We start from the raw sequence: 57671 nt of genomic DNA, 5'->3' as shown, positions 1-57671 counted from the left end.
CGATGCAATCGGTCTCGGCGCAGTAGCTGCAGGCTGCCGTTTTATGCCTGCTTATCCGATCACGCCTGCATCGGAAATTATGGAGTATTTGATCAAGACGCTGCCGAAATTCGGCGGTACGGTTATTCAGACCGAAGACGAGATCGCTGCTTGTACGATGGCGATCGGTGCCAACTATGGCGGCGTTCGCGCGTTGACTTCGTCCGCCGGCCCGGGTCTTTCCCTCATGATGGAGGCGATCGGACTTGCAGGCATGACGGAAACGCCGGTCGTTATTGTGGATACGCAGCGCGGCGGCCCAAGTACGGGTCTTCCGACGAAACAGGAGCAATCCGACGTACTGGCTATGATTCACGGTACGCACGGTGAAATTCCGAAAATCGTGCTCTCGCCTTCCACGATCGAAGAATGCTTCTACGACACGATCGAAGCGTTCAACTTGGCCGAAGAATACCAGGTGCCGGTTATTTTGCTCACGGACCTTCAGCTTTCCCTTGGTAAGCAATCGTCCGAGCTGCTTGATTACAAAAAAGTTCAGATCAAACGCGGCACGCTTCAAACCGGCGATCTGCCACAGCTTCCTGAAAATCAAATGTTCCAACGTTACCAGTTTACGGAGTCCGGCGTATCTCCTCGCGTCGTGCCTGGCCAAAAATATGGCATTCACCATGTTACCGGCGTAGAGCACGCACAAGATGGCCGTCCATCCGAAAGTCCGGAAAACCGTCAAAAAATGATGGATAAGCGTCTGGGCAAGTTGAAAAACCTCAAAGTGAACAACCCGATTCTCGTTGACGCACCGCACGAACAGCCGGATCTGCTGATCATCGGCATGGGTTCGACGGGCGGCACGATTGATGAAGCAAGACGTCGTCTGGCCGACAGCGGCATGAAAACGAACCATGTTACGGTTCGCCTGCTGCATCCGTTCCCGGCTAGCGAGCTGAAACCTTACATCGAGAAGGCAAAAACGGTTGTCGTCGTGGAAAACAATGCTACGGGCCAACTAGCGTCCTTAATCAAACTGAATGTAGGCTATGCCGAGAAAATCAAGAGCCTGCTGAAATATAACGGTAACCCGTTCTTGCCTGCCGAAATCACTAAATACTGTCAGGAGTTGAACCTTGTATGGCAACGTTAAAAGATTTCCGCAACAATATTAAACCCAACTGGTGCCCTGGCTGCGGTGACTTCTCCGTTCAAGCGGCGATTCAAAGAGCGGCAGCAAACGTAGGACTGGAGCCTGAGCAGCTGGCAGTTGTGTCCGGTATCGGCTGCTCCGGCCGGATCTCCGGTTACATCAACGCTTACGGTTTCCACGGCGTTCACGGAAGATCTTTGCCGATCGCGCAAGGCTTGAAAATGGCAAACCGCGAGTTGACCGTCGTTGCCGCAGGCGGTGACGGCGACGGTTTTGCGATCGGGATGGGCCATACGGTTCATGCGATCCGCCGTAACATCAACATTACGTACATCGTAATGGACAACCAGATCTACGGCTTGACCAAAGGTCAAACTTCGCCTCGAAGCGCTGAAGGCTTCAAGACGAAATCTACACCGTCCGGTTCGATCGAGTCGGCATTGTCTCCGCTTGAAGTTGCTTTGGCGGCCGGCGCAACGTTCATTGCCCAATCGTTCTCGAGCAACCTGAAGCAGCTGACATCGCTGATCGAAGAAGGCATGAAGCATGAAGGCTTCTCCTTTATCAACGTATTCAGCCCTTGCGTTACGTTCAACAAGGTGAATACGTACGAATGGTTCAAGGAGCACATTGTCGATTTGGAAGAAACGCCGGAGTATGACGCTTCCAATCGTGTAGCGGCAATGACCAAGATCATGGAAACCAACAGCCTTGTAACGGGTCTTATTTATCAAGATAAAAACAAGAAAAGCTACGAGAACATGGTATACGGCTTCAAGCCAGAAGGGCTTGCAAAGCAAAATATCAATCTCACAGAGCAAGAGTTTGATAAATTGGTGGCGGAATTTAAATAATTTTCCGAACTTTAGAAAAGCATACGGCCTCGGCTGTATGCTTTTTTTGCATGGGGTGGGTATAATGGGAATGGTAAGCAAGCTTTGAATGAGGAAGGTGGTTGTTATGTTTCAAGTGCCGGTCGGCGTATCCGCCAGACATATTCATTTATCGGAAGAACATATCGCGAAGTTATTCGGCAGCGGCTATGAACTGTCGGTGCTCAAAGATTTATCGCAGCCCGGGCAGTTTGCCGCGAAAGAAACGGTGGCTGTGATCGGCCCGAGAGGGCAATTTGATAAAGTAAGAATTTTGGGACCGGCTCGCGGGAAATCGCAGCTGGAAGTGTCCAGAACGGATGCGTTCACGCTTGGAATCACGCCTCCGGTTCGTGAGTCGGGTAATATTGCGGGCACGCCTGGAATCAAAGTCGTCGGACCTGCAGGAGAAATGGAGCTGGCCGAAGGCGTCATTGTCGCAGCGCGGCATATTCATTTCCACACGGACGATGCAGCCAAGTGGGGGATAGCGGACAAGCAGAGATTGTCGGTTCGCGTGGAAGGGGAGCGCGCGCTTGTTTTTGAGAACGTCGTTGCCCGCGTATCCGATCAATTTGCGCTCGATATGCATATTGATACGGACGAGGCTAATGCGGCCGGCGTGAAAACGGGTGATATCGCGGTCATATTATTGTAGAAGCACAGCCTTCCAACGTACCTATTCCAGCAGCGTGAAGGATAGGTACTCTTTTGTATACAACGTATGATCGTTATATGGTTTCTGTGATGGTTTAATGGTTCAAAACTAAACCGCACCTACGCAGTGCGAGAAGCGGGAGTACTTTACATACAGGCTTTGATGGATTAGTCAAGGGGTTTGTGGTATAATTTTTTATCGATGCAATGCGATATTTTATTAATATTTTATGTTTGAGGACATTTGAAATAAGGAAGTGAGACACATCATGAATAAGGAGACTCCAAACTCACCAGACTTAAAATCTGGCAAGGGTGAAAAAGACTACTCCAAATACTTCGACTTTACGGATGCAAAGGTCATAAGCGAAGAAGACGGAAAAACGACGTACCGCATTAAAGGGCGTAATATCCAAATCAATGCTGCTCCGAACTATAAAGAAGAGAAAAAGCGCGGCAAAGAAGAAATCAAAGTTCATTACGATTTTGAATTGCCGGAAGAGATGAAGCAATTCGGTGCAGGCAAATATGCATATATTATGACGTATGGCTGCCAAATGAACGAGCATGACTCCGAAACGATCAAAGGGCTGCTCGAGCAAATGGGGTACACGTCTACAGACGATCGCAATATGGCCGATATCATTTTGCTTAATACTTGTGCCGTTCGCGAGAATGCGGAAGATAAAGTGTTCGGCGAGCTGGGCCATTTAAGCCATCTGAAGAAAGAAAAGCCGTCGCTTATTCTCGGCGTATGCGGTTGCATGTCGCAAGAAGAGTCCGTCGTCCGCCGGATCATGAAGAAACACCCGTTTGTCGATATCATTTTCGGCACGCATAACATTCATCGGCTGCCTCACCTCGTGAAGGAAGCGATATTCAGCAAAGAAATGGTCATCGAGGTATGGTCCAAGGAAGGCGATATCATCGAGAATTTGCCGAAGAAACGCGAAGGCATCAAGGCGTGGGTGAACATTATGTATGGCTGTGACAAGTTTTGTACGTACTGTATCGTGCCATATACGCGAGGGAAAGAGCGCAGCCGTAGACCGGAGGACGTCATCGCCGAAGTGCGGGAGCTGGCCCGGCAGGGATTTAAGGAAATTATGCTGCTTGGTCAAAACGTCAATGCATACGGCAAGGATTTTGAAGATATCGAATACCGGTTCGGCGATTTGATGGATGATATCCGCAAGATCGATCTGCCGCGCGTACGCTTTACCACATCGCATCCGCGCGATTTTGACGATCATTTGATCGAAGTGCTTGCGAAAAAAGGCAATCTGATGGAGCATATTCATTTGCCGGTTCAATCCGGCAGCAATGAAATATTGAAACGGATGAGCCGGAAATATACGAGAGAGCATTATCTGGAGCTCGTGAAAAAAATAAAAACGGCGATGCCGGACGTCGTACTTACGACCGATATTATTGTCGGATTTCCGGGAGAAACGGACGAGCAGTTCGAAGATACGATTTCGCTCGTGAAGGAAGTCGGCTACGACAGCGCCTATACGTTCATCTATTCTCCGCGGGAAGGAACGCCTGCTGCCGACATGGAAGACAATGTGCCGGAAGATGTGAAGCGCAAACGGTTGTACCGCTTGAACGACGTCCTGAACGAATTCAGCAAGAAGAGCAATGAAAGCTTAAAGGGGCATACGCTTGAAGTGCTGGTAGAAGGCGAAAGCAAAAATAACGCCAACGTATTGGCGGGGCGGACCCGGACGAATAAGCTTGTGCATTTTGAAGGACCGAGAGAATTGATCGGACAGTTTGTGCACGTGCATATTACGGAAACACCGACGTTCTACATTAAAGGCGAATGGGTTCGGCAAGAAGAAGCTGCAGTATAATTACAATAGAGGCAGGGGTGCTTAAAACCGATGGCGGAACATCATAATCATAGTCATCCACATCCGCATACCAACCAATGCGGGATGGAGTGCTACACGAATACGGAAATGATCGTCAGGGAAGATATTTTGGCCAAAGCAAAAGAACTGGCGGATCTGATTTCCACCTCCAATGAAGTGCAGTTTTTTCAACGGGCGGAACGTCAGATCGCAAACAGCGATCACATTCAGACGTTGATCAGCAGCATCAAGAAAAAGCAGAAGGAAATCGTGGCGTTTCAATCTTTTGAAAATGTAAAGATGGTCGATAAGATCGAGAAGGAAGTCGACGAGCTGCAGGATCAGCTTGACTCCATTCCGGTCGTCAGCGAATTCAAGCAAACGCAGGAAGACATCAACTACTTGCTCCAGCTTGTAATGTCAGTTATTCGCGATACGATTTCGGAAAAAATCAACGTCGAAGAAGGAAAAGTCGCCGCAGGTTCAGGCTACGGCGAGTAAGCTCCGCGTTATTGACCGTTGTTAAAATAGGACCGATGTGCCGCCTTTTTGGGTGTGCAGGTCGGTTCTTTTCGTTGTTCCGCTTGGTATAATATGGAGATCCCTTCCGGATACTATCGATAATTGAAAAGGAGGCTTCACTTATGGCTGTATCTACGAACATCCCGGGACCGAAAGGGCTTCCGATTACCGGTAATTTGCTAGCCTTTCGCAAAGATCCGTTAGGTTTTCTTATGAAAGCATTTCAGGAACATGGCGATGTCGTACGTATTCGGTTCGGTCCTTCGCGATATGTTTATTTGATTAGCGATCCGGAACAAATCAAAGAGGTGCTGCTTACCAAGCAAAGCGCCTTTACGAAGGCGAAGGGGCTGCAGACAGCCAAAGCGGTCGTCGGTGAAGGAATATTGACAAGCGAAGGGGAGGCGCATATGCGTCAGCGTCGTTTGATGCAGCCGTCGTTCCGCAAAGATCGCATTGTCAAATATGCGTCGGCTATGGTCGATTTGACCGAAAACATGCTGCAAAGCTGGAAAGACGGAGAACAGCGCAGCTTGACGGACGACATGATGCGGTTGACGCTGCAAATCATTTCCCGGACCATGTTCGGGACAAGCATCTCGACCGGGGTAGAGGAGATCGGTCACGCCATTGATGTCGGGATGAAATATGTGAGCCATAAGGCGACATCCGTCATCGATATTCCGGACAATATTCCGACAAAGGCGAATGTTAAATTCAAACAAGCGGCTCATACGCTTGATGAGGTCATTTACCGAATTATTGAAGAGCGCCGCAAAGAACCGGATTCCGGTCACAGTGATTTATTGTCCATGCTGCTTACCGTCCGGGACGAAGAAACGGGCAGCGGCATGAGCGATAAGCAAGTGCGCGATGAAGTGATGACGATTTTTATTGCCGGTCATGAAACGACCGCGAACACATTGTCTTGGACGTGGTACTTGCTGTCCCAACATCCCGAAGTGGAGAACAAACTTTGGGAGGAGCTCGATCGCGTACTCAGCGGCCGCAAGCCGACGATCGAAGATATGGATCAGCTGCAATATACGCAGCAGGTCATTTGGGAATCCATGAGAATGTATCCGGCGGTATGGGCGGTAAATCGCTTGGTTCATGAGCAGGTGGATATCGGCGGCCGAATATTCGAACCGGGCGATACGTTAATGATGAGCCAGTTCGTCATGCACCGCAATCCGAAATATTACGATAACGCCGATCAATTTATTCCCGAACGGTTTGCCGGCGATTTGCTGAAACGAATCCCGCAGTTTGCTTATTTTCCGTTCGGCGGCGGCCCTCGGGTTTGTATCGGCAATAATTTTGCCCTGATGGAAGCGACGCTGCTCTTTGCCACGATCGCCAGCAAATTCAAGCTGCGACTCGCGCCGGGGCATCATGAAGTTGTGCCAGAGCCGCTTGTCACTCTGCGTCCGAAAAATGGGCTAAACATGGTAATCAGCGCAAGAAACCGGTCATGAACGAAGCGGGATACATCGAGCGGCGGATCGAAATCGTAGGCGTATTCGAAATACCGATATCCGTATCGCCTTCGGAATTCAGAGCGGAACTGCATGCCGTATTTCAACAAAAAGGATGGGATTTCAAAGGGTTTACCGCCGATATTACGGCCGGTAGGGAGCGCCAGGCATAAAATCCGCTTATACCGGGAATCCTTGTCAAGGAAATCGATTATTTCCATACAGGAGGATTTCCGTTGGATATAGTAAAGTTTACGCTCACTCCGCAAAGTGAAACGGAGCTAAAGGCTTTAATCGAAGAAATTAACAATCATGCTTCGTTGTCCGATGAAGAAATGCAGCAACTGCTGCAAGAGCTGAACGAATGGAACCGATCATCGTCTGAGCCGCTGCAGTAGCAGCAAGAAGGCCCTTGTCGTTTCAAGCAACGCGTGCTTGGAAGGCGAGGGTTTTATTTTTTTCGCTCGTTTGACGAATGGATTGCCAATTGATATGTTATTCATATCTGGAGTTGTCTGCATTTCATGGGTGAGAGGCGGAGATATCGAATGAGAACGATCGTATGCGAGGAACCGAACCGTCTGGTATGGAAAGAGACGGAAACACCTGTTAGGCAGCCGGGGGAAGCATTGGTACGCATTCGGCGTATCGGCATATGCGGGACGGATCTGCATGCTTACCGGGGGAACCAGCCGTACTTCGAATATCCGCGTATTCTGGGACATGAGCTTAGCGCTGAAATCGTCGAAACGCCGGATAACGCTGCGGAGTTAGAGCCGGGGGACATCGTAACGATCATGCCCTATATCGAATGCGGGATATGCGTCGCATGCCGCGCGGGCAAAACGAATTGCTGTACGAGCATGAGCGTTCTCGGCGTTCATCAAGACGGCGGGATGCGCGAATATATGTCTGTGCCTGCAGATCATTTGCTCAAGACGGAAGGTCTTTCGCTCGAGCAGACCGCCGTGATAGAGTGCTTCAGCATCGGGGCGCATGCGGTTCGCAGAGCGGCGCTGCAGCCGGAAGAGTTTGCGCTAGTGATCGGGGCCGGACCGATCGGACTTGGAGTCATGAAGTTCGCCAAGCTGGCGGGGGCGAGAGTCATCGCGATGGATATCAACCAAGAACGGCTTCAATACTGCCGGACTTGGGCGCCCGCGGACTTTACCGTCAATGCGAAAGACGATCCGCTCAAGGCGATCGAAGCGATTACCGGAGGAGACTTTCCGACTGCCGTCTTCGATGCGACGGGCAATGCCAAATCGATGGAGAATGCGCTGCAATATGTCGCGCATGGCGGCAGGCTTGTATACGTCGGTCTCGTGAAAGCAAATATTTCGTTCAGCGATCCGGAATTTCACAAACGGGAGATGTCCATCTTAAGCAGCCGCAACGCGAGCCGGGTCGATTTCGAGCATGTCATTAACAGCATTCGCGCTGGCAGCATCGATACGGATTCGTTTGTCACGCATCGGGTTCCGTTTGACGAAATGATCGGTGCATACGAGACATGGCTGAAGCCGGAAACCGGCGTTATCAAAGCGATGGTGGAATTATAATCGACATGCGCATCAGACCGTTCGAACCTGAACAAGGGATCGGCGGTCTGTTTTCAATAGTGTGGCTCCGGGTATGTTACAATAAGCGATAGCATTTATTTAAGACGAGGTGAATCCCGAGTGGAAAAAGACACATTGACCCGGTTCGGCGTGTCGATGCCGGAAGAACTGATCAAGCAGTTCGATCAATACATTAACGATCAAGGATATACGAATCGTTCCGAAGCCATTCGCGATCTGGTTCGAAAGGTGCTCCTCGAGCCGGGACGCCTGAACTCGGAGCAGTTGGTAGCCGGTACCATTGTAATGGTATACGATCATCATGTGACGGGCCTGCCGCTCGATCTGATGGAACTTCAGCACGAATATCACCATCATATCATCTCGAATATGCACATTCATTTGAACCACGACCAGTGCCTGGAAATTATCGCTGTACGTGGAATATTATCGGAGCTTCGGGATTTGAAGCACAAGATTCAAGTGCAAAAAGGCGTGCTTTATGCCGAACTGTCCGTTACCTTTGTGGATAACCGCAAAGAAGGCCATAGTTCCGCTGGCCATGCACATCAAGGACAAACGCACAGCCATTCTCATCATCATGAGTAGTAATCGGCAAAGCACAGGAAATGTGACATCAGGAAATGGAATAGTACTGCCGCTGTCAAAAGGAGGGAGTTTTCATGTCCAGCGAACATCTGACGCTGCACACGGATAAATATCAGATCAACATGATGTATGCGCACTGGTTTCATCAAACGTTAAACCAGCGCTCGGTGTTCGAGGCGTACTTTCGTAAGCTGCCGTTCGGCAACGGCTTTGCTGTGTTTTCGGGGCTGGAGCGAATTGCTTCCTATCTCCGCGATCTGCGGTTTAGCGAGGACGATCTGGCTTATCTCGCAACGCAGGAAGAAAATTACGATCCGGCATTCCTTGAGGAATTGCGAAAATTCCGCTTTACAGGAAGCTTGTGGTCGGCGCTGGAAGGGACGCTTGTGTTTGCGAACGAGCCGCTGATCCGGGTCGAGGGCCGCATATTCGAGACGCAATTGGTGGAAACGGCGCTGCTCAACTTCATGAATTATCAAACGCTGATTGCCACCAAAGCGTCCAGAATTCGCCAAGTCGCGCCGGACGACATACTGATGGAATTCGGCACGCGAAGGGCGCAGGAAGCGGATGCGGCCGTATGGGGGGCGAGAGCGAGCTATATCGCAGGTTTCGACGCTACGTCCAACATGCGGGCGGGAATGTTGTTCGGCATTCCGACGAAAGGAACGCACGCCCATGCATGGGTGCAGGACCATGAGACGGAGGAGGAAGCTTTTCATCGTTTTGCGGAGGCGCTACCGGACCATGTTACGCTGTTAGTTGATACGTATGATACGCTCAAGAGCGGAGTGCCTAACGCAATCCGTATCGCCAAACAGCTCGAAAGCAAAGGCAAGCGCATGAAAGCCATTCGGCTCGACAGCGGCGACTTGGCGTATTTGTCCAAAGCGGCTCGGGCCATGCTGGACGATGCGGGTCTGACCTATGTTCAGATTGTAGCATCGAACGATTTGGATGAAAGCATCATTTTGCATCTGAAGACGCAGGGAGCCCGGATCGATTCCTGGGGAATCGGAACGCAGCTCATTACTGCGGCCGACCAGCCTTCATTGGGGGGCGTGTATAAACTGGTGGCCAGAGAGCGGGACGGCGAACTTGAGCCCGTAATCAAAATTTCCGGCAACCCGGAAAAAGTGTCCATGCCGGGGCGCAAAGAAGTGTTTCGCATTATTAATAAGGAAACGGGGAAAGCGGAAGCGGATTATATCGCCCTTGCAGGAGAGCGGGATATTGAAGAACACCGTCCGTTAAAGCTGTTCGATCCGGTTCACCCTTATATCAGCAAAAACATTTCGAACTACGAAGCGATTCCGCTTCTGCATCCAATCTATGCGGCTGGGAAACTCGTTTATAATTTGCCTGCATTGTCGGAAATTCGGGATCATCACAAGCAGCAGCTGACGCTTTACTGGCCGGAGCATTTGCGTAAGCTCAATCCGGAAATATATCCGGTCGTTCTGAGCCCGGCCGCATGGCAGTTGAAGATGGATCTTATCGAAAAGTACAGAGAGTAGCATGATTTGTCGCATTGTTAACAGGATTGTTATTTTCCGGTACAAAATCAGGTATCCAGCCGTACGAAGGTGTGTTATCTTAAAAAAGATATTTCGCGGATTTACCGGAGAGGAGTCTGTTTGTTTATGCCAGCGACGATTGTGCTGCTGCTCTGTTTGATCGTTATGGGATCTTTTGTGAGCGCGGCGTTTGTTTTGTTTTTTCAGCGTAAAACGAGGAGCGCTTTTATATTCCTGGCGCTCGGATTGATCAGCATGTTCATTTTTTACTATGCGATATACAATGGTTGGCTCGCCCTTCCTAAAAAGTAAAGCGCAAGGAGACAACACGAATGAACGGACAATTGCGTAAAGACATAGCATCCGGCATGGAAGTACATATTGTGCTAAAGCAGGATCAGCTGACGGGGAAGCTTACGCGCGGAGTGGTAAAGGACATTTTGACCAATTCGCCTTCGCATCCGCATGGTATCAAAGTCCGGCTAACCGACGGTCAAGTCGGCCGAGTCAAGGAAATCATCAAGTGAAGTGATGAATCCCTTCGGAATCGGCATAAGCTGATGAAGGGGAGGGAGCAGCATGGACAAAGAATCGGTTGTACCGACACAGCCTGAGAGAGAAAAGCGGTCTCACGCGCATCTTTACCGCGCCGTTACCGGAAGCGAATCGGGGCATTCGCATATATTGGAGTTTTTCGTTTATCCGGTAAATGGGGATGCTTACGATGGACATCAACACAATTATCAGGGACATACAAGGATAAGCCAACGGCATTTTCACCGGGTAATCGGTACGACGGGTCCGGCGATTCCGCTTCCGGATGGATCCCATATTCACGAAGTGAACGATCGAGTGGACGATGAGCCGTTTTCCTTTCGAGGGGGGTATTACTCCACGGAGACCGGGATTCCCAGACACGAACATACTTTTGCAGGTCTCACCAGCCCTGGAATTGGCTACTGGCCCCCGGGGTGGTGACCGGAACAGCCGGACGTTTTGATGGAGAACAAATGATGAAACAATTACCGATCGATCCGGTGTTGCCGGATTTACAACGAATATTGCGAAGCGCTGCAAATGCAGTGCTTGTAGCGCCGCCCGGCGCGGGGAAGACAACCCGCGTCCCTTTGGCATTGTTGAACGAGCCGTGGCTAATGGACCAACGTATCATAATGCTGGAGCCGCGGCGGCTTGCCGCTCGTTCCGCTGCCAGGCACATGGCAGCCTCGCTTGGCGAGCGAGTCGGCGAAACGGTTGGCTACCGGGTTCGGCTGGATACGAAGGTAGGACCTCGAACGCGTATCGAGGTCATAACGGAGGGAGTACTGACTCGTCTGCTCCAGGAAGATCCGGCGCTTGAGGGCGTAGGGGTCATCATCTTTGACGAATTTCACGAACGAAGTTTGCATGCGGATCTGGGCTTGGCGCTTTGCCTTCAAACGCAGCAGGTGCTTCGCGAAGATTTGCGGATCGTAGTCATGTCGGCAACGATTGAAGCGGAGCCTGTAGCGAACCTTTTGGGTTCGGCGCCGATCGTGAGAAGCGAAGGACGCAGCTTTCCCGTACAGACACATTACTTGGATCGTCCGTCGGACGAACGACTGGAGCATTTGACCGTTCGCAGCGTTTTACACGCGTTGCAGCACGATCCGGGTGATATGCTGGTTTTTCTTCCGGGTGCGGCTGAAATTCGACGCGTTGAGGCTCGATTACACGAGCTGAGGTTAGGGAATCATGTGAGAATCGCACCGCTTTTTGGAGTATTGCCGCAAGGCGAGCAAGATGCGGCTCTAGCTCCCTGCGGCCCGGGAGAGCGAAAAATCGTCCTGGCCACATCAATAGCGGAGACGAGTTTAACGGTAGAAGGGGTACGCATCGTGATCGATAGCGGCCTTATGCGCGTTCCTCGTTTTTCGCCGCGAACCGGGATGTCTCGGCTGGAAACGATTCGCGTTTCCCGTGCTTCGGCGGATCAGCGGCGCGGACGGGCAGGGCGGCTCGATTCCGGCGTCTGCTACCGTCTATGGACGGTACAGGAGGACCGGAGCTTGAAAGAGCAGTCCACGCCGGAGATCCTGGAAGCGGATTTGACTGCGCTTGCGCTTGAACTGGCAGCCTGGGGCGTAACCGATCCGTCGGAGCTGCAGTGGCTCGACCCGCCTCCGACAGCGGCGATGACGCATGCAAGGGAACTATTGCGCCGGCTTGGAGCTATGGATGAGCGGGGCGTTATCACTTCGCACGGCCGTTCGCTGGCCGAATGGGGGCTGCATCCCCGTTTCGCCCATATGCTCGTAAATGCGGTTCCGCTAAAGCAAACGAAACTGGCTTGCATGATCGCTGCTGTACTAGGGGAGCGGGATTTTATGCGCAAAGATACGGGGACCGCGGACGCAGACCTGCGTGTTCGGGTCGAGGCTATACATAAGTTTGCTTTAGCGATTCCGTCCAAGCAGTCCGCTTCCGGGCGTCATTCTATCGAACACGAGGATTCGCCGACTGACGTTGGGCGCGATATGAACTATCTCGGGTGGACGATGCCCGGTTATTCGGTGGATGCAGCGTCATGCCGTCGGATCGCAGCGGAAGCGCGCCATATTCAGGAATCGGTTCCATTATCCGATCAAGAGCCGGAAATGGACATTCATTCCATCGGACTGCTGCTTGCATTTGCCTACCCGGACCGTATCGCTCAAAGAAGAACGGACGGACGCTATCTGCTTAGCAACGGTCGCGGGGCAATATTGCCCGATTCCGGCTCGCAGGCAATATCCGTCTCACCCTTTCTCGTTGCAGCCGACCTGGATGATCGTGGATCGGAAAGCCGCATTTATTTGGCAAGTCCCGTGGATCTGGGCCAATTGGAGGACCATTGTCAACAATTGATGAAGCAGGAGAAGTCGGTTGAGTGGGATCGTGAAGCCGGGCGAGTCCGGGCGGTAGCCCGGCTCAAGCTTGGTGCACTGGTGCTGAAGGAGCAACCGGTCGCTAGTCCTGCACCGGAGGAACTGCTAACTGCGCTGCTACAAGGAATCGCCGACGAAGGGCTAGAGATATTGCCATGGACCCGGGCAGCCCGCCAGGTTCAGCAGCGGGCCTACTTCATGCACTGTGCCGATTCTTCCTGGCCGGATTTATCCGATGAAGCGCTGCTTGATTCGTTGGAACAATGGCTTGGTCCGCATCTATATGGATTAAAAAGCCGAAACGATCTCGCTCGTCTCGGGCTTACCGACATATTAGAAGCTATGCTTACGTGGGAGCAGCGCAGAGAGCTTGATGCGTCCGTACCAACGCATATTACCGTTCCCAGCGGATCGCGCATCGCGGTGGATTATAGTGACCCGGCCTCACCGGTGTTGTCGGTGCGACTTCAGGAAATGTTCGGCCTACAGGATACGCCCCGAATCGCAAAGGGGACCATACCGATTACACTGCACCTGCTCTCGCCTGCGCAACGTCCCGTTCAGGTGACGAAGGACCTTGCAAGCTTTTGGCAGAACGCTTATTTCGAAGTGAAAAAAGATTTGAAGGGGCGATACCCAAAGCATTATTGGCCGGATGATCCGCTTGCCGCCATGCCGACCAATCGGGCGAAGCCAAGAAACTAACTCTAACAAACAAACAACCTAATGGTTTGACTTTTTTGCAAGGAAGACATATGATAGCTGTAATACGAGTAAGGGGATGTTTTGATGTCCAGGTTGGTTCTTAACTAATTAATTTCATACGATCGTTTCGTTTTTTGCTTGACACTACAGGTCTGTCCATTTGCGGTTGTAGGTGATCATGCAATGAACGTTGCGGTTTTGAAATATAGTTAAGAACATCGGGAACCTTACGCCGTTATACAGGTCTGTCCTTAGGCGAAATCCGTGCTCTTGCAGCACGTTTTTTTGTGCCCTTTTTTGGGTACTCCTTACCATACGCCAATAAAGGATAGGCCGGTTTTGCAGGCAGAAGATGAACGTTATGTTCATTTTCTGCCTTTTTGTTTTTTTATAAGCAGTCATTACAAGGAGGAACAAACCATGAATTTTGATGTAACGAATCGCTTGGAGTACGAAAAAGTGAAGGAGCGATTGGCCGATTTTGCCATGTCATATCTCGGCAAAAACCATATCGAACAGATGGCGCCGCTTACGGATAAGCGTGTCATTGAACAATGGTTGGAGGAAACCGAGGAGACCGTACAAATGATAAAGTTCGGAGCTAGTATCCCGATTCCCGCACTGGAAGGAATGGAGCAAATATTTTCAGGCTTCGGGAAAGGATTGCTGCTGTCGATCGAGGAGCTTCAATTGATCGGAAGGCTGCTCGAAACTACGGAGCAACTGAAGCGGTTTATGGCAAAAAAAGAAACGGTAGCGCCAAACGTAAGCGCCTATGCCAAATCCATGTATGAGCTGAAGGAGTTGAAGAGCGAGATCGAGCGATGCATCAGGCATGGGCAGTTGACGGACCAAGCCAGCCCGGAGCTCGGCAAAATCCGTAAGAAAATCGTTATTATCGAAGAACGGATCAAGAAAAAGCTCGACGGAACAATGCAAAGGTATCGTTCCTACTTGCAGGAATTCGTTGTCAGCATGCGTGGCGACCGTTATGTAGTGCCGGTGAAAAAAGAATACAGAAAATTAATACCCGGAGCTGTACTGGATGAGTCGGCGAGCGGTCAAACCGTTTTTATCGAGCCTGCCGATTTGGCCCAGTTGTCCTTCGAATTAAACGGTTGGCGCGCAGACGAGGCTAGGGAAGAAACGAAGGTTCTTGCGCATCTGACCGATATGGCGGAGGAGCATCGTCACGAGATTTCGATCAACCTGGAAACGATAGGTCACTATGATTTTTTAGCGGCCAAGGCCAAATACGCCCGATCTTTGGATGGACGATCTGTCCGGTTGAATACGGAAGGCAAAATACGAATTGTAGGCGGGAAACATCCGCTCCTGGGAAGTCAGTCCGTGCCTCTTCATTTTGAGATCGGCGAAGGCTACCGTTCTTTGATTATTACCGGTCCCAACACAGGCGGGAAAACGGTAGCGCTAAAAACAATAGGACTCCTGACCATGATGGTACAATCGGGGCTGCTCGTACCGGTGGAAGAGGAGAGCAGCTTTGCGATTTATTCCGAAGTATCGGCAGATATAGGTGACGGCCAAAGTTTGGAACATTCGCTAAGCACATTCTCTTCACACATCAAAAATGTAATTCGCATTCTTCGTTCTGCCGGCCCTTCATCCTTAATTCTGCTGGATGAACTTGCGACAGGAACAGATCCGGGAGAAGGGATCGGATTGTCTATCGCCGTGCTGGAAGAGCTATACAAACGCGGGGCGACCGTTGTTGCGACGACACATTTCAATGAAATCAAGCAGTTCGCCGAAGAAGCACCCGGGTTTCAAAATGCAAGCATGGCTTTCGACCTTGAAACGCTCCAGCCGCTGTATAGGCTTACGATCGGTTCTGCAGGCAGCAGCTATGCATTCCAGATCGCTTTAAAGCTTGGCATTCCGAAAGACATTATCGAACGATCCAAGGCCATCACGTACAACCGCGCTCAGAACGATCCATTGGTTTCGCTTGAAACAGCGCTTGCGGACCATCGAACATCGATAGGAGCCGCATTAGGAGTGCCTGAAGAGACAGGCGCGGCTAGAGCAAAATCAGCGTCAACCATAGGGGCAACTGCTTGGTCAACGACGAAGACAACAACAGAAGCAAGCGACACGAAAAATGAGAAGCAGCTTTCTTCGCTGCCGAGTTTTGATATCGGAGACAGCGTGTGGATACATTCATTGAGACGTACGGGAATTGTATGCAGTCAACCCGATGATAGGGGAAACATCGTTGTAATGATCCAAAAAGAAAAAGTAAAAATAAACCGCAAACGCCTCTCGCTTTACATTGAAAAGAAACAATTGTATCCTGATGAGAGCTACGACTTGGACATCGTGTTCGAATCGAAAGAAGTAAGGAAAAAGCGAAAGCAAATGAATAAAAGGCACGATCCCAGCAATATCATCGTTAAACCATCTGAGGAAATATAATCGGGACTTTTACACAAATTGCTGCAGAAGTATATTAGACCCGGTTAAAGAATGAAGGTAAGCAATCAACTTATACAAAAGGGTGAGAACATTGATTCAAGTTCTGGAAGCTTCGATGCAATACAACAAAGGTGACGGATACGTCGGCAAAGTGGGATTTCAAGTGGAAGGTCATAACCTTCCTTACGAGATCACCATATTCAGTAAAGACGGAAAAGATTGGGGCTATGGGCTGTTTTTCTTAAAGGAATCGGGTAACGAAGAACAGCTGGAAGCAGTGGAAGAGCTGTTGGAAGACAATGACGAAGTATTCGAGCTGCTTGTTAATGCGGCAAGAAGCTCGCTATAAAAGCGCGAATTGTTTATTTGAAGCCGTAGATTGTTCTGCGGCTTTTTTTGACAAATTTGAATGGGCTTATAATGCGTAATCTACTACCCTAATCCTTCATAATATCCTCGGAAATTCCTATTCAATCCTCGTCTCATGGCATGCACTAACCCGTTCTACGACTCTTATGGGCACTATCCCATCCGCTCAGTTGGCAGCAATTATTATTGTAGTTCATTTTAGCTAGTACAAAACTAAAGAAGTTTGAAATCCGTTTAACCCAGCAACATGAAAGCTAACGTTTGAAGAGATGAATGATGGAACCATGTTTGTGGGCGAACGATAATGTTGATTTTTATTCTACATGATTACCAATCACGTGCCGGTACGAATTCCTGCTAAATTCGCGTATTACAGAAGAGCTACTTATGCATTGACGCAGCAAATGGAACAATATTGGCTCTTCACGAATCGTTAGATTCCGACGATAGGTGAATTCATCTAAGTAGGCTTGCAAATGTTTACGGCCTAAACCGTGAAAAGTAGCATTGATCCATTTGCTCGCATCGTTCACAAACGCAAGAAGCGTTTTGAATCTTTTGGGAGAAAAACGGCCAGTAACAATCTCGACATTGCTAGTGCACGGCTCGATATATTGTTCCATAAACGCTTTGCTTCCCACGGCAGAGATCACACGTTGATACATATGAGAATGCGGCACAAGTTTTATTCTGAAGCATGCCGGTTGGCCATAGTCGTCCATTGCGGCACCAACCAAAAGGGGGCGTTCTTGTTTATGAAGTTGTATCGTAGGGTTGTGAGGTTTACCGTAAGCTGAGGCGTTAACCTGGACAATCCCGGAAAGAAGCGTTTGTTGATTCGCCAGTGTCATAGCATGACGGATTTTGTGCAAAATGAGCCATGCCGTTTTATAGGTTACGCGAATGGCCTGGCTTAGCACGGTTGCAGAAACACCGCTATCTACCCGTGAAATAAGGTAAAAGGCAGTAAACCACTTGTAAAGTTCCGTACGCTGCACCGCGGACAGGAGTAACCGTCAGGCCACTTGACTTGAAATAAATATTGAGCACATGCTTCTTCGGTCCCGAATTGTTCCTGAAAGGATGTATCTATTGCAGTAAGTTCGCCGTTCATATCAAGTTCCTCCTTTCCTCTTTTTTAAAAAAAGCGAACAAATGTTTCTATTAATAAGAATTATAACAAACATATGTTCTATTTTCAAGTATATAATTACATAATATTACATAAATGAGGTTTGTAAATAACATTTCGGAGGCAGTCATTGTTAGATCATGATAGGTCCACTAATTCCAAATCTTACTGAGTAGAAGGGATAGTGCCTAAAAATGCAAGAAGTACAAAGCAAGATTATGCAGCAAGAAGCACGTAAAGAGAAACCATAACCAGCACAAAGCTAGAAGTACATAGCAAGAAGCACAAAGCAAGAACCACATAGCAAGAACTCTCAATGCAAGAGCTCTCATAGCAAGAACCACATAGAAAGAAACACATAGAAGTAAGGCATGCCAGAAGATATCGCCCCAACATGGTTTTAAGTGACGGTGGACGAAGCGAGAGATACTCTTTAATAGACTGTGAGAGAGGAGCAAACAAGTGAAAGACAGGGCACCAATCAAAGGGAGAAGTTAAGCGCGAAAGGCGTATACAGGGACGCTGAAAATACATTTGGAAAGTAATATCAGCCAATAGCTGTTCAGGTGAGAGAGAGCAGGAATTAGTCTTTCACAATACGGAGGGTTGGATGGTTGCATGGGCGAAAGGACTTTTATGCATGAAGGGTAATGATACGGCGAAGGAAGATGATAAAAAATATATTGCAAGCGCTTACCCAATAATTTAATATATAGTTACAACTATTCCATCGGGTCAGGTGAGAGAACATGAGAGTGCATGAGATTACGATCTCCACGGAAATGCAGCCGCAGTACTTGCAATTGATTGCACAAAGAGCAAGCCAGTTCCGCTCCGATATAAAGATCAAGTTTGAGAAAGAAAATATACAACTCGACGCCAAGAGCATTTTAGGGATGATGATGCTCCCTATGCATCCGGGTACTAAGGTAACTATTCAAACGAAAGGCGGAGACGAGGAAGAAGCGATCGAAGCCATGAGCAGCATGCTCGAGGTAAAGGCTTGAGCTTGGATCCAAAGCTCGAATCACAAACTTGACTCAAGTCTGAACTCAAAAGCTGAATTGCATAGACCGGCGTACAAATCAAAGTATAAAACAACTATATCAATGCAATTCAAAAACAAAGCTCTGCGCATAGCTGCTGGCTTTGTTTTTTTTGTGTTCAAGTAAAGGTGTCTGTTACAATAAGCTAGGCCGCATTATTCGTAGAAAATGATAGGATACTGAGTAGAAGAGGGGAAGGGGATTCATGCGATCTCGCTTGCGGTTGACAGTCATACTGACTGGCATTTTTGTCGTTTTGACGGCGATACAATATTATATCGGTTGGCACATATGGGTCTTTTTATCTACGGTCTTTCATTTGGAATCGAGCGTGTTATACTGGGCTATGTACTGGATCGTCGCATATTCCTATCTCCTGGCACGCTTGTTGTCGCGTGTATTGCCAAGATTTTTATACCGTGTGCTGAAAGTCGTCGGATCGTATTGGTTTGCGGTACTGCTATATGCCATACTGCTGCTGCCGGTTGCAGATCTTATCGCTTTAGTGCTTCGGCTTTCCAATACGGCGAGTTCCGATACTATTGTAATCGTGCTTGGTATTTTGTCCGTTCTCATCTTCGCGGGGTTGGTATTGAGAGGTTCGTGGAACGCCTGGAATCCTGTCATTCGAAGGTTTGAAGTAACGATACCCAAACCAGCGGGGAAGTGGGAGCGGCTTACGATCGCAGTGGCCTCTGACCTTCATCTCGGGACTATTGTCGGGAATGCTTATCTGGGAGTGCTGGTAGAGCGGATCAACGGACTAAAACCGGATTTGATTTTATTCCCCGGAGACGTTATCGACGATGAGATCGAACCTTTTATCCGTGAACGGATGGGAGAGGTCCTGCAAAAACTGCAAGCGACGCTTGGCAAATATGCCGTTCTAGGCAATCACGAGTATATCGGCGGGCACATTGATGAGTTCGAACGACAAATGACCGCATCCGGCATCGAGCTGCTGATGGACCGCAGCGTAAAGATCGACGACAGCTTGTATCTAATCGGTCGTAAGGATCGTGCGGTGGAGCGTTTCGGAAAGGGGAGCCGAATGGAGCTGGACGAGCTTCTGGACGGGATAGACCGATCGCTTCCTCTGATCATGATGGATCATCAGCCGTACCACTTGGATCAGGCATCATCAAGCGGTATCGATGTCATGCTGTCCGGTCATACGCACCGCGGGCAAATGGCACCGAATCATTGGATTACAGGACGATTGTTCGAGCTGGATTGGGGCTATGTTCAAAAAGGAGGACTCCATGCGATCGTATCCTCAGGATTTGGAACATGGGGCCCGCCGATTCGCCTCGGCAGCCGATCCGAAATCATTGAACTTATCATTCATTTTCAGCCTTCCTAAAACGAAAGGGGCATTGCAAATATGGTAGAACATCTCGTATTGTTTAAACTGAAGGAAACGACGACAACCGAACAAAAAGCCGAAATTGTAGCAACGCTTCAAGAGTTGGCCTCGATTAATGGCGTAATCGAATTTTCCGCGGGTTTGAACCACTCGGAAGAGGGGAAAAGCAAAGGATTCGAAGTCGGTATGCGTATCGCATTCCGGGATACGGCCGCGCTGGATGCTTATTTGCCAAGCGAATCCCATCAAACAACGATTGGAAAGATTAGAGAACATTTCGCCGATGTCATCGTTCTGGACTATACGCATTGAAACGGTGCCATGATTGTTGCTAATCGAGAGGCAAGATGAGAAAGGGGAACATCAAAGCTGGCTAATTCATCTTATTTAGGCATAGACGCAGGGGGGACTCTCGTTAAATTTGCCTATTATCATAAGGGGAACCTGACTTTTCATAAAATTCCATCCGCACAAATGACGGTTGCGGCTTCCTGGATTAAGGAACAATTTTCCGGAGCGCAGCTGTGTGTTACCGGAGGAAAAAGCAAGCTGCTTCAATCTTGTCTCGGCATCAATATGCCGGAAATCGTTGAGTTTGAAGCAACCTGTTCCGGTGCTGAATACTTGCTCAAGGAGCAGGGAAGTGACGAATCGGCTTACATATTAACGAATGTCGGAACCGGCACGTCGATTCACTTCGTTCAAGGCGAAGAGCATAGCCGGGTCGGGGGTACAGGCGTTGGCGGCGGTACGTTGATGGGTCTGTCCTATCTTCTGACAGGTCATTCCGACTACAAAGAGATTATGTCGTTATCACAAATCGGGGATCGTGCGAACATCGACCTGAAGGTGAGCCATATTTACGAAGGGGCGGAACCCCCGATTCCTGGGGAGCTAACGGCGAGCAATTTCGGCCATGTGCTGCAAAGTTCAGTTCACGCCCAGGATGCTGACAAACTGGCTTGCGTCGTCGGACTCGTAGGGGAGACCGTGACGACCATGAGTGTTTTTGCGGCCGGGAAGTGCGGGGTAGCTACCGTAGTCTATATCGGCTCCTCTTTCGTTGAGAATGAGCTGCTGCAGGAGATTGTGCTGCGTTATACTGCGCTTCGCGGAGCGAAAGCGATCGTTCTGAACAACGGCGAATTCAGCGGGGCGATCGGAGCGCTTCGATCGATTTATCGGGATTAGAAGGATAAGCCTTCCTTTTTGCATAAAATAGCGTGAATCATTGCACACTATCTTTTGGAAAAGGAGGGATGAACGATGGCGAAAATTGCAGTGGAAAACAGCCTGCAGGATGTGAAGAACGCACTCCAGCAAAGCGGGCACGACGTGATTGCAGTAGATTCCAGCAATATTCAAAACTGCGACTGCTGCGTCATTTCCGGACAGGACAAAAATGTGATGGGAATCGCAGAAACGGCAACGAAAGCATCCGTTATCAATGCTCAAGGAATGACGGCGGATGAGATCGTGCAGCAAGTCAATCAACGTTTGCAATAATCGAACAAGGAAAAATGAGCACTTCCGTCCATTGCTGTGCAGTGGGGGAGTGCTCATTTTCATTTATTTCCTTTGCTTACCCAGAACGTGATTTGCGTTCCTTTGGGGACGGTCACGTTCGGAGCGGGGTCCTGCTTGAATACCGTGCCTTTGATCTGTTCATGCGGCTCGATAAAATATTGATAGCGCAGGCCGTATGCCAGCGCCTGTTTTTCCGCCACTTCCTGGGAAAAGCCGGTTAACGTCGGGGTGCTGGTCGACTCCTGATTTTCCGGTGTCTCCGCTGCCGCAGCGACTGTTTCCGTCAGCTTCGGCCCTGCCTGCTGCGCTATCGGAACGGTATCTTGCTTCGACACGGCAGCCGTTTCCTCCGGGGGCAGTTCCGGTTTTTTCATCAGCGTAATAAACGCCAACTCCCCGACCAGCAGAACAAGAAGGGCACTGCATCCGATGACCCACTTTCGATTCCATCGGAACGTTTTAATTTCCGTTTTCGCCGCCGGTACGGAGGGCGCGGTTTTGATGATGTCTTTCTTTTGGAATGGGACACTTGGCGCCGGTCGTTGGAGCACTTTTTGTCCTTCGTGCCTGGAGACGATTTTGTCAAAGCCCGAAAGCAAATGGGGGAGTGTCGCTTCTCCCGTGAGCACACGCCGGATCCGTCCTGCGATATCGGCCGATTGGTCTGCATCAAGCGTGACAAGTCTTTCTTGAAGCTCCCCGCACAAGGTGTCCGGATCTTCGGGAGCTTCGAAGGAACGCATCACAAATTGATAGAGCAGCCGGCAAAGCCCCGCAGCCCCGATCCAATTCGGATTTCCTTGTTCCCAGTAATTGATGACGGACAATCCTTGCTCGCTGCTTAAACATAAGTTATCGGCGCGAACGGAATAACCGGTAATACCTTCTTTTTTCGCTTCGTGCATTCCGTATCCTAAATCCATGACCAGCTTGATCATTTCCATCTCGCCGAATTTATGGATTTCAAGTTCATCTATGATAAGCCGACCGGCTCCCGGCTTTAATATCGCCATGATTCGGTCGGGATTCACGTCTATATCGAGAACATGCATGAACCGTTCGTCGGAAAATTGGGAAACTTTACGGATACTCTGCACATAATCGCCGATTACCGTCTCATTCGTTGGCTCAAGCACAAAGCACATGACGTCCCGGTTAAAAAATAAATCTTTGCCTTTGTAAAGCTTTCCGAGCGGCTGCTGTTGAATACACTGCTCGGGCAAGTACCTCTGCCGGATCGTTTCCATTGGAACCCTCCTTACCTAACTCTCCAGGTGTCCGTCATGGCATAATTATAGCTTATTATACTATTCGAATGGAAATTCCTTTTTATGTTCATAACTAAAAAATTGATCAAGAAAACCTGACACGAGAAAGATCGCGTCAGGTTTGAAGGAAGACAAGTCTATTTACGTTTGTTCAATCGCATGATTGCACTTTCAAACGAATGACATTCCAGGATGCCTTGGACAACATCGCACTTACGATACAGTCCGCTACAGACGCATTTCCATTGTTATTCGGCTTCACCCGGTCGGGCTCGTCTGCTGTGTTGACCGCTTTCAAATCGTCATGCTCCAGCACGATATGCTCGATTAGACGGCATGATCCGAAGCTGCGCAAATCGACTTGAAGCGGAAGAGCGTTATCCGTATCGCGATTGACGGCAAATACGGTCACTTCCGATTGTTCTTCGTTATGAACGGCTACCGCTTCCAAATACGGTACGTCGGTCATTTCCTTTGTATCGTATTTCGGCGACTGAATGAGCGGCACAAGCGCTTTGCCGCGGCCAAAGACGGAGGCATGAAGATAAGGATAGTAGATCGTCTGCTTCCACGCCTTGCCACCGGTTTGAGTCATAATCGGAGCAATGACGTTAACAAGCTGAGCCATGCATGCCATCTTCACGCGATCCGCGTGCTTGAGCAGACTGATCAGCATGCAGCCGACAAGCAGCGCGTCCTCGTGGTTGTATATATCCTCGAGCTGCGGCGGCGCAATTTGCCAAGGCTCGATCTTGGCGTCCGCTTCATTCGAGTGATACCATACGTTCCATTCGTCGAAGGAGAGCATCATCGTTTTTTTACTCCGCTTCTTTGCTTTGACATAATCGCAGGTGGCGATAACGGAACGGATGAAGTCGTCCATTTGCAGCGAACGGGCCAAAAAGGTAGCCGTGTCGTTCTGTTTGTTGCCGTAATACGTGTGCAGCGAAATATAATCGACATGCGGATATGTATGATCGAGTACGGTTGCTTCCCAATCGGGAAAGGTGACCATGCCCCGGCTTGAGCTGCCGCAGGCGACCAATTCAATCGAAGGATCTACCCATTTCATGACCTTCGCCGTTTCGCAGGCGATCCGCCCGTATTCTTCCGCTGTCTTATGGCCGATCTGCCAAGGGCCGTCCATTTCGTTGCCGAGACACCACGTCTTGATCGCGTGAGGCTCCTTGTAACCATGGTGCGCGCGGAGATCGCTCCAATAGGTCCCGCCCGGATGATTACTGTATTCGACAATGCTCCGCGCATCTTCCGGACCTTGCGTTCCGAGGTTGACCGCCCACATGATGTCCGCACCGGCTTTTTTGCACCAGTCTGCAAAATCGTTCAGCCCCACTTGATTCGGCTCGACCGTACGCCAAGCTAGCTCCAACCGTTTCTTGCGGGATTCCTTGGGGCCGATCCCGTCTTTCCAGTCGTAGCCGGATACGAAGTTGCCGCCTGGATATCGGATAATAGGCGTCTGCAGCGAACGGACCAGCTCCAGCACGTCAGTGCGGAATCCCTGTTCGTCCGATAACGGATGGTCCGGCTCGTAAATACCTCCGTAAACAGCACGTCCGAGATGCTCGATAAAAGAACCGTAAATGCGTTTGTCGACTTCACCGATAATGAAATCTTTGTCTACGATCATTTTTGCCGTTGCTGACATAAAAATCATCTCCCATTGAAATAATAAAAATATTAATCAAAATATAAAAACATTAACTATATATTATTAAACATGGGAGCGCTTTATTTTGCAATCGTATTTTTATTTTTTCTTATTGCTTTTGTTAAATTTATATATATATTAATTATATAAGAATCGAAATTAAGGATGTGCCATACTTATATGATCAAAGCGAACACCGATCGTTCCTTTTTGCCGCTATATGAAGCGCTGGCTAGCGAAGTTCGGCTGCAAATTCTGGAGCTAGTCGCCGAGGAACCGAAAAGCGTAAAAGAGCTGGCGGAAGCGCTAGGACTCAGCAGCGCCATTATGACCATGCATATCCGTAAGCTGGAGCGGGGCGGACTTATTCAAGCGCGGATGATTCGCAAGAACGGCGGTACGCATAAAGTATGCTCGCTGGCCGCGGCCGGCATTGAAATCGCCATGCCTTCGATGACACCGGAGAAAAGGGCATATCATGAAACAGCAATCCCGGTAGGCCATTATACGGCGTACGAGATTTATCCGACATGCGGACTTGCGACCCGGGACAAGGTGATCGGACAATTCGACGATCCGCGCTACTTTATGGAACCGGAGCGGATGCATGCGGAAATACTGTGGTTCGGCCGAGGGTATGTGGAGTACAAAATCCCGAACTATTTGCTGCCCGGCCAGCGGCCGAACGAGATCGAGATTTCGCTGGAAATCGGCTCCGAAGCGCCGGGCTTTAACGAAAATTGGCCTTCGGACATTTTCTTTTATTTGAACGGAACGCGTCTGGGCATGTGGACAAGTCCCGGCGATTACGGCAGCAGCCAGGGCCGATATACGCCTGATTGGTGGGACGTCAATCAGTACGGTCTGCTGAAGCGAGTGCGCATTTGCGACAACGGCACCTATATCGACGGGCAAAACATGTCCGGTATTTGCATCGGGGACATTGCACTCGACCGCAATCATTGGGTGCTCAGGATGGCGGTGCCGGAAGAGGCGGCCCATGTAGGCGGCTTGACGCTGTATGGAGCGGGTTTCGGAAACTATAACCAGGATATTTTGTTTCGCGTGTATTACGAGCAGGGGACCGTGGGGACGGATTAGAAGCGTATCTTAGCCATTTCAGCTTCACGTCAGGCTTTCCGAAGGAACTCGCCGCGGGAATGCTTCGTCTCTTCGGTCCGCGCCTCGCTCGACGACCCGTAAGATGTGCCGATAAGGCTTGAAGTAGGCGGGTGCTGCCGCTTCGGTTAGCGCTTACGGGCGGATCGTTACCCGCGTCCCGATCGGAACGAGCTTCGACAGCCGAATGACGTCGGGATTGTACATGCGAATGCAGCCGTGGGAAACCATTTTGCCGATGGAAGAAGGATCGTTGGTGCCGTGGATGCCGTAATGCGGTTTGGACAGTCCCATCCAGAACGCGCCGAACGGACCGCCGGGGTTTTGCTGCTTGTTGACGATGGTGAATTCCCCGTGAGGGGTTTGCAGCGCGACGCGGCCGATTCCTACGGGAAACGAGTCCACCACTACGCTGTTATTTAACAAATACAGCCGGCGGTCCGATAAATCGATAATAATCCGGTACATGAACTCAACTCCCCAGGACGTTTCATAGACTCCGCCTTCACGGGCAGCGTGAACGGAGTCTATTGCAGTGTATTCGGCCGCCCGTAGAGAGGTTCGGACCGAATCATTTGAGGAGCTGTTCCTTGGGAGAATGAAGCTCGCTGTAAAGGCTGCGGAATTCGGTGGGAGCGACGCCGAGCCGTTTTTTGAACGTTTTGGAAAAATGGAAAATATCGTGAAAACCGGTCTCGCTCGCGACTTCTCCAATCGTCATGTCCGAAGACATAATGAGCTGCTTCGCTTTTTCCATCCTGCGTTCATAAATGTAGGTCATCGGGGTAACGCCCAGATGATTTTTGAAGAAACGGATGAAGTAGTTCGGGTGATGGTGCACTTGTTCCGCTAGCTCGGCGATACTCATGTCTTTCGTCAGATTCATGTCGATGTACTGGAGCACGGTGCTCAATTTGCTGCTGGTTAAGGTGGATGAAGATTTCGGCTTTTCCAGCACCGCTTGTTCAATGTAGCAAGATATCAAATCAAGCAGCGCCGCCTGAATACGGATCGATTTGGCGGGGCCATGCTGCGATTTGAAGGCGGTTATTAACCGTTCGAACGCCGCGATCACGAGGGTAGGGTCGTCAATGGTCAGACAATAGGGCAGCTTGCACAGCGTAAACAAATTCATGAAGCTCACATTGGAGTTGAAATGACACCAGTACTTTTGATAAGTCCGTTCCGGATCGGTAGTGGAGAAACTTTGCGGCAACCCAGCGGGAGCAAACACCATCTGCCCGGGCTGCGGAAACAGCTCCTGCCCGCCGACGGTCATTTTGCCTTGCCCGCTTTCAATGTAATAAATTTTGCTGTATGTCGGCGTAAATAGACCCTTCGTCCAGTTCGGCTTGCATTTGCTTAACAAGGCGATGACCAACTCGGTTTTCAAATCAGCCAAAAACTGGCTGATCAACGTATCGTTTTGCGTTTCCATGTGCATTTCCCCCTTATCACGTATGGAGCTACAAAGGTTAGTTCTGTACAAAAACGAGTTAACTACGCCCATTTTGATTATACCATACCGCATGTAGAATGAAGGGGAAATGATCATGAAGCTATTGCAGGGGGTCGCCATGACGAAACGAGATATGTATATGGATAATGCGGAAGCGGAGGCGCTGCAGCAGGCGGCGAAGTCCGAGCTTTCGGAAGAAGTTCAAGACCGGCGGTTGGCTTGGTGGAGAGAAGCCCGGTTCGGGATGTTTATTCATTGGGGCTTGTATTCGCTGCTTGGCGGCGTATGGAAAGGCAAAGAAGTACCCGGAGCTTACGGAGAGCATATTATGCTCCGCGGCCAAATTCCGGTAAAAGAATACGAGACCGTCGCCGAGTCGTTTAATCCGACGCGTTTTGATGCGGATGCGTGGGTAAGAGCGGCCAAAGAAGCGGGAATGAAATACTTGGTCATCACAGCGAAGCATCATGACGGGTTTGCTCTGTACGACTCCGCAGTCAGCGATTTTAATATCGTCAAGCGCACGCCTTACGGCCGCGATCCGATGAAGGATTTAGCCGAAGCCTGCCGCAAACATGACGTGAAGTTGTGTTTCTACTATTCCCATTCGATGGATTGGCATCATCCCGATTCTCAAGGGAATACCCACGACTATCCGAACAATATCGGCGCTTGGGACGATCTCGAATCGTGGATCAACGATGAAGACAAACGTACCCGGTACGAGCGGTATTTGAACGAAAAGGCGTTCCCGCAGCTGAAGGAGCTGTTGACCCAGTACGGCGACGTCGGGCTCATCTGGTTCGATTGCGGCCACAAGGTGACGGATGAGCAAGGCCAGCGGTTCGTCGATTTTGTGCGCAGCCTGCAGCCGGATTGCCTCGTCAACCGCAGAGTGAGAAGAGACGGCTTCGGCGATTACGGCAATTCCGGCGATAATCAGCTGCATATTCGCATCAATCGCAAGGATTGGGAATCGATTCATACGATGAACAATTCGTGGGGTTATAAGAAAACGGATCACAACTGGAAGTCGGTCAAAAGCATTTTGCACAACATGATTGACGTGTTCAGCCTGAACGGCAACTATTTATTGAACGTCGGTCCGACGCCCGAAGGCGAATTTGACGATAAATCGATCGAAATTCTTCAGGGCGTCGGCCGCTGGATGGAGCAAAACGACGAAAGCGTACACGGCACCTCAGGCAGCCCGATCGGCAAGCCGCAATGGGGCCGCTGCACCGCGAACGGGCAGAAGCTGTATTTGCACGTGTTCGATTGGCCTGCAAGCGGTGAGCTTATCGTTCCCGGTTTGCGAAACGGACTGGCGCGCGCTTACCTGCTTGCCGATCCGAAGCGGACGCCGCTGCGATGGGAGCGGGTCGGTAAAGAAGACATTCGTCTCTATGTACCGTCGGAAGCGCTCGACCCCGATGCAACGGTCATCGTCGCCGAGGCGGAAGGCGAACTCGATGCCAACCCGGTGAAACGACTGCTTGAGAAAGATTATGCGAATCGCTTCGGCGCGTTCGACGGCGACATCGAGGGGGAAAAACTGCGGTACGATACCGGTAAAAAAGACCGTGATGTCGTTACCGACTGGGCGAACGTTGCCGATCGCATCCGCTGGACATACCGTGCGGCCTCTCCGGGCGATTACAGCGTAAAGATCGTCTACGGGGCACAGGAGGGCAAGGCGGGAGGAACGTTCATCGTAGAAACGAACGGTCAAAAGCTGACCGGCAGTGTAACGGCCAAAGGCAACGGATACGAGTTTATCGAGCAGGAACTGGGTGTCATCCGGCTCGATGAACCGGGGAGCTACGGGCTTACGGTTCGCGCGGACACCATAACGGGCGATGTATTAATGAATCTGAAGGAAGTACAACTGCGTCCTGTCAAGTCACGATGACATGTCGTCACATGTGCTGATTTAATTTACAATAAGCTGAGGGTTCGTTTGTTTCATGCGAATTCTCGGCTTTTTTTGCGCGACGGTAAGTTTAATGTTGCCGAACAACCAAAATATGGTACGATTTACATTGGGTACTTTGGCGGTTGCAAGCCGCTTGATGAGATGCAGCCGCGGGGCGGTCTGCCCGAGAAAATGAAAACGGATCGGGAGGTTTTGCGTTGAATACGGCCAATAAGATTACGATTTCGAGAATTTGTCTGATCCCTTTATTTTTGCTGTCGATGTCTCCATTGATATCATGGTTGCCGTATAACGTATACATCGCGACTGCCATATTCGTATTGGCTGCAGCCACGGATAAACTTGACGGATACGTCGCACGAAAGTATAACCAGGTGACCAATCTTGGGAAGCTGTTGGATCCGCTGGCGGACAAGCTGCTCATTTCCGCCGCGCTCATCATGCTTGTCCAGGAGCAGAAGCTGTCGTCGTGGATCGCGGTCGTCATTATCGGCCGCGAGATTTTGATTACCGCCATTCGCATTATGGGGGCGATGCGAAGAATCGTTTTGGCCGCTGACCGTTACGGCAAGCTGAAGCTGGTGTTGCAGGTCGCAGGAATCGCAGCCGTACTCCTGGATAATTATCCTTTTGCCTTGTTCACTCCGTTGCCGGTACATCAGCTCACCATTTTTGCGGCCGTCATTCTTACGCTGTACTCCGGTTTTAACTATATTCGGAACAACTACAAGCTGCTTGAATTGCATACGTAAACAAACGTCAATTTCAAAGAGTTCTAGATTATAGCAATAGCAGCAATCGTTGTCACCAACTTGATAATCCATATGTCATGGGTCTGTACCTTGATGGTACAGATTTTTTCTTTTGTTTTTCACAAATCGGATTTGTTCATAACAAATCCAAAATGTATTCATTACTTCAAATGAGCAAATTATATTGACTAACCGGTCAGTATGCGTTATGTTTTTACTGACCGATCGGTTAGTATCCATGGAAAGGAAGTGAAGCATTGCCTTTACAGCTTTACGAGAGAGAAAAGGTTTTGGGAGCTTGTCTGTCTGTGTTCGCGCAGCACGGATATAAAAACACTTCAACGGTGATGTTGGCGGAGGCAGCCGGTATTTCCAAGGCGTTGATCTTCCATCATTTCAGCAGCAAAAAAAAGTTGTATTTCAGCTTGTTGGAGCATTGTTTTGGGAAGATGCGGACAGAGCTCCGAGTGGATTCCATTGCTCGGAATCACGATTTTTTTGAAACGATTGACCAGTTTAGCCGCCTAAAATTCAATTATTATCGAAACTTTTCTGATGAATATAAGTTGGTGTACGAAGCTTTTTATTTGACGCCGGATGAATTAAAAGACGACATTGAAGAAAAGTATGGTCATGCGATAGCTGCCAAGAATCAAGTGTGGGAGCAATTATTTGAAAATGTTCCGCTTCGGGAAGGTGTAGACCGCAAGCAGGCTTTTGAGCTAATCTTTATCACATTGGAACATTTCGAAAAGAAGTTCTTAGCGGAAGTCACTGCCATAGACGCTATTGATGAGGAATACGTTCAAAACTTTTTCGATTCGATGAATTCATTTTGCAGCATGATCCGCCATGGAATCGCCCAATGAAAAATGCAGAATGGAAGGGGTATATTCATGGAAAAAATAACGAGTAACGATTTTGCCTCGCCGGAAAACATGCGTGATTTCATTGCATTCTATAAGCGACTTGCCGGACAACAAGAGCCGCTCTACCGTCTTGACGATTTTTTCGGTATGGGCGGTGCATGGGTCGCATTCCGTCATGACGATGTTGCAACGATTTTGAAAGACCCTCGTTTTCTCAAAGATATGCAAAAGCTTGCAATGCAGCACAATAAACAGGAATCCGCCCAGGAAAATACGTCCGTGGGCAATATCGTTGAATGGATGAAAAGTATGCCGAATATGCTTACGGTCGATCCGCCCGATCATACCCGTTTGCGAAGGTTGGCCTCCAAAGCGTTCACTCCGCATATGATTGAGGGCCTTTGTCCCCGTATTCAGCAAATTGCCGACGAGTTGTTGGATGCTGTGAAGGAGAGAGGCAGCATGGACCTTATTGCGGATTATGCGTATCCGCTGCCCATTATTGTCATCTCGGAGATGCTGGGGATTGCCGCTAGCGATCGAAATCAATTTCGCGAATGGACGCGCACGCTCGGGGAAGCTGCATTGGATCCTCGTCAGGGGGCTGCAGTTATTGCGACACTGGAGGAGTTTGTCCAATACATCAAAACTTTGCTAGCCGAAAAGCGCGCACATCCCGGTAATGATGTGACGAGCGGCTTGGTGCAGGCTTACGATGAAGGAGACAAGTTAAGCGAGAATGAACTTCTTTCGACCATTTGGCTGCTCATTACCGCCGGGCATGAAACGACGGTAAATCTAATTGGCAATGGCATGCTTGCGCTGCTGCAGCATCCCGAGCAAATGCGCTTGCTCCGGGACGATCCATCGTTGCTTCCCGCTGCCGTCGAAGAACTGTTGCGCTATGCTGGCCCCGTTATGATAACCAGCCGTGTTGCGGGCGAGGATATCATCATGCACGGCAAACAAATCCGCAAAGGCGAGATGGTTGTAGTCTCATTGGCCGGTGCCAATCTTGACCCGCATCAGCATGCCAATCCCGAGGCTTTGGATATTACCCGTGAAGAGAATGAGCATCTGGCCTTCGGTAAAGGGATCCATCTTTGTTTGGGGGCTCCGCTGGCACGTTTGGAAGGGCAGATTGCTTTCGGCACATTGCTGCAGCGGCTCCCTAATCTACGACTGTCGATCGAACCGGAGCAGCTGGTTTATAACTACAGCACATTACGTTCCCTTGCAAGCCTGCCGGTGAATTTCTAACCTGTTTCACCGTGCATGGCCCGGAAGGATGGTACAATACGTTCGAAGCACCCGGACCAAACGCTTATCCGTTTGGTTCCGGGTGCTGTCGCTAAATGACAAGCGAAAGGGCAGAGCATACGGATTCGATTTCGGGATATTTAAGAATGTAGCTGACTCGATTGACAATCAGCCGGTCCGTTACATAAGTGATCATTTCAAGCTCATGTAACGATTCGTCGACGTTCCGCTGCAGATCCAAATCTACGATGCAATCAACGAGACGAAAAGAGACGACGTTATTCAGATCGCCGCTCAATGTTATTACATTCGCTTGCGTTCCCCGGCTCACAAAAAAAGCATTTGCGATCCGGGGATAGCCGGTTCCGATGGTAATCATATAAGCGGGCAGCTCTTTGCGTAAGCTGAACACCGCCAATCTTGAACCGTTTGTCCCCAGGTCAAGCAGTTCGATCACTTCTCGCTTTTGCTCCAGCAGCACGTCTTTGCCTGCTATGCCGATGTCCGCGGCTCCGTACTCCACAATGATCGGCCCATCCATCGGTTTTACATCCGTATTTTTCCATTGTCAATCAAAGGTTGGAGTTTACATGTTTACCGGCGGCAGCCTTGGACTTTATGTTGGAGTCTACAGCTGTCGCTTTTCGTTTGTGAAAAGCCGACATGGGAGGAACACCTATGAACGGTCAGCAGGTTGGCTCGCTACGTTTTCAAATCGATTTTAGCCAACCGCTTTACGAGCAAATATTGGATCAAGTGCGAAGCTCGATCGCGAAAGGAGAAATCGGCTTGGGAGACAAGATGTCTTCGGTAAGTGAACTGGCGCAGGAGCTGCGGATGAATCCGAATACGGTAATGCGCGCCTATCAGGAGCTGGATCGCGATGGATTGACGGAGAAACGGCGCGGGCAAGGGACATACGTCACCTCTTCGCCTGAACGGGTAAAGAAGTTCAGGACGGAGCTCGCGGCTCAATATATCGAATCCTTTCTAGCGCAGATGGAAAGCTTGGGCTTGACATGGAACGATATTGAGGAGTATGTGAGCCGCAATTCGGCAGAGGACAAAAGAGGTGCGCCGTCGTGACGCAGCCGGTCGTCGTATGCAAGCAAGTGACCAAGCGTTACGGCAAAAAAATCGCGCTCGATGGACTGGATGTCGTCATCCCCGCGGGACGAATCGTCGGCGTTCTCGGCCCATATGCGCAGCACAACTTTTCGATGGACGGAAGAAGGAAAATGACCAGGCGGTATGGAATAATTATGCAAATAAGACGGCAAAGGAGTGCGAGTCGTCTCCGCTCCCGGTGCAATGAACTTGCTGCAACAAGTAGCAAAAAACGCCTGTGAACCATTCGAAGGTATCAAACCTATGGTCGGTGACCTACAACATGACGAGTGGGGACATTCGCGTCGCAGTTGAAACGAATTTCGAAGAAATACACTGCTTTCGCCTTCCGATGGGTTTGACGGATCAGGCAAGCGATCCCTGTAGTAAAGGGGAGTAACGGCTGCAATGGAGCCGCAGCCTGAAAGGGAGACATACCGTGGAAGGGGAATGCACCAATGGCGCAAACGGAAGCCGTGTTTTTTGATCTGTACGAAACGTTAATATCCGAGTACAAAGACGGGGTTCGAAGGGTAAGCCGTGCGGACCAAAACTACCTTGAACTGCTGGGCATATCGAATGAACAATTCAAGCGCGAGTGGGGGCTCCGGCAGACGAAAAGAATGACGGGGCATTTTCCCGATTATCCTTCCGTAGTAAAAGACATTGCCGCGAGCTGCAGCGTGGAATGCCCGGAAGACTCACTCGAACGATTATATGCGGGGCGCATCGAGGAAAAGGCCGCGCCGTTCGGCGATATCGGCCCGGACATATCCGAAATGCTGGACGGGTTGAAGAAGCGGGGAATCAAGCTCGGACTGATCAGCAATTGCACCGAAGAAGAAGTAAGAGCGTGGGAACGCAGTATTTTGCCGCCATATTTCGACGATGTCATCTTCTCGTATAAGTCCGGTTACGCCAAACCGGATATTCGCATCTACGAGTTGGCCTGCAACCGGTTGGGCGTTCGTGCGGAACAATCGCTATTCGTTGGAGACGGCGGGTCGAATGAGCTGGACGGGGCGCGAGCGGCGGGCTTGACAGCCTATCATGCCACCTGGTTTATCCCGGACTATATTAGCGGTAAAATTACAGATCACAAAAAATTAACGAAGCCATCGCATTTATTAACTGAAATCAGGATGTGAAACGATATACAAAGCCGAATGCTGCGGACGAAGTCTGCGCCACCCGGCTTTTTGTCGTTTTTGTGGGACTCACCAACGTGAGCGCTGCCGGTTCTTGCCGTACGGGCAAGATGAAATTTTGCCGAGCTAGGCATTCACCGTGTAGCTGTCCTGCGCGCCGGAATAAAGTGCATAAGAAAATCCGGAAAAGCAGGTGCTCGCATGCGTTTATTAATGGTAGCCCCGGAACAGTTTCCCGTTCCCGGCGGGGGTTCCGTCGAAATCTGTATGCTTGCCATCGCCAAGAAACTTGCGAAGCAGCATCACGTCACGATCGTCAGCCGTCAAAAAGGCGGTTCGCAAACTATAAGCCGTATCGGACACAACCTGACGATCGTCCGCGTTCCTTCGGGAAGCTCCAACCGTTACATCTCCTCCGTGCTTCGATTTATGAAAGGCCGCAAATATGACTTGATCCAGGTGGACAATCGTCCCTACTTTATGGCGCAAATCAAGCGAGCGTTCCCTCGAACTCCGGTGAGCTTGTTCCTGCATTCGTTGACGTTCGTGCCTCGGACGAAGTCGATTAATGCCTGTTTGCATAAAGCGGATTTGATCATCGCGAACAGCAATTCGCTTCAGCACAATTTGAACAAATTATTTCCCGCCCAACGGCATAAAATCCGAACCGTTCATCTTGGCGTCGATACGGAGCGGTTCAAACCGTCAGGCCGGAGACCATCTAAGCGTTCGTGCGTCATTTTGTTTGTCGGCAGAGTGATTCCGCGTAAAGGCGTGCCGGTGCTGATCAAAGCCGTTCGGAAAGTCAGGAAACAATGGGGCAGCGCAACGCTGCTCGTGGCGGGCAAAGGGAAAAGAGCGTATCTCGGCGAATTAAAGCGCCAAGCCAGGAAACAGAATGTACCGGTGAAATTTTTGGGCAATATTCCGCACAACAAAATTCATCGCGTGTATCGTCTTGCAGATTGTTTCGTTTGTCCTTCACAGGAGCATGAAGCGTTCGGACTTGTCAATGTGGAAGCGATGGCGTCGGGGATACCGGTTATCGCTTCGAATATCGGAGGAATTAAAGAAATCGTTAAGCATGGGCACAACGGCTACCTTGTAGCGAAGTACAAAAAAGCGAAAGCTTTTGCACAATATATCGTTAAGATCGCCAAAAACCGTTCGCTGCAAGCAAGATTAGGACGTAACGGGCGAATGACCGTCAAGCGCAACTTCAGCTGGGGTAACACGGCAAGCAAGCTATCCGTCATCTACTTGAGGCGCGCGATGAAGTAGGAGAGGATATAAGTACTTGTTTAGACCCATGAACTCCAAAAAGACCCCTATGGCCGAGCTGTCAGGGGTTCTTTGTATATGACTGGCAGTTCTATCAAATAATATCAGAAATCCATGTTCACCTTCTTGACGGTGCCCTCTTGAAGATTTTCTTTGCGTATTCCTGCATCATCAGACCCTGAAGAGGAGAAGCTGATCCACACGGTTCGAGGGATCGGGCTATGTATTGCGATGAGAAAACCGATTCGCGATTTTTTCGTACGGCTGCCTATTCGGTGGAAGATGATTTTTTGGTCATCGACATTCATTTTTTTCTTGTTTGCCTTCTATACGTTGGCTCAATATATGGTGTTAAAAAATTGGATGTTGAAGCACGAGACGGATTTAATTCAAAAAAGCATGGGGCAATTGCAGGACTACTTTTTGGAAAAAGGCGAAGTTTTAAACGAAAGAGAAATTTTGAAAAGTCGATCATTCGTCAAACAGGTCAATCAGAAGGATCAATTTATTCGTATTTTGAATGAAGAGGGTGCCCCGATTCTTACGGTGACGGATCAAGTGCCTACCGAATGGGTTGTGCCGAAAAAGGTTTCGCGAAGGGAAATGACGGACCAGCGTGACGCAAACGAGCATTTGATCATATTGAGAAGTCCGCTCATCACCGATCATTTCCAAGGAACGATTGAAATTATCGGCTACCTGGAAACATTCGATGAAGTCAATGAGGAACTAATTATTGTTATGTTTGTCGGCTGCGTGCTTTCGATCCTATTCAGCGCTTTGGGCGGGACATTCATTGCGGGCCGGTTTCTTGCGCCGGTTCGCGCCTTGTCTGTCGCCATTCAAAACGTGAAGCAAAAGGGACTCCATGAGCGCGTTCACCATATAGAAAATGGCGATGAACTCGCACACTTGGCCGCGCTATTTAACGATATGATGAATCAATTGGAGCGAGTGTTCCTGCAGCAAAAGCAATTTTTGGAGGATGCCTCACATGAACTGCGGACGCCGGTTACGATTTTGGAAGGGCATCTATCCATGTTGAATCGTTGGGGCAAGGCAAATCCGGACGTACTTGAGGAGTCGTTGCAAGCCTCCTTGCAGGAAGTCAAGCGGCTGAGAGGAATGGTTCAGGAGCTGACGATGCTGATTCGAGCCGAAACTCCCGATATTCAGGAAAAAAGAGAGTTGATTCACGTAGAGGAAGTTGCGGAACAAACGGTAAAAAGCTTCGCTTCGGCGCATCCGCAGTTTCAGTTCCAATTGGATCTGGAGCGGCTTAGCGGGATTAGGATTGAGATGGTTGGGCTTCATCTGGAGCAAATATTGTTGATTGTACTGGACAATGCGATCAAGTACACCGGGGAACATAGGTCGGTTGAAGTCAAAGGAGCCGTCCTTGATGGATGGGCTGAAGTTACCATTGCCGACCGGGGCATCGGGATTCCGGAAGATGAATTGCCTTATGTATTCGACCGGTTCTACAGAGTCGATAAAGCGAGAAGCCGTAAACGCGGAGGTTCCGGCTTAGGACTATCCATCGCCAAAAGATTGACGGAAATGTACCGCGGCCATATTCGCATTGCCAGCAATGAGAACGAAGGGACGACTGTGACGATCCGGTTTCCTTTGGATTAAGAAGTATGTCACCCGAAAAGCTTCGAATGATCCGTTGGAGACCGACATAAAAAATCCCCCCTGTATACATAGGGGGGACTGTTCCTATAACAATTTTAGAGCTTGCGCACCCTGAAGTTGTCTTCCAGCAGCAGCCAATTTTGCGGGAACGGATAGCCGAGCACCCAATAACTGATCCCTTTCAAATTGTACGTTTTGACGAGATTAAATTTGGCTTGCGCGCTGCGGGCATCCTCAAACCATACTTCATGGTTGCGTCCCTGCTCGTCTGTGTAACGGAAATAAGGAGATTGGGTTTGGGCGTCGTATTGAATGGCCGCGCCATGCTGCACGGCGCGCCGGAATGCTTCCTGCACGCTGAACGTTTCCGCTTCCTGTCCCTGCACATGCGGCAGGAGCCAATCCCGAGCGTAGAGCTGAAAGCCCATTAATAATTTATGCGACGGAATGACGCGGGTCGCATAGTTTAACACCGCTCGAATCTGGTCGATGGGGGAGATGGCCTGCGGCGGCCCGAACCGGTATCCCCATTCGTAAGTCATCAGAACGATGAAGTCGACAATCTCTCCCTGTGCTTCGTAATCATGCGCTTCGTACAGCAATCCTTTCTGCTCTTTGCTCGTCTTCGGCGCAACCGACGTCGATACGAAATAGTGCTCGGCATGCAGCCGTTCGACGGCGCGCCGGAGAAACTGATTGTACAGCTCGCGGTCGGCCGGACGCACGTTTTCGAAATCGACGTTCAAGCCTTGGTATTTTTTACTCCGCATCGTATCGATAATGTTCGTCAATAGCTTATCTTGCAGCTCCGTGCTGCTAAGAATGATATGAGCGACCTCCGAACCGAGCTCCGTAGCCGAGAAATTCGTAATGGCCATGATCGGCACAACCTGCGTCTGTTCAGCGGCTTGGATCAGCAATGTATCGTTGACGGCTTCCAGGCTGCCGTCGCGCTGAATGCGATAGCCGAACGGCGTAAGATACGTTAGATGCCGGCCGATGTCGCGAACTTCCTGAGCGCCCGCTTCGTCAAACTGGATGGTGAACGCGTTCACATCGATTGTTGGTTTCCGCTTTGCCGGAATTTGGATCACTTGTCCGGGCTGTATCATATAAGGGTTCGGGATTCGGTTGATTTGCTGCAGAGCTTGCACCGTCGTTCCGTACAGCCGCGCAATCTGCCATAAATTATCGCCTGGCCGCACGATGTGCCTGGAAGGCAGCGGGATGACCAGTGCTTGACCGACGGTCAACCGATTGGCGTCCGGCAGCTCATTCGCGGCAACGATCTCATCGATGCTGACACCGTAACGCCGGGACAGCAGCCATAAATTTTCTCCGCTTTGAATGACATGGATCAGCATACCATACCTCTCTTTTCTAGAAAGTAGTCTATGGTACAGTATTCAGCGAATGTCCCGGGTGTGTGACATTTTACAAAAAAAGCCGAAGACGCTGCCGCATGTATGCGGTCGTCTTCGGCTTTGAATTAATTGATCAAGCGGCGCGCGCCCCAATAATGAGAATCATAGTACGGCGTGCCGAACAAAGTGCTGATTTTTACTTCTCTCGTACCGAGCGTACCCGCTTGCAAAACTTTATTGTCTCCGAGATAAATCGCGACGTGAGATACTCCGCTGGTATACGTGCCTTGCAGGAAGATCAGGTCGCCCTTGCGAAGGTTGCTTTTGTCGACGGGCGTGCCCATTTGACTTTGGAGCGCCGAAGAGTGAAGCAGATTAAATCCGTGGCTGTTAAACGCGTATTGGACAAAACCGGAGCAGTCGAAAGCTACGCCGGGCGTATCGCCGCCAAACACATAAGGTACTCCGAGCTGCGTCATCCCTGTCGCAATAATGGCGTCCGCTTTCACTTCCCAGCTTTCTTTGGCGCCGGATTGGACGGGGCGATTAATCTTCACGCCATTGTAAATGTTGCGCGGATCCACATTCGGATTGGCCGCGATCAAATCGGTTATATTCACATTCAGCTTTTGGGAAATGGTCCAGAACGTATCGTCATCTGTAGCTATGTAGACGTCAGATGGCGCAGCGGATGCAACTCCGCCGAACAGAATACTGAAGCCAAGTATGGTTGAAACAATCGTTTTTTTCATAGTTTCCCTCCCATTCGTAGTTGCAGCAAATCTATTATATGAAAAATAGCAAGTGAGAGAATACAAGTAAAATGTGGAAAATCAGCGAAAGCGGCGTGTCAATAAAACCGAAATCGTATCGTTTTCTGCGGTTGCCCGGGAAATATCGTTTTTATTCCGAATTCCGTTCTGCTAAGATAAAGCTATGAAAATAACAGATGTGGAGATATGAAGCATGCAAATCGGCACGACCATACGGGCGATCAGACAGCGCCGCGGTATCACGCTTGGCCAGCTTTGTGAAGGAACGGGTTTATCGCAAGGGTTCATGAGTCAAGTGGAAAACAACAAAACTTCGCCGTCATTAGCGACGCTGGAGACGATCGCCGATTATTTCAACGTACCCATCGCGTATTTGCTGTTGAGGCAGGAGGAGCGGATGAGCGTAGTACGCAAATCGGAACGCACCTTCAGCCTGTACCGGGGCGTCCAAATAATCGAGCATCTGGCCGAAATTGGCGGTCTGCGGATGTCGATCACGGAAATACCGCCGGGTAGTCCGGCTGACAAAGAGACGAATGAGCATGAAGGGCTGGAAACCCATTATGTAATCAAAGGAAAACTGTCCGTCGGCCAAGGGGAGGATGAGTACACGGTCGAGGAGGGCGATACATTCTCCTGGCATGCTTCCGTGCCGCATTGGGTCACCAATGCCGGGGAGGAAACCGCGGTTTTATTAATTATCGTATATAACGAAAACTATAAGAAGCATCGGTAACCATGCGGCGGATTTCCGCGATTACAATCTAGTGACTGTAAAAAAAGGGAGTTTCCCTGCTTTTACGGTTTTTTTTTGTTGCAAATATTTTAAATACAAATAATAAATTTATATTAGAAATATTTTTGTTGACATATAAATCGGCAAAATGATATAGTTTACGCATGTAAGAGACTAACAAAAAATAAGTGATAGGAGATGAACATGTTGTCGAATGTTAAATTATGGTCTTATACGGTGGTACGCGTCCTGTTAGGTATCATCTTCCTCGTACATGGCACGGCCAAATTTCAGATGGGTCTCGGAAACGTTTCGAATTTTTTCCAAAGTTTAGGTTTGCCGGGTGCGCTCGGGTATTTGGTCGCGATCATTGAGCTTGTCGGCGGCATCGCGCTTATCGTGGGACTCGGCTCAAGATATATTGCCGCACTGTTGTTCCTGGTAATGATCGGCGCGATTGTAAAGGTGAAGCTTGGTCTTGGCTTGATGGGCGACGGCAAATCGCCTGGTTACGAGCTTGAGCTAGCGCTGGCGTTAGCTTCCTTATATATTGCAGCGGAAAATTACAAGCAGTTCGGCTTGGACCGGTTCCTGATGAAGCATAATCCATCGGCATAATGCGTCGTTAACACAAAAAAAGCTTAGTCAAGTGCGAACTTGACTAAGTTTTTTTTGTGTTGCTGCAGAAATGCGAATGTGCACTACTGAACAATGTAGATGATGAGCGCGGCGTATCCGAGAATCAGCACAGCGATATAAATCCATGATAATCTCGACCAGTTTCCTTTCGTTTTATTATCATAGCCCGGATTGCCTTCTCTATTTTTTTTGGACACCCCGATCCACATCGTCCAGGCGGCGCCAATGAGCATGATCGTAGCAAATAGTATATAGTAGACCGTTAGTGACATTATCTTCACACCTCGCAAAAAAGTTCGTTACACCCCAAATATAGCATGATCCGTTTTACCTGTAACCATCCACTTCTAGGTCCTGCGCTCCATCCAATTCAACCGCACAAGGAGCAGTGTGCGTATTTTGCTTGAACGGTCCAGCTCCAGCATTCTGTATCACCAACATTAGCGTTTAAATTATCATGAAGTCCTGTTTCCCTAAAAACTTTGATAATGCAGACGAATCGGCAAGCTACGAATCGGCCGCTTGTTTCCTGTATGTTTTGGGGGACAGGCCGGTCATCTTCTTGAACATTTTGGAGAAGAGCAGCGGATCGCTATAGCCTACCGATCTGGAAATGTCGGCGATCGTCAAATTGGAATTCCTCATAAGTTCCCCGGCCTTATTCATCCGGAACTGGAGAAGGAAGGCTTGCGGCGACAAGCTCAGCTTTTTCTTGAACAGTGCGGACAAATATTTGCGGTCGACGCCGATGTAATCGGCCAGCTCGGCGATGCTGACTTTATGACTGAAATTGATTTCGATATACTCGATCGCTTTGCGCACGTACAGTTCGCTGTAGTTGACGTCCGCCCGGGGTTCCGTTTCTTTGCACGCCGTATCGATCACCTCGGACAGGAAGCGGTAAAGGATACCCTGGTACTTCAGGTCACAGCTTCTTTCCGCTTGCCGCGCCTCCATCAGCTGATCGAAAATCGTTTCGAACCAAGGATTTCCTTCGAAATCCATGACGGGACGGGTCGTGGTCAAATGAGCTCTTTTTAAATACGATTCGGCTTGAAGCCCTTGGAAAGCTATCCACGAGTAGGTCCACGGTTTGTTCTCGTCGGCTTTGTAGTAGGAGATCGCGTGCGGGAACGTAAAGAAGCCTTGACCTTGCCGCAAGCGAAACTCGCTGTCACCCACCTTCAAAATCCCTTCGCCGCTATGTATATAGTGGAATTTGAAGTGATCCCGAATCCCGGGCCCCCAGTCATGACCGGGCTTACAGTCTTCCTTGCCGCAGTAATAAAAGTTCAGATCGATTTGACTTCCAAGCGGATGCGATGAATTGCGGAATCCTTTGCGGGACATGAAGATCGAATGTCTCCTTTCCTGACAAAACGGTTAACCGGAAGGCATGTTCATGACATTATACCATGTTTGTGTTACCTGAAGACATAGGATTTTTAGCGGTGCATGCTACAATCAAGGGGGAAAGCGTATCCCGATTCATCGATATATAAGCGCAAATAGACTAGGAGGATTCGTCCATGAAAAAATACCGTTTCAAAGACTTGCAGGATACGAACGAGGGGCATCTTCTTCAAAGCGTGCTGCCCGGAGCCTACCTATCGAGCGGCGGCCTTGCTTTTGCCTCAAGAGGAGAGCGAAGCCATACGAACGACGGTCCGGAAGGGCGCGATTATCACGTACACAACGATTGCGAAGCTTTCGTCATTATTCAGGGACAAGGCTTCATGGAGCTAAACGGCGAGATGCATCCGGTCCTAACCGGCGATATCGTCGTTGTGGAGCCGGGCGAGGACCATCACCTGCATTCCAGCGAAGAAGATCCTATCGTCACGTTGTGGTGCCACGCAGGCCCGCAGCGCCACAAAAATCAAAGGAGTCCGGAATGAAGACTATACACGCTGCTCGTCACCCAATCACGATCTCCGGAGACAACGAACAATTCCGTTCGACGGTTTCAGCGGAGCGGGTCGCGGAAGGGCTCGAGCTGGTCCGGATCCGCATTGAAGCCGCGCAGGAAGCCGTTCCGCCGGTATACAGCCTTCGCTTTATTCACCCGATCGCCGATATTCACGCCTTCTGGCAGCCGGCGATGAACCGCAACCAAAGCTTTAAAGCGGATTGGATGCGGCCGCTTCGTTCGAACGCGGCGGCTTCCGCTCCCGTAATTACGCTGTATAACGTGAACGGCCGCAACCGGCTGACATTCGCGTTCTCGGACGCATTGAACACGATCCGCTATGCGGCAGGCGTACACGAAGAATCGGCCGAATTCCACTGCTCCGTGGAGCTGTTTACCGAAGCGACGGCGCCGCTTCGCGAATATGAAGCAACGCTGCTGCTGGATACGAGAGACCTTCCGTACTATGAATGCCTCGAAGAAGTGCAGCGCTGGTGGGCCGCCATGCCGGCGTATCGGCCTGCGCCTGTTCCGGAGCCCGCCAGGCGGCCGATGTATTCGACATGGTACAGCATGCATCAGAACGTTACGGCTCAATCCATTGAAGAGCAATGCCGGATTGCAGCGCAGCTCGGTATGGATGCCGTCATCGTCGATGACGGATGGCAGACGGCGGACAATCGCAGAGGGTACGCCTACTGCGGCGACTGGGAAGCGTACGCGGGCAAATTTCCCGATATGAAGCAGCATGTCGCGGCGGTTCACCGACTCGGAATGAAGTTCATATTATGGTATTCCGTACCGTTCATCGGCAAATACAGCAACGCCTGGGAACGGTTCAAAGACCGGATCCTCCGATTCAATGAAAATCACGGTGCGGGCGTGCTCGATCCCAGATATCCCGAAGTGCGCGAGTATATTATCGGCAAATACGAACAGGCCGTCGGCGAGTGGGATCTTGACGGATTCAAGCTCGATTTTATCGATACGTTTTACTCGCCGGACAACCAGCCTGCGGACAGCCGGGAAGGGATGGACTACACATCGGTGCCCGCGGCCGTCGATCGGCTGCTGACCGATGTCATCGGCCGATTGCGAAGCCGCAAGCCGGATATGATGATCGAGTTCCGGCAATCGTATATCGGACCTGCGATGCGCAAATACGGGAACATGTTTCGGGCGGGGGACTGTCCGAACGACAGCATCCAGAACCGGGTCCGTACGCTGGATATTCGCCTGATTGCCGGAAATACGGCGGCTCATGCCGATATGATCATGTGGAACGCGCAGGAACCCGTGGAAAGCGCAGCTTTGCAGCTGGTCAACCTGTTGTTCTCCGTACCGCAAGTTTCCGTTTTGCTGGACCGCCTCCCGGAAGCGCATCGCAACATGCTGCGGTATTGGCTTGCATTTTGGAATGAACACCGCGATGTGCTGCTGGATGGCAAGCTGCAGCCGGAACACCCGGAGCTGCTGTATCCGGTAGTCCGAGCGTACGCCGGGGAAAAGGCGATCCTGGCGACATATCATGATGCGCTGCTGAAGCTAGAACCCGGCCAGTCGGCCGTGACGGAGTGGATTATCGTGAACGGCCGCTTGCAGTCCGGGCTTTATTTGGAAACGGAAGCCCCGCTGAACGATGTTACCATTACGATTCGGGACTGCGTCGGCGAGACGGTGGAAACCTGCCGGATTCATTGGAACGCGGGCATCCATAAGCTGAAGGTGCCGCCGGCCGGTACGGTGAGCCTTCGGATCCATGGATAGCCGCACACCGCGGACTGATGTCATCTTTGCCGGGGCGGAATGCTGAAGATCGAACAAAAACAAATGATTATTCAGCATTCTCCGCCGCCGGTTTAACGATTATGATGATAGGTGGGGAAACTTGTAATCCTTCTTATTTGCCATAACGGAGGGGAGGCGACGGAAAAGTTCGATTGAAGTCCAAGCAAAAAAGAAAGCGCTGTCACTAAACATTTTCATCATTGAAACCGCTGTCACAAGCGCTTTCGATCGCATGCCGTTCCATAGCACAAGTCGCACCATCGTTTCACTGCCATGAAAATAAGCATAGGGGGATCTTACATGAAGAAATCGTCTTTATGGTTCGTATCGTTATGCTGTACCGTTTCATTGGTTGGTTGTAATGCCGCACCCAAAGCGCCTGCAGACGCAAATATCGCTCAAGGAAATGCCGAGCTCAGCAAAGATCCGGTAACGGTCAAAATATTCGCTAGCGGAGGCATGTTCTCCGAAGAAGAATTTGCGCGGTATATTGTCGAGCCGGTCAAGAAGAAGTATCCGCAAATTACGGTGGAGCGATACAACACGTCCTCCAAGCTGCCGGATTTAATAGCCGCCGGCGATATTCCGGATATTGTCGCGAGCTATCCGGGCCCGATGGGCAGCACGCTTGCCGATAATAAAATGATTTTCAATATGGAACCGCTCATGAAGAAGTACAAGTTTGATACCGGACGATTCTCGAATGAAGCGCTGCAGACGCTGAAAATTGCCGGCGGACAAGATTATTTGGCCGGTCTGCCTGCGTATACGAACACATTCGCCCTATTTTACAACAAAGATGTTTTCGATAAATTCGGCATCCCTTATCCGAAGGACGGAATTTACTGGGACGAGGTCGTGGAGATCGCCAAAAAATTCAACCGCCTGGACAACGGCGTCATGTATCGCGGCATATTCCCGGATGGTATCGGAAGGATCCAGCAGCAACTGTCTATTCCTTTCGCCGATTTTAACGCCAATAAATCGCTCCTGAATACGGAGCCGTGGCGCGAAGCGTTCCAAACATGGGGCAGCCTGTTCAAAATGCCGGGATTGACCGAAGGTGACTTTGAGGTGCCGAACGCGGGCAAAAACCAGACCGCCTTTGTGTCCGGCACGCTGGCCATGATTGCCAGCCACAGCAATTTGCTCAATTCGCTCAAGAAGGCGCCCGATCTGAAATGGGATATGGTTACGTACCCTCAGCATCGTAAAGCGCCGGGAATCGGACAGCGTCTGGATTCGCCGATACTGGCGATCACCGAGCAGAGCAAGGCGAAGGATGCCGCTTTCCTTGTGCTCGATACGCTGCTTACCGACGAAGTGCAGGCCGATATGATGAGAAACGGCCGGATGACGGTGCTCAAAGACGACAAGCTGAAATCGGAATTCGGCAAAGGCCTCGAAGAATTCAAAGGAAAAAATTTGAGCGTCATGACCAAACTCAAGTTCGCCGTGATGACGCCGTTCAAATATTTGCCGGACGGAGAAGTCGATAAAGTGCTCTCCAAATCGTTCAATGCATATATCATCGATCAAAAAGATTTGAATACGGCGTTACGCGAAGCCGACGAAGAGATGAATAAGCTGATCCAGGATAAACTGGCGCAAAGAAAGTAAGGGGGTGAACCGGTTGGCGAAACAGATTTGGAACCGAGCGCTGCTGCTTCCCCTTGGTGCTGTCATTATGCTGTCCGGCTGCAGCGGCGGAGGAACCGGGGGCGTGCCGAAACCCGCGAATGAAGGCACAGATGCGCCTAAAGTGGACACGAGTCCCGTGACGGTCAAATTCGCGACAAGCGCGGGGATTTTCAACGACGCCGAGTTTAAACAGTATGTAACGGAACCGCTCGCCAAGAAGCACCCGCATATTACGGTGCAATACATCAATACGTCCGAGAAAGGGTCGGGAATCACGGACTTGGTAGCCGCCGGCAATATTCCGGACATTATCGTCGGCTACGGAGGCACGTTGAAACAGCTTAAAGATTTGACGCTGCTGTCCAATATGGAGCCGCTGATCAAGAAATACAAGCTGGATCTCGGCCGAATCATTCCGGAAACGCTCGAGTATATTAAAGTGAACGGCGATACGGATTATTTGGGCGGACTGCCGGCATTCAACAATACGTTCGGGTTGTTTTACAACAAATCGCTGTTTGACAAGTTCGGCGTTCCGTATCCCAAAGACGGGATGACTTGGGAGGAAGCCGGGGATCTGGGCAAGAAGATTACGCGAAACTACGACGGCATTCAGTACCGCGGCTTCTTCCCGGATAACGTGAACCGGATGATCAACCAGATCGTCCTTTACCAGCTGGACAAAAACGATAAATCGACATTGACGACGGAACCGTGGAAAAACGCTTTCGATCTATGGAACCGTATATACAATTACCCGGGCAATGCCGATGCGCCGTACAATACGATGAATTTCGCCAATAACCAAAGCGCGTTCATTAAAGGTGAACTGGCGATGATTGCCGGCTCCAGCTCGACGCTGCTTGCGCTGCGCAAGGCCCCGGATGTGAACTGGGATGTCGTAACGTATCCGCAGCATAAAGCGGCGATGGGCTACAGCACGAATGTGGATACGCCGAATATGTCCATTACGGAGCAAAGCAAAGTGAAGGATGCGGCGATTCAGGTCATCGAATCGATTCTTTCCGACGAAGTGCAGCTCGCCTTGGCGCGCAATGCGAAGATGTCCATCCTGACAAGCGACAAGGTGAAGCTGGAGTACGCCAAAGGCATTCCCGAATTCGAAGGAAAGACGCTTAATCTGACCAGCATGACGAAGCTAAAGCCGTCCGTTCCGCGCATCTCCAAATATCAGGGAAGCGATACGAACAAAATTGTTCTTGATGCGTACGAGGCCGTGCTCCGAAATGAGAAGGACGTCAACACGGCGCTAAGAGACGCGGATGAGGAATTGAACAAACTCGTCGATTCCAAGAAGAAAAACCAGTAATAACAGGCGATGAAGCGGCACCCGCGACGGTTGACGGCTTCATCGCTTTTATTGTATTTTGATGGTGATGTTACCACTGCACGATATGGAGAGGACGATCGGCGATGCGTCACGATGAGAAGGGATCATACTTACTATTTGCAGGTTCGTATGCGGAAGCGTCCGAAGACGGACTGTATGCCTACACGCTCGACAGGACGAGCGGTGCGCTGACGTTACTGAACCGCTCGGGCGGATATCGCAATCCTTGTTTTCTGGATATCGATCACCGTAACCGCATGCTGTATACGGTTGCGGAACGGACTGCCGCTGGGGAAGAGCCTTGCGCGATTGCGCTTGCATTCTCTTTCGATCCGGCGAGCGGGCATTTGCAGCTGCTGAATGAGGAGAAAACGGTCGGCAGAGCGACTTGCCATATCCAATATAATGCCGCAGGCCGATACGTGGTGGCTACCAGCTTCTCCGGCGGCGCCATCGGCTACTTGCCGGTACTTCCGGACGGGCAGCTCGGATGCATGGGCGATGCGCACCGGCATGAAGGAGCGGGGCCGCATCCGACGCGCCAGGATCGACCGCATCCACATTCCGCCTATACCGATCCGGAGAACCGGTATGTGTATGTGCCGGATCTTGGCATCGATCGGGTGAAAATATATAGACCCGATCCCGTTAGCGGGAAGCTGGAGCCTCATGGCGAAGCGATCGCGCCGCCGGGCTCCGGTCCGCGGCATATGGCGTTCCATCCATCGAAGCCGTATGCGTATGTCATCAACGAACTCGATTCGACGATATCGGCGTACGAGAGAGACGCGGCAAGCGGGGCGCTGCGGCTCATCGATTCCGTAACCACGCTGCCACCAGAGTATGAGGACAGGGAAGCCAATACATGCGCCGAGATTCAAATTACGCCGGACGGCCGGTTCGTTTACGGCTCCAATCGGGGTCACGACAGCATCGCGGCGTTCCGGGTCGAAGACCGGACCGGACGGTTGTCGCCGGTACAGATCGTCTCTTCCATGGGGCGGCGCCCCCGAAATTTTGCGGTTTCGCCCGACGGACGCTATTTGGTAGCGGCTCATCAAGACAGCGCGAACCTCGTCGTGTTTCGCATCGATGAACAGACCGGGATGCTGCTCGATACCGGTCACCGTGCGGAAGCATCCAAAGCCGTCTGTGTCAGGTTCTGGGAGGAAGAAGGCCAGGCCGCAATGTAAATGATGGATTGAAAGCAAGGGCGGTTCCATTGTCAATCCGCCCTTTTCTTTTGCTAGCGATTGCCCCATGCGAATGGGGTCATTTTTTTTGTTTAATAACCAAAAATTACCTTGAAAATATTACCATATCATTGTTTACTAAATGAGGAACGGAAGAATGCAGCGAAGGCGGGTGCATCTTTTGCGGTTGTACATACGGGAATATGAGGCGCAAGATTTTGAACAAGTACTGGTTATATCCCGAACGTTATATGCCCAGCAGCATGGCTCATTTTCGTTGGTCGATCAAATCAATGGAAAGCGAATGATAGCGAAGTATGTGATCGTAGTCGAGCCGTCGGGAATCATTTGCGGCTACGGTTTGCTGGCCGAGCAGTTTCCGCCCGCCGTCAAACTGAGGCTGGAGCTTGTCTTGCGCGGCGAAAGCAACAGACAGGAGCTGCTGCACGAACTATACTCCCGGATGGAATCCGTAATGATGAGGGTTGCGCCGTACGCGGTGGAAACCAGACTATTCCCGGGGAATCAGGATGAAATCCTTTTTTTCAAGAGCAAAGGGTTTGCGGAAAATCACCGTATGGTGAAACGGAAGCTTTACGTTCAACAAGCCCGTTTGAGGGACTACGTTAACGCAGAGCGGGAGCTCGGACAAAAAGGAATTTTCATCAAAACGTTCGCCGAGGAACAGGCTTGTGAACCGGAATGCATGGAGCTTATGAAACGAATTGTCATCGAAACGAATCCCGATTTTCCGAACGAGCTTCCGCCCCGGCAGAGGCAGCCGAATTCGAATACATCGTGGCTCACCCGTCCGGATCTTATTCCGGAAGCGTTTTTTATTGCTGCGTACCAAGGCAAATATATCGGATACTCCTATCTGCTCGAAGGACCGAATCAGGCGTTGATCCAAGGCAATACGGCGATCAGCAAACATTTTAGAAACCTCGGCATCGCGACGGCGCTGAAGATGAAAGGTATCGCTTATGCGAAGAAACATGGAGTGGAGCTCATCTACACTGCCAATCGTTCGACGAACGGGGCCATGGCGCGCGTCAACGAAAAGCTTGGATGGAAGATGTACGAAAGCGAAATACGGATGGAAAAAATATTTAATGTGGAGTGGGGGTAAGATGACAGAGATAATAACACGGTATGAGCGTGAACTTGTTGACGTTGAGAATGATTATCAACTGCAATAAGCTGTTAAAGACGGGCATGTAGCAAGGAGCCAGATATCGCCGCAGTCCCGGCGGTAATGATCCATTGACAATTGAACCAATGCTTGTTAACTTGGATATAAATTACAAATTACGAAAGAGGAGCGGAGCGCTAAACGGCTGCAGCTCCTTTTTCAGTTCATGCGATAAGACGCTAATATAGCAATGAAAATGGTACATCTATAAAAAAGGAAATTGGAGCTTTTGTACAAACCATGTTCGTGATAATTTACTTTTATCTGCGATATGGGGGGATATACATGCTCGAAGATATTACGTTAGTCGGATCAACCGTCGAATTGGTTCCGCTGGAGCGATCGCATACGGATGAGCTTTTTCAAGCGGGGAATCATCAAGCCATTTGGACGTATTTACCCAAACGAATCAGCGTTCTAAAAGATATGATGCATTGGGTCGATGAAGCGCTGGCCGGGAAAAGAAGCAGGACAGAGCTGCCTTTTGCCGTCATGCACCGTCAGATGAACAAGATTGTAGGCAGTACGCGGTTTCTAAACATTTCCGAACCGAATAAAAATCTCGAGATCGGATGGACCTGGTATTCTCCCGAAGTTTGGAGATCCGGGGTCAATACGGATTGCAAATATATGCTGCTAACATATTGTTTTGAGCAATTAGGCTATGTCAGAGTTCAATTTAAAGCCGACATCCGCAACGAAAGGTCGAACAACGCGATTCGAAGGATTGGTGCAACGCACGAGGGCATTTTGCGAAAAGATCGGATTTTACCGGACGGGTATATTAGAAACTCCAATATATATAGTATTACCGCGGACGAATGGCCGGAAGTGAAAAATCGGTTTGAGACGAAGCTGCTGAGAGGGATGCACGACTAACTCATGAATCGATAAAGCCGCTGCGTCAAAAATCTAATGGGGGTATAAGAGTGAAACCGATTTCCGCCGACGAAGCGCGAGCGCTGGGGATCGATACGATGCATCATCAGATGGATAACGGGGAAAGACGGTTTCGGATGGTCAGCTCCGACGGCAGCTCTTACATTCGCACGGAAGCTTCTGGCGCGAGCGGATGGCAGAACAGCCATTACCATCAAGACGTCACCGAGTTGTATGTCGTGCAGAGCGGATGGTTGGTGTATGCGAAACTGTCCGTAAACGGCGAGTTGACGTTACAACACATGACGCAGGGGGATGCCCTTATCGTCAAGCCGCTTACGCATCACAACATATACATGTCCGCGTTCACCGTTACCCATGTTGTCAAATACGGGGGCGGCAGTGTCAAGACGGACTGGTTCCCTTCGCCCGAGCTGGACAAATTGACCAAACATATTTCCGAATCGGAGTTGGTTCGAAGGAACCATGACGTATAGGCCCAAAAAAGAAACAGACGATCCGGACATCGGAATCGCCTGCTTCAATAGAAGGTTTCGTCGAATCGATTCGATCGAAAACCGGGTTACTGCGGCATGTAGCCTTGAGGAGGCATCGTCGCGTTCGGCGCTTGATTGGAAGGCTGATATGTATGCAGGAACGTTTTGGCCGTATGATCGTTCATCGTCGGCACTTGATATTGGCCCAGCTGATTCATCATCATGAACACTTCGTACGCTTGCTCTGCGCACAGATTAGCGCCTTGCATCAGCATTTGTCTGACGTTCGGATCGGCGCACTCCAAGGCTGCTGCCATGTGGAGCTTGGCCGAGCTTTTATGGCAGGAAAGCATGGAGCGCAAAATTTGGTTGTCGTTCATTGTTCCTTGCATCACAGGCGCTACGGGAGCGGGCTGGCGCAGGCCGTACTGGACTTGGTTCGGATTCAAGCCCATCGGGTTACCGTAAGATTGTGCAGGCTGACCTTGCGGGGCAGCGTTATAATCATGCGTATAGGCGACCAACTGGTCATATGAGCGCATCGCCGTATTCAAATGATGATCAATCATGTTTCGCAGCTGACGGTTTTGCGTCATTTGGGCATATAAGTGAAAGTGATCGATCAGGTTCAGTTTTTCATTCAAAATTTCGTGGACTTCCATCGTTTCGTGTGCGCCGAAAGGCATAATAGCAGCTCCTTTTTTCATTCATCTGGTCGGATTTTTCATCCCATAGGTTACTTTTTCCAATTGGTGAAAATATTATGCATACAAAAAAGGAGACAAAGACCGAAATGAAGGAACCGAGAGTTCACGAGCTGATCACGCTCAAAACGATCGCAGAAGCGTTGAATCAATCGAATGAGCTTTCGCCGATGCTGAATACGGTTCTGGAAAAGCTGCTCGCGCTGACCGGTCTTACGGCGGGATGGATTTTTTTGTACGATAAAGAAATGGTCCATTTGATCCAAGGCCGAAGCGGCAATCCGGTGTACGCGTGCGTGGCCGATTACGGCCTTCCCCCGGCTTTGCAGCATAGCGACAAGCAGCCGATGCGCTGCGGAAGCTGCTGGTGTCTCGACCGGTTCCGCAGCGGGCGGCTTCATAACGCCGTCAATATATTGAATTGCAAACGGCTGGAGAACGCGGTGGAATATCAATGGGGCGATACGATGGGCATCACGCATCATGCTACCGTGCCGCTGCAGACAGGGGACCGCAAAATCGGCATTCTCAATGTGGCCGCGCCGGGGAAATCGCATTTCACGGACGAGGAGCTGGCGCTGCTGCAATCGGTGGCGTTTCAAATCGGCGGCGCCATCGAACGGATGCGCCTCTATGCAGGAGAACTGCGCCGGGCCGATCTGTTCGCGCGGCTCGGCGAATTCAGCCGCTCGCTGAGCGCCTCGGCAAGCGACGCTACCGCCGCGAGCTCGAGCCGGCTGTTCGAACGCGCGGCGGCGCTGATCGGCGCGCATTTCGATTGGCCGGTCGCGGCGATCTTCGAGCCGGCCGGGGCTGATTTCGTGCTGCGCGCCGTCTGCTCGGACGGCCGCACATCGGTACCGAACGCGCGATTGCCGAGGGACGCTGCAGGCTGGCTCGGCAGCGCGGCGCACGCGCGCAGGTTCATCTCCGCCGCAGGCGACGAGCCGGCGGCGCTCACGGGCCGCGGCGAGCTGCGGCAGTCGCTGCCGCAGCTGTCGGCTGCGCTGGCCGCTCCGGTGCCGTTTGCGGGTTATCGCGCTGCCGGCGTGCTCGTCGTCGGCGATGACAATGCGAGCGAGCTGCACCGTGTCGACGGCGAAGTGCTGGAGGCGATAGGGGAGCAGCTCGCCGCTGCCGTAGAGGGCGCCCGTCTTGAGGAGAACCGACGCGAGCTGGCCCGATTGGAAGAACGCAATCGTCTGGCCCGCGATCTGCACGATTCCGTATCCCAGATGCTGTTCTCGATCTCCATGACGGCCAAAGGCGTCGAAAGCTTGCTGAACGGCCGTACCCCCGATCTGGGTTTGTCCCGCTCGGCGGTCAAGGAGATGCAGTCGCTTTCGCACCATGCGTTAAAGGAAATGCGTTCGTTAATTATGCAGCTTCGTCCGCAAGGACTCGAAGGAGGGCTGGTGACGGCGCTCCGAGCATACGGCGAGAAGCTGAATTTGAATGTGCATGCGCAGCTTGGCGGCGTCAGGGAGCTTCCTTCCTCCGTGGAGGATGCACTGTGGCGCATCGGGCAGGAAGCGCTTAACAACATTTGCAAGCATGCGGGCACCGGCGAAGCCGAGATCGCGCTGGAGCTGTCGCCAAATGAAGCCGTATTGCGCGTATCCGACCGGGGACGCGGTATCGCCAAGCGTCGGGCTTCGGCGAACCGCGGGGCCATCGGGCTCTTGACGATGCGGGAGCGCGCCGAAGCGCTCGGCGGCCGGTTCACGCTCACGAGCGCGTACCGGAAGGGGACGACAGTGGAAGTTTCCATACCGCTTTCCCCCCCAAACTATTCCAGTTGAGGTGAAGGTTTACATGGCGATCAAACTGCTGCTGGCGGACGATCATGCGATGGTGCGCAGAGGCCTGCAAGTGTTTCTGGCGACGCAATCCGAGATCGAGCTAATCGGCGAAGCGGCGAGCGGGCAGGAAGCGCTTGAGAAAGCAGAAGCTTTGCAGCCCGATATCATATTAATGGATTTGAAAATGCCCGTTCTGAGCGGCATCGAAGCGACCAAACGGCTCAAGCAGTCGCATCCGAACATTAAAGTCATCGTGCTTACTTCGTTCTCCGACCAGGATCATGTGCTTCCCGCCATCCGCGCCGGAGCCAGAGGCTATTTGCTGAAGGACATCGAGCCGGAGGAATTGGTCCGAGCCGTACGGCGGGTACACCAAGGGCAGGTGGAACTGCATCCCGAAGCGGCCGGACTGCTGATGAGCATGGTCGCTGAACCGGATTCGGTGCATCACGATGCTTCCACTTCATCCGGCAGCGGTGTCGAGCCGCTGGAAACGTTGACCCCGCGAGAGCGCGAGGTGCTGAGGCTCATAGCGCAGGGCAAGAGCAATAAAGAAATCGGCGAAACGCTGTTTATTACCGAAAAAACGGTCAAAACGCATGTCAGCCATTTGCTCGACAAGCTGGGCTTGACCGACCGTACGCAGGCTGCGATTTTGGCCGTCAAACAGGGCCTTAGCGAGTAATTTGTCCGAATATCAGTCGAAAGTCGTAGAAACGTTCAGCCTCTGGTTGAACGTTTTTTGCGCTGCAAAATCATTCCTTTCGCCGACGTGCGCTAACGCACGATGCGTTACGATAAATGCACGTACCAAGAACATCTCGATAACAGAAAGGATTGATTTTCATGAACATCGTAATCATCGCAGGCAGCAACCGCAAAGCATCCACCGGCACGAGGCTGACGGAATATGCGGAACGTGTCATGAGACAAGCGGGACATCACGTGACCTTGTTCGATTTATATCGAACGCCGCTTCCCTTTTATTCCCCGGACGATTCGCATGAGGAGCATGCAGGCTTGAAACAACTGAAACAATTGCTCAAAGCCGCCGATGCCGTCGTTCTCGCCACACCGGAATACCACGGGAGTGTATCGGGCGTATTGAAAAACGCGCTCGATCATCTCGGATCGGAACATTTCGGCGGCAAGCCGGTGCTTTCCGTCAGTTCCTCCGGCGGTGCGGTCGGCGTAAGCTCGCTCCAGCAGATGCAGGCGATTGTCCGTAATTTGCACGGGATCAACTGCCCGGAATGGATCTCCATCGGGGGATCGCAGCGCCGCTTCTTCGAGGCGGGACAGGACAGCTACGAGGTGGGGCAAGAAATCGACGACCGCATTCATCGCGTGCTGCGATCGTTTCTCGAGCTCACTGCACTTCTTCGGGGCAAAGGCAATCCCGGTTCCCCTGCCCCCTTATGATGCGATAAAAAAAGGGAACAGCCATCTTGGTGAAGAGCGAAAAGTCGTGAACGTCGTGATTACGCATTTTGCGGAATTGGAGTTAAATACGGTGTCTATCGAAGGAGTCAAACAAGTTTATCGCAATCAGCTCGGATTTCCGGTCGTAGACGAATCCGGCGGCTTCATCCGTTTTCAGCCGACGCCACATGTTACACTGACGTTTCGGGAGGTGTATGAACCGATTTCTCCGGCGCACATCGCCTTTGAGGTGCCGTACTCGCAATTCGACGCGGTCGTCCGCGTCATTCGGAATCAAATGCTTCTCATTGCCCGATGGGCCGACGGCAGGGAGGTCCATTCGTTCGAGGGCGGCAAAAACATTTATTTTCGCGATGGTGACGGCCATTTGCTGGAAATCATCTCCCATTCGTACATTCGGGAAGACGTGCTTGCTCCCCATGGCGCTTTGAACGTTATATATTTGCGGGAAGTCGGGTTTCCCGCAGATGATGTGACCGGCTTCCGCGAGTGGCTCAAGAGCACATTGCATTTAAGGACAAAAGAAGAATCGGACACCTTCAATTTTGTCGTTGGCGGAACGGCACATGCAATCGTATCGTCCGTGGGCAGAAAAGAATGCAATATTAGAACGATGAAGGTGAAGGGGCGACCTTACCCCGGCGGCTGTTCGCGTTCCATCAACTGCTTCAGCTTCGATTCCGTCGGGGAATCGGGCGCCGGCGTATAAATGCTGCAGCGCAAGTCGGTATTGCCGTGAACTTGCAGCGACGTAAGCTGGAACAGCATTTTCCCCGCTTTGGCATGACGAAATTCAAGCAAAACTTCAGGAGCGGAGCTTACCTTGCTGTCTTCCCACAGCCGGTTGAAATCAGAGTGAACTCCGCCCATTTCCTCAAGAAATCCCTCGTACCATTCATCCTCGACATATTGTCCGTAATAGGCGCGGAAGATCGCAAGAAACCCGCTGGCGAAATGCTCCCAATTGACAGCAAGCCGCTGGATTTCCTTCCTTGTAAACAGCAGCCGGATCATGTTGCGCTCCTCAGGCGGAATTTGATCGAAATCGAGAAAAACATGGGCTGCCGCCTTGTTCCAGCCAACGATTTGACAGCGACGGTCGGATATGATTGTCGGACAAAACTTGAGTTCTTGCAATATTTTGGCTAACGACGGACTGATCTGAGGCTGTTCCTCTTTCGAGATGCCGGTACCGGGGCTTGTCTCCATTGCCAAGGCGTACAAATATTTACGTTCATCTACCGTAAGCTGCAAAGCGGTGGCGATGCAATCCAGAACGGATACCGATACCCGGATGTCCCGACCTTGCTCAAGCCATGTATACCAGGTAGGGCTTACCCCAGCCAATTGGGCGACTTCTTCCCTACGAAGACCCGGCGTTCTGCGGCGAGTTCCTTCGGGCAAGCCGACGGATTGGGGGAGCACTTTGGCGCGCTGCGCCTTCAAAAAAGCGGATAATGCCTGGAGACGCGTCTGGTGATTCATATCCTCGCATCCTTTCCATCGCCGATATCGTAGTATTCATTATACTATGATAAACTACAACTTGTAATAGGATAACGAATATGACATGATGATTTCCATAACGAGTTTCAGAGGAGGAAATACGTATGGAACGGGTAGTGATTACAGGCATGGGCATTATTTCGCCGCTCGGAAATGATACAGCGGCGTTTTGGTCCGGCTTGATTCGGGGAGAATCAGGCATTTCGCTGATCGATACGTTCGATACGTCGAAGCATAAATCCAAAATCGCCGGGCTGGTCCGCGATTTTGACGCCGATGCGCGATTCGGACGCAAAGAAGCGCGTCGGATGGACCGGTTTTGCCAATACGCCGTTGCCGCCGCGGAACAGGCGATGGACGACGCCGGGCTTTTGCAAGCGGAGGTAAATCGGGAACGGATGGGCGTGTACGTCGGATCCGGCATCGGCGGGATACAGACTTTGCTTGAGCAGCATTCGGTGCTGCGCGATCGCGGCCCTGACCGGGTCAGTCCTACGCTCGTGCCGATGATGATATCCAATATGGCCGCAGCGATGATCAGCATGAGGTTCAGCGCGTACGGGCCGACCTTATCGCCGGTAACGGCATGCTCTATCGGCAATACGGCGATCGGGGAGGCGATGCGGCTTATTCGCTACGGCGGGGCCGATGTCATCTTGGCCGGCGGGGCGGAGGCGGCGTTAACGGACATTTCGTTAGCCAGCTTCGGCAACGCGACCGCCTTATCGACGAGAAACGAGGAGCCTACCCGGGCAAGCCGCCCGTTTGACGCACACCGTGACGGCTTTGTGATGGCGGAAGGGGCAGGCATTCTCGTGCTGGAATCGCTGTCCCATGCAAAGCGCAGAAACGCCAAGATTTACGCGGAAGTGATCGGATACGGGGCAAGTTCGGACGCCTATCATATCGTTGCCACCCATCCGGAAGGTTTCGGCGCTTACTTGGCCATGAAATCCGCACTGACGGAGGCCGGCATTCAGCCGCATGAAGTCGATGTCATCAGCGCGCACGCGACAAGCACCGATGTCGGGGACAAGTCGGAGA

60 protein-coding genes (2 of these 60 cut by a window edge) are annotated in these 57671 nt (G+C 50.8%); 47 read left to right on the top strand and 13 right to left on the bottom strand.

What is annotated here, in order from left to right; translation table 11 throughout:
• The 17 genes from ACFQI7_RS03930 to ACFQI7_RS03850 all read left to right on the top strand — a co-directional run.
• Positions 1-1141, top strand: partial view of a 2-oxoacid:acceptor oxidoreductase subunit alpha gene (locus ACFQI7_RS03930; RefSeq protein ID WP_218097379.1) — the 3' portion only. Its footprint begins 611 nt before the window's first position; only the last 1141 of its 1752 coding nucleotides appear in the window; its start codon lies beyond the left edge, outside the window; its stop codon occupies positions 1139-1141.
• Positions 1129-1995 carry a 2-oxoacid:ferredoxin oxidoreductase subunit beta gene (locus tag ACFQI7_RS03925; RefSeq protein WP_218097380.1) on the top strand — a complete coding sequence of 289 codons (867 nt, stop codon included), beginning with the start codon at positions 1129-1131 and terminating at the stop codon, positions 1993-1995. The genes ACFQI7_RS03930 and ACFQI7_RS03925 overlap by 13 nt, the downstream gene beginning before the upstream one ends.
• Before the next feature lie 106 nt (positions 1996-2101).
• The gene (locus ACFQI7_RS03920; RefSeq protein ID WP_218097381.1) at positions 2102-2671 is read left to right on the top strand and encodes a phosphate propanoyltransferase; all 570 of its coding nucleotides are present in this window, start codon (positions 2102-2104) and stop codon (positions 2669-2671) included.
• Between the two features lie 268 nt (positions 2672-2939).
• On the top strand, positions 2940-4526 hold the full coding sequence (miaB, locus tag ACFQI7_RS03915; protein WP_218097382.1) for a tRNA (N6-isopentenyl adenosine(37)-C2)-methylthiotransferase MiaB: 1587 nt from the start codon (positions 2940-2942) through the stop codon (positions 4524-4526).
• A gap of 30 nt (positions 4527-4556) precedes the next feature.
• Positions 4557-5027: a RicAFT regulatory complex protein RicA family protein gene (locus tag ACFQI7_RS03910; protein WP_377516634.1), complete on the top strand. Its 471-nt coding sequence runs from the start codon at positions 4557-4559 to the stop codon at positions 5025-5027.
• A gap of 143 nt (positions 5028-5170) precedes the next feature.
• Complete coding sequence (locus ACFQI7_RS03905) at positions 5171-6526, top strand: cytochrome P450 (protein ID WP_218097383.1); 1356 nt, start codon at positions 5171-5173, stop codon at positions 6524-6526.
• A complete protein-coding gene (locus tag ACFQI7_RS03900; protein WP_218097384.1) occupies positions 6523-6699 on the top strand; it encodes a hypothetical protein in 177 nt (58 codons plus the stop codon). The genes ACFQI7_RS03905 and ACFQI7_RS03900 overlap by 4 nt, the downstream gene beginning before the upstream one ends.
• Before the next feature lie 63 nt (positions 6700-6762).
• Positions 6763-6924 carry a hypothetical protein gene (locus ACFQI7_RS03895; protein WP_218097385.1) on the top strand — a complete coding sequence of 54 codons (162 nt, stop codon included), beginning with the start codon at positions 6763-6765 and terminating at the stop codon, positions 6922-6924.
• A gap of 150 nt (positions 6925-7074) precedes the next feature.
• Positions 7075-8088, top strand: coding sequence for a zinc-binding alcohol dehydrogenase family protein (locus tag ACFQI7_RS03890; RefSeq protein ID WP_218097386.1), 1014 nt, complete (start codon positions 7075-7077; stop codon positions 8086-8088).
• 120 nt (positions 8089-8208) lie between these two features.
• Positions 8209-8697: a nickel-responsive transcriptional regulator NikR gene (nikR, locus tag ACFQI7_RS03885; protein WP_218097387.1), complete on the top strand. Its 489-nt coding sequence runs from the start codon at positions 8209-8211 to the stop codon at positions 8695-8697.
• A gap of 74 nt (positions 8698-8771) precedes the next feature.
• Entirely contained in the window at positions 8772-10214 is a 1443-nt protein-coding gene (locus ACFQI7_RS03880) for a nicotinate phosphoribosyltransferase (protein ID WP_218097388.1), read from the top strand.
• 126 nt (positions 10215-10340) lie between these two features.
• On the top strand, positions 10341-10526 hold the full coding sequence (locus ACFQI7_RS03875; protein ID WP_218097389.1) for a hypothetical protein: 186 nt from the start codon (positions 10341-10343) through the stop codon (positions 10524-10526).
• Positions 10527-10546: 20 nt separating this feature from the next.
• Entirely contained in the window at positions 10547-10741 is a 195-nt protein-coding gene (locus ACFQI7_RS03870; protein ID WP_218097390.1) for a YwbE family protein, read from the top strand.
• A 52-nt stretch (positions 10742-10793) separates the two neighbouring features.
• Complete coding sequence (locus ACFQI7_RS03865) at positions 10794-11192, top strand: YmaF family protein (RefSeq protein WP_218097391.1); 399 nt, start codon at positions 10794-10796, stop codon at positions 11190-11192.
• Positions 11193-11227: 35 nt separating this feature from the next.
• Positions 11228-13825: an ATP-dependent helicase HrpB gene (gene hrpB / locus ACFQI7_RS03860; RefSeq protein WP_218097530.1), complete on the top strand. Its 2598-nt coding sequence runs from the start codon at positions 11228-11230 to the stop codon at positions 13823-13825.
• Positions 13826-14245: 420 nt separating this feature from the next.
• Positions 14246-16261 carry an endonuclease MutS2 gene (locus ACFQI7_RS03855; RefSeq protein WP_218097392.1) on the top strand — a complete coding sequence of 672 codons (2016 nt, stop codon included), beginning with the start codon at positions 14246-14248 and terminating at the stop codon, positions 16259-16261.
• Positions 16262-16352: 91 nt separating this feature from the next.
• On the top strand, positions 16353-16610 hold the full coding sequence (locus tag ACFQI7_RS03850; RefSeq protein ID WP_230414644.1) for a hypothetical protein: 258 nt from the start codon (positions 16353-16355) through the stop codon (positions 16608-16610).
• A gap of 334 nt (positions 16611-16944) precedes the next feature.
• Here ACFQI7_RS03850 and ACFQI7_RS03845 read toward each other — a convergent pair whose 3' ends face one another.
• Entirely contained in the window at positions 16945-17628 is a 684-nt protein-coding gene (locus ACFQI7_RS03845; protein WP_230414645.1) for a transposase, read from the bottom strand.
• A complete protein-coding gene (locus ACFQI7_RS03840; RefSeq protein ID WP_218097394.1) occupies positions 17571-17744 on the bottom strand; it encodes a transposase in 174 nt (57 codons plus the stop codon). The genes ACFQI7_RS03845 and ACFQI7_RS03840 overlap by 58 nt, the downstream gene beginning before the upstream one ends.
• A gap of 767 nt (positions 17745-18511) precedes the next feature.
• Here ACFQI7_RS03840 and ACFQI7_RS03835 point away from each other — a divergent pair.
• From ACFQI7_RS03835 to ACFQI7_RS03815, 5 genes are all read left to right on the top strand, one after another.
• A complete protein-coding gene (locus tag ACFQI7_RS03835; protein ID WP_218097395.1) occupies positions 18512-18769 on the top strand; it encodes an HPr family phosphocarrier protein in 258 nt (85 codons plus the stop codon).
• A gap of 244 nt (positions 18770-19013) precedes the next feature.
• Positions 19014-20171 carry a metallophosphoesterase gene (locus ACFQI7_RS03830; protein WP_218097396.1) on the top strand — a complete coding sequence of 386 codons (1158 nt, stop codon included), beginning with the start codon at positions 19014-19016 and terminating at the stop codon, positions 20169-20171.
• A 21-nt stretch (positions 20172-20192) separates the two neighbouring features.
• Positions 20193-20486 (top strand): Dabb family protein, encoded by a 294-nt coding sequence (locus tag ACFQI7_RS03825; protein ID WP_218097397.1) that lies wholly within the window; start codon positions 20193-20195, stop codon positions 20484-20486.
• A 57-nt stretch (positions 20487-20543) separates the two neighbouring features.
• Entirely contained in the window at positions 20544-21365 is an 822-nt protein-coding gene (coaW, locus tag ACFQI7_RS03820; RefSeq protein WP_218097532.1) for a type II pantothenate kinase, read from the top strand.
• A gap of 75 nt (positions 21366-21440) precedes the next feature.
• On the top strand, positions 21441-21680 hold the full coding sequence (locus ACFQI7_RS03815) for a YkuS family protein (protein WP_218097398.1): 240 nt from the start codon (positions 21441-21443) through the stop codon (positions 21678-21680).
• Positions 21681-21739: 59 nt separating this feature from the next.
• Here the strand turns inward: ACFQI7_RS03815 and ACFQI7_RS03810 are convergent, their stop codons facing one another.
• Entirely contained in the window at positions 21740-22948 is a 1209-nt protein-coding gene (locus ACFQI7_RS03810; RefSeq protein WP_218097399.1) for a PASTA domain-containing protein, read from the bottom strand.
• Between the two features lie 172 nt (positions 22949-23120).
• Positions 23121-24638, bottom strand: a complete 1518-nt coding sequence (arfA, locus tag ACFQI7_RS03805) for an arabinosylfuranosidase ArfA (RefSeq protein ID WP_218097400.1) — start codon at positions 24636-24638, stop codon at positions 23121-23123.
• Between the two features lie 183 nt (positions 24639-24821).
• Here arfA and ACFQI7_RS03800 point away from each other — a divergent pair, with 183 nt between their 5' ends.
• Positions 24822-25742 carry an ArsR/SmtB family transcription factor gene (locus ACFQI7_RS03800; RefSeq protein ID WP_218097401.1) on the top strand — a complete coding sequence of 307 codons (921 nt, stop codon included), beginning with the start codon at positions 24822-24824 and terminating at the stop codon, positions 25740-25742.
• 153 nt (positions 25743-25895) lie between these two features.
• On the opposite strand, the gene ACFQI7_RS03795 is transcribed toward ACFQI7_RS03800, so the two are convergent.
• Together ACFQI7_RS03795 and ACFQI7_RS03790 are read right to left on the bottom strand one after the other, a co-directional pair.
• Positions 25896-26228: a L,D-transpeptidase gene (locus ACFQI7_RS03795; RefSeq protein WP_218097402.1), complete on the bottom strand. Its 333-nt coding sequence runs from the start codon at positions 26226-26228 to the stop codon at positions 25896-25898.
• A gap of 103 nt (positions 26229-26331) precedes the next feature.
• Positions 26332-27198, bottom strand: coding sequence for an AraC family transcriptional regulator (locus tag ACFQI7_RS03790; RefSeq protein ID WP_218097403.1), 867 nt, complete (start codon positions 27196-27198; stop codon positions 26332-26334).
• 115 nt (positions 27199-27313) lie between these two features.
• Between ACFQI7_RS03790 and ACFQI7_RS03785 the strand changes: the two genes are divergently transcribed.
• The 4 genes from ACFQI7_RS03785 to ACFQI7_RS03770 all read left to right on the top strand — a co-directional run bounded on the left by ACFQI7_RS03785 (position 27314) and on the right by ACFQI7_RS03770 (position 32036).
• Complete coding sequence (locus ACFQI7_RS03785) at positions 27314-29131, top strand: alpha-L-fucosidase (protein WP_230414646.1); 1818 nt, start codon at positions 27314-27316, stop codon at positions 29129-29131.
• Positions 29132-29352: 221 nt separating this feature from the next.
• Complete coding sequence (gene pgsA, locus ACFQI7_RS03780; RefSeq protein WP_218097404.1) at positions 29353-29907, top strand: CDP-diacylglycerol--glycerol-3-phosphate 3-phosphatidyltransferase; 555 nt, start codon at positions 29353-29355, stop codon at positions 29905-29907.
• A gap of 257 nt (positions 29908-30164) precedes the next feature.
• A complete protein-coding gene (locus tag ACFQI7_RS03775; protein WP_218097405.1) occupies positions 30165-30776 on the top strand; it encodes a TetR/AcrR family transcriptional regulator in 612 nt (203 codons plus the stop codon).
• 27 nt (positions 30777-30803) lie between these two features.
• Positions 30804-32036 carry a cytochrome P450 family protein gene (locus ACFQI7_RS03770; protein WP_218097406.1) on the top strand — a complete coding sequence of 411 codons (1233 nt, stop codon included), beginning with the start codon at positions 30804-30806 and terminating at the stop codon, positions 32034-32036.
• Positions 32037-32127: 91 nt separating this feature from the next.
• Here the strand turns inward: ACFQI7_RS03770 and ACFQI7_RS03765 are convergent, their stop codons facing one another.
• On the bottom strand, positions 32128-32577 hold the full coding sequence (locus ACFQI7_RS03765) for a type 2 periplasmic-binding domain-containing protein (protein ID WP_218097407.1): 450 nt from the start codon (positions 32575-32577) through the stop codon (positions 32128-32130).
• Positions 32578-32714: 137 nt separating this feature from the next.
• On the opposite strand from ACFQI7_RS03765, the gene ACFQI7_RS03760 reads away from it, so the two are divergent.
• The 5 genes from ACFQI7_RS03760 to ACFQI7_RS03740 all read left to right on the top strand — a co-directional run bounded on the left by ACFQI7_RS03760 (position 32715) and on the right by ACFQI7_RS03740 (position 37210).
• Positions 32715-33122, top strand: a complete 408-nt coding sequence (locus ACFQI7_RS03760) for a GntR family transcriptional regulator (protein WP_218097408.1) — start codon at positions 32715-32717, stop codon at positions 33120-33122.
• Positions 33119-33385, top strand: a complete 267-nt coding sequence (locus tag ACFQI7_RS03755; RefSeq protein WP_230414647.1) for a hypothetical protein — start codon at positions 33119-33121, stop codon at positions 33383-33385. Before ACFQI7_RS03760 ends, ACFQI7_RS03755 begins: the two co-directional genes overlap by 4 nt.
• A 216-nt stretch (positions 33386-33601) precedes the next feature.
• Positions 33602-34291, top strand: a complete 690-nt coding sequence (locus ACFQI7_RS03750) for an HAD family hydrolase (protein ID WP_218097409.1) — start codon at positions 33602-33604, stop codon at positions 34289-34291.
• A 201-nt stretch (positions 34292-34492) separates the two neighbouring features.
• Positions 34493-35572 carry a glycosyltransferase family 4 protein gene (locus ACFQI7_RS03745; RefSeq protein WP_218097410.1) on the top strand — a complete coding sequence of 360 codons (1080 nt, stop codon included), beginning with the start codon at positions 34493-34495 and terminating at the stop codon, positions 35570-35572.
• A 153-nt stretch (positions 35573-35725) separates the two neighbouring features.
• Positions 35726-37210 (top strand): HAMP domain-containing sensor histidine kinase, encoded by a 1485-nt coding sequence (locus ACFQI7_RS03740; RefSeq protein WP_218097411.1) that lies wholly within the window; start codon positions 35726-35728, stop codon positions 37208-37210.
• A 95-nt stretch (positions 37211-37305) separates the two neighbouring features.
• Here the strand turns inward: ACFQI7_RS03740 and ACFQI7_RS03735 are convergent, their stop codons facing one another.
• Both ACFQI7_RS03735 and ACFQI7_RS03730 read right to left on the bottom strand, forming a co-directional pair.
• Positions 37306-38574 (bottom strand): LysM peptidoglycan-binding domain-containing protein, encoded by a 1269-nt coding sequence (locus tag ACFQI7_RS03735; RefSeq protein ID WP_218097412.1) that lies wholly within the window; start codon positions 38572-38574, stop codon positions 37306-37308.
• Between the two features lie 125 nt (positions 38575-38699).
• On the bottom strand, positions 38700-39326 hold the full coding sequence (locus tag ACFQI7_RS03730) for a C40 family peptidase (RefSeq protein ID WP_218097413.1): 627 nt from the start codon (positions 39324-39326) through the stop codon (positions 38700-38702).
• A 214-nt stretch (positions 39327-39540) separates the two neighbouring features.
• Here ACFQI7_RS03730 and ACFQI7_RS03725 point away from each other — a divergent pair, with 214 nt between their 5' ends.
• Positions 39541-40083 (top strand): helix-turn-helix domain-containing protein, encoded by a 543-nt coding sequence (locus tag ACFQI7_RS03725; RefSeq protein WP_218097414.1) that lies wholly within the window; start codon positions 39541-39543, stop codon positions 40081-40083.
• Between the two features lie 204 nt (positions 40084-40287).
• The gene (locus tag ACFQI7_RS03720) at positions 40288-40701 is read left to right on the top strand and encodes a DoxX family protein (protein WP_218097415.1); all 414 of its coding nucleotides are present in this window, start codon (positions 40288-40290) and stop codon (positions 40699-40701) included.
• 83 nt (positions 40702-40784) lie between these two features.
• Here ACFQI7_RS03720 and ACFQI7_RS03715 read toward each other — a convergent pair whose 3' ends face one another.
• Together ACFQI7_RS03715 and ACFQI7_RS03710 are read right to left on the bottom strand one after the other, a co-directional pair.
• Entirely contained in the window at positions 40785-40994 is a 210-nt protein-coding gene (locus ACFQI7_RS03715; RefSeq protein WP_218097416.1) for a hypothetical protein, read from the bottom strand.
• Positions 40995-41229: 235 nt separating this feature from the next.
• Entirely contained in the window at positions 41230-42072 is an 843-nt protein-coding gene (locus tag ACFQI7_RS03710) for an AraC family transcriptional regulator (RefSeq protein WP_218097417.1), read from the bottom strand.
• Positions 42073-42251: 179 nt separating this feature from the next.
• Between ACFQI7_RS03710 and ACFQI7_RS03705 the strand changes: the two genes are divergently transcribed.
• The 8 genes from ACFQI7_RS03705 (at position 42252) to ACFQI7_RS03670 (ending at position 51172) form a co-directional block, all read left to right on the top strand.
• Positions 42252-42620 carry a cupin domain-containing protein gene (locus tag ACFQI7_RS03705; RefSeq protein WP_218097418.1) on the top strand — a complete coding sequence of 123 codons (369 nt, stop codon included), beginning with the start codon at positions 42252-42254 and terminating at the stop codon, positions 42618-42620.
• The gene (locus ACFQI7_RS03700; protein WP_218097419.1) at positions 42617-44398 is read left to right on the top strand and encodes a glycoside hydrolase family 36 protein; all 1782 of its coding nucleotides are present in this window, start codon (positions 42617-42619) and stop codon (positions 44396-44398) included. The genes ACFQI7_RS03705 and ACFQI7_RS03700 overlap by 4 nt, the downstream gene beginning before the upstream one ends.
• Before the next feature lie 321 nt (positions 44399-44719).
• Positions 44720-46039, top strand: a complete 1320-nt coding sequence (locus ACFQI7_RS03695; protein WP_218097420.1) for an ABC transporter substrate-binding protein — start codon at positions 44720-44722, stop codon at positions 46037-46039.
• 13 nt (positions 46040-46052) lie between these two features.
• The gene (locus ACFQI7_RS03690) at positions 46053-47390 is read left to right on the top strand and encodes an ABC transporter substrate-binding protein (RefSeq protein ID WP_218097421.1); all 1338 of its coding nucleotides are present in this window, start codon (positions 46053-46055) and stop codon (positions 47388-47390) included.
• Positions 47391-47494: 104 nt separating this feature from the next.
• Positions 47495-48604: a lactonase family protein gene (locus ACFQI7_RS03685; RefSeq protein WP_218097422.1), complete on the top strand. Its 1110-nt coding sequence runs from the start codon at positions 47495-47497 to the stop codon at positions 48602-48604.
• 157 nt (positions 48605-48761) lie between these two features.
• Positions 48762-49733, top strand: coding sequence for a GNAT family N-acetyltransferase (locus ACFQI7_RS03680; protein WP_218097423.1), 972 nt, complete (start codon positions 48762-48764; stop codon positions 49731-49733).
• Between the two features lie 348 nt (positions 49734-50081).
• On the top strand, positions 50082-50675 hold the full coding sequence (locus tag ACFQI7_RS03675; protein WP_218097424.1) for a GNAT family N-acetyltransferase: 594 nt from the start codon (positions 50082-50084) through the stop codon (positions 50673-50675).
• A gap of 50 nt (positions 50676-50725) precedes the next feature.
• Positions 50726-51172 carry a hypothetical protein gene (locus tag ACFQI7_RS03670; protein ID WP_218097425.1) on the top strand — a complete coding sequence of 149 codons (447 nt, stop codon included), beginning with the start codon at positions 50726-50728 and terminating at the stop codon, positions 51170-51172.
• An 86-nt stretch (positions 51173-51258) separates the two neighbouring features.
• On the opposite strand, the gene ACFQI7_RS03665 is transcribed toward ACFQI7_RS03670, so the two are convergent.
• Positions 51259-51858: a spore coat protein gene (locus ACFQI7_RS03665; RefSeq protein ID WP_218097426.1), complete on the bottom strand. Its 600-nt coding sequence runs from the start codon at positions 51856-51858 to the stop codon at positions 51259-51261.
• 107 nt (positions 51859-51965) lie between these two features.
• Here ACFQI7_RS03665 and ACFQI7_RS03660 point away from each other — a divergent pair, with 107 nt between their 5' ends.
• The 4 genes from ACFQI7_RS03660 (at position 51966) to ACFQI7_RS03645 (ending at position 55830) form a co-directional block, all read left to right on the top strand.
• Complete coding sequence (locus tag ACFQI7_RS03660; RefSeq protein WP_218097427.1) at positions 51966-53678, top strand: GAF domain-containing sensor histidine kinase; 1713 nt, start codon at positions 51966-51968, stop codon at positions 53676-53678.
• Positions 53679-53691: 13 nt separating this feature from the next.
• Positions 53692-54363, top strand: coding sequence for a response regulator (locus ACFQI7_RS03655; protein ID WP_218097428.1), 672 nt, complete (start codon positions 53692-53694; stop codon positions 54361-54363).
• Positions 54364-54524: 161 nt separating this feature from the next.
• Positions 54525-55100, top strand: a complete 576-nt coding sequence (locus tag ACFQI7_RS03650) for an NADPH-dependent FMN reductase (RefSeq protein ID WP_218097429.1) — start codon at positions 54525-54527, stop codon at positions 55098-55100.
• 46 nt (positions 55101-55146) lie between these two features.
• A complete protein-coding gene (locus ACFQI7_RS03645; protein ID WP_218097430.1) occupies positions 55147-55830 on the top strand; it encodes a VOC family protein in 684 nt (227 codons plus the stop codon).
• On the opposite strand, the gene ACFQI7_RS03640 is transcribed toward ACFQI7_RS03645, so the two are convergent.
• Entirely contained in the window at positions 55755-56606 is an 852-nt protein-coding gene (locus tag ACFQI7_RS03640) for a helix-turn-helix transcriptional regulator (protein WP_218097431.1), read from the bottom strand. The two genes, ACFQI7_RS03645 and ACFQI7_RS03640, sit on opposite strands and share 76 nt — an antisense overlap.
• Before the next feature lie 125 nt (positions 56607-56731).
• Here ACFQI7_RS03640 and fabF point away from each other — a divergent pair, with 125 nt between their 5' ends.
• A protein-coding gene (gene fabF / locus ACFQI7_RS03635; protein WP_218097432.1) for a beta-ketoacyl-ACP synthase II crosses the window boundary here: on the top strand, positions 56732-57671 show its 5' portion. 299 nt of this gene lie beyond the right edge of the window; 940 of the gene's 1239 nt are visible here — the first part of the coding sequence; it begins with the start codon at positions 56732-56734; its stop codon lies off the right edge, out of view.

Source organism: Paenibacillus allorhizosphaerae (assembly GCF_042659105.1).
Classification (GTDB): domain Bacteria; phylum Bacillota; class Bacilli; order Paenibacillales; family NBRC-103111; genus Paenibacillus_G; species Paenibacillus_G allorhizosphaerae.
This window is presented reverse-complemented; position numbering and strand designations above follow the sequence as displayed.

Coding starts and splice junctions, on each gene's coding strand:
- miaB (WP_218097382.1), top strand. CDS start 2,940: ATGAATAAGGAGACTCCAAACTCACCAGACTTAAAATCTGGCAAGGGT.
- ACFQI7_RS03855 (WP_218097392.1), top strand. CDS start 14,246: ATGAATTTTGATGTAACGAATCGCTTGGAGTACGAAAAAGTGAAGGAG.
- ACFQI7_RS03840 (WP_218097394.1), bottom strand. CDS start 17,744: ATGAACGGCGAACTTACTGCAATAGATACATCCTTTCAGGAACAATTC.
- ACFQI7_RS03700 (WP_218097419.1), top strand. CDS start 42,617: ATGAAGACTATACACGCTGCTCGTCACCCAATCACGATCTCCGGAGAC.
- ACFQI7_RS03720 (WP_218097415.1), top strand. CDS start 40,288: ATGTTGTCGAATGTTAAATTATGGTCTTATACGGTGGTACGCGTCCTG.
- ACFQI7_RS03890 (WP_218097386.1), top strand. CDS start 7,075: ATGAGAACGATCGTATGCGAGGAACCGAACCGTCTGGTATGGAAAGAG.
- ACFQI7_RS03650 (WP_218097429.1), top strand. CDS start 54,525: ATGAACATCGTAATCATCGCAGGCAGCAACCGCAAAGCATCCACCGGC.
- hrpB (WP_218097530.1), top strand. CDS start 11,228: ATGAAACAATTACCGATCGATCCGGTGTTGCCGGATTTACAACGAATA.
- ACFQI7_RS03830 (WP_218097396.1), top strand. CDS start 19,014: ATGCGATCTCGCTTGCGGTTGACAGTCATACTGACTGGCATTTTTGTC.
- ACFQI7_RS03710 (WP_218097417.1), bottom strand. CDS start 42,072: ATGTCCCGCAAAGGATTCCGCAATTCATCGCATCCGCTTGGAAGTCAA.
- ACFQI7_RS03770 (WP_218097406.1), top strand. CDS start 30,804: ATGGAAAAAATAACGAGTAACGATTTTGCCTCGCCGGAAAACATGCGT.
- ACFQI7_RS03815 (WP_218097398.1), top strand. CDS start 21,441: ATGGCGAAAATTGCAGTGGAAAACAGCCTGCAGGATGTGAAGAACGCA.
- ACFQI7_RS03705 (WP_218097418.1), top strand. CDS start 42,252: ATGAAAAAATACCGTTTCAAAGACTTGCAGGATACGAACGAGGGGCAT.
- ACFQI7_RS03790 (WP_218097403.1), bottom strand. CDS start 27,198: ATGGAAACGCAAAACGATACGTTGATCAGCCAGTTTTTGGCTGATTTG.
- ACFQI7_RS03665 (WP_218097426.1), bottom strand. CDS start 51,858: ATGCCTTTCGGCGCACACGAAACGATGGAAGTCCACGAAATTTTGAAT.
- ACFQI7_RS03880 (WP_218097388.1), top strand. CDS start 8,772: ATGTCCAGCGAACATCTGACGCTGCACACGGATAAATATCAGATCAAC.
- ACFQI7_RS03835 (WP_218097395.1), top strand. CDS start 18,512: ATGAGAGTGCATGAGATTACGATCTCCACGGAAATGCAGCCGCAGTAC.
- ACFQI7_RS03730 (WP_218097413.1), bottom strand. CDS start 39,326: ATGAAAAAAACGATTGTTTCAACCATACTTGGCTTCAGTATTCTGTTC.
- ACFQI7_RS03925 (WP_218097380.1), top strand. CDS start 1,129: ATGGCAACGTTAAAAGATTTCCGCAACAATATTAAACCCAACTGGTGC.
- ACFQI7_RS03800 (WP_218097401.1), top strand. CDS start 24,822: ATGATCAAAGCGAACACCGATCGTTCCTTTTTGCCGCTATATGAAGCG.
- ACFQI7_RS03725 (WP_218097414.1), top strand. CDS start 39,541: ATGCAAATCGGCACGACCATACGGGCGATCAGACAGCGCCGCGGTATC.
- ACFQI7_RS03875 (WP_218097389.1), top strand. CDS start 10,341: ATGCCAGCGACGATTGTGCTGCTGCTCTGTTTGATCGTTATGGGATCT.
- ACFQI7_RS03750 (WP_218097409.1), top strand. CDS start 33,602: ATGGCGCAAACGGAAGCCGTGTTTTTTGATCTGTACGAAACGTTAATA.
- ACFQI7_RS03920 (WP_218097381.1), top strand. CDS start 2,102: ATGTTTCAAGTGCCGGTCGGCGTATCCGCCAGACATATTCATTTATCG.
- arfA (WP_218097400.1), bottom strand. CDS start 24,638: ATGTCAGCAACGGCAAAAATGATCGTAGACAAAGATTTCATTATCGGT.
- ACFQI7_RS03825 (WP_218097397.1), top strand. CDS start 20,193: ATGGTAGAACATCTCGTATTGTTTAAACTGAAGGAAACGACGACAACC.
- ACFQI7_RS03695 (WP_218097420.1), top strand. CDS start 44,720: ATGAAGAAATCGTCTTTATGGTTCGTATCGTTATGCTGTACCGTTTCA.
- ACFQI7_RS03640 (WP_218097431.1), bottom strand. CDS start 56,606: ATGAATCACCAGACGCGTCTCCAGGCATTATCCGCTTTTTTGAAGGCG.
- ACFQI7_RS03900 (WP_218097384.1), top strand. CDS start 6,523: ATGAACGAAGCGGGATACATCGAGCGGCGGATCGAAATCGTAGGCGTA.
- ACFQI7_RS03870 (WP_218097390.1), top strand. CDS start 10,547: ATGAACGGACAATTGCGTAAAGACATAGCATCCGGCATGGAAGTACAT.
- ACFQI7_RS03760 (WP_218097408.1), top strand. CDS start 32,715: ATGAACGGTCAGCAGGTTGGCTCGCTACGTTTTCAAATCGATTTTAGC.
- ACFQI7_RS03810 (WP_218097399.1), bottom strand. CDS start 22,948: ATGGAAACGATCCGGCAGAGGTACTTGCCCGAGCAGTGTATTCAACAG.
- ACFQI7_RS03785 (WP_230414646.1), top strand. CDS start 27,314: ATGAAGCTATTGCAGGGGGTCGCCATGACGAAACGAGATATGTATATG.
- ACFQI7_RS03685 (WP_218097422.1), top strand. CDS start 47,495: ATGCGTCACGATGAGAAGGGATCATACTTACTATTTGCAGGTTCGTAT.
- ACFQI7_RS03660 (WP_218097427.1), top strand. CDS start 51,966: ATGAAGGAACCGAGAGTTCACGAGCTGATCACGCTCAAAACGATCGCA.
- ACFQI7_RS03745 (WP_218097410.1), top strand. CDS start 34,493: ATGCGTTTATTAATGGTAGCCCCGGAACAGTTTCCCGTTCCCGGCGGG.
- ACFQI7_RS03905 (WP_218097383.1), top strand. CDS start 5,171: ATGGCTGTATCTACGAACATCCCGGGACCGAAAGGGCTTCCGATTACC.
- ACFQI7_RS03655 (WP_218097428.1), top strand. CDS start 53,692: ATGGCGATCAAACTGCTGCTGGCGGACGATCATGCGATGGTGCGCAGA.
- ACFQI7_RS03795 (WP_218097402.1), bottom strand. CDS start 26,228: ATGTACCGGATTATTATCGATTTATCGGACCGCCGGCTGTATTTGTTA.
- ACFQI7_RS03765 (WP_218097407.1), bottom strand. CDS start 32,577: ATGGATGGGCCGATCATTGTGGAGTACGGAGCCGCGGACATCGGCATA.
- ACFQI7_RS03675 (WP_218097424.1), top strand. CDS start 50,082: ATGCTCGAAGATATTACGTTAGTCGGATCAACCGTCGAATTGGTTCCG.
- ACFQI7_RS03910 (WP_377516634.1), top strand. CDS start 4,557: ATGGCGGAACATCATAATCATAGTCATCCACATCCGCATACCAACCAA.
- ACFQI7_RS03865 (WP_218097391.1), top strand. CDS start 10,794: ATGGACAAAGAATCGGTTGTACCGACACAGCCTGAGAGAGAAAAGCGG.
- ACFQI7_RS03680 (WP_218097423.1), top strand. CDS start 48,762: ATGCAGCGAAGGCGGGTGCATCTTTTGCGGTTGTACATACGGGAATAT.
- ACFQI7_RS03735 (WP_218097412.1), bottom strand. CDS start 38,574: ATGCTGATCCATGTCATTCAAAGCGGAGAAAATTTATGGCTGCTGTCC.
- ACFQI7_RS03715 (WP_218097416.1), bottom strand. CDS start 40,994: ATGTCACTAACGGTCTACTATATACTATTTGCTACGATCATGCTCATT.